Origin of the sequence: Burkholderia sp. CpTa8-5, from assembly GCF_017815045.1 — a bacterium.
Taxonomy (GTDB): domain Bacteria; phylum Pseudomonadota; class Gammaproteobacteria; order Burkholderiales; family Burkholderiaceae; genus Burkholderia; species Burkholderia sola.
Map to the genome: position 1 here is coordinate 57,672 of NZ_JAGIQD010000014.1, position 55,169 is coordinate 112,840.

Here is a 55,169-nt window from a genome sequence, read left to right on the forward strand (position 1 = left end):
CAGCTTCAGCGTGCGCGAGCCCGCCGGCGCGTTCAGCACGAGCTTGCCGCCCGCTGCCGGCGCGATGCTGCCGCCGTCGCGCAGCGTGATGCGCAGCGCATAGCCGGGCGCGCCGTCGAGCCGGTCGCGTTGCCATTGCGCGGTACCGCCCTGGACCGTCGGCGCGGTGAGGATCTGCTGCGGAATCGTCGCGCCGCCGTTGAAGTCGCGCAGGAAGCGCACGTTGCTGAGCACGCCCTGGCGGATCGTCAGCGTAGCGGTGTCGACCGACACGTCGGCGCCGATGCCGTACAGCGGGCGGCCGTGTGCGTCCGGGGCCGACAGCGCGGACGGCGGCGTGTCGAGGCTCCAGTTCACCGGCTGCGCGGTGTCGTCGAACCACAGCCCGGTGCCGCTGTTGCCGGCGGGGAAGACCACGAGCAGGCGCGGCTTCGTCGACGAGCGTACCAGCAGGTGCGCGGCGACCTTGTCCTGCCGGTAGAACGCGTTGATCTGGCCGCCGGTATCCATGCGGAACGACAACGCGGCGGTGTTCGACGGCGGGGTGGTCGACTGGACGTCGTCGTCATTGCAGGCCGACAGCAGGCCGGCGCAGACGAGCCCGAGACACAGCGACTTCGCAAGGCGATGCATGTTGATGTCCCTCCTGATGACTGGCGATTTTTTATCTGGATATCTAATTGGCGGATCTTGGGTCCGTTTGGTGCTGCCTTGCATTCATTCTTGGCGAATGACCGGAATGAATGGAGGTATTGCGTTTCTTCGAAAGGAAAATGGGTTGAAAAACAACCGGGTGGTCGATAAATGCCGACAGCTGAAAACGACAGGGGCGCACGTCGATGCCCGGCGGGAAGGCCGATGCGAAGGGCCTTCGCGCAGGTGAGTGGCGAATCCGGAGCGGCGAGGAAAACGATACGTAGGCCGTCGTAGGCGATTCTAAATTTGCGGGAAAGTCGAAGTCAATAATGTTTTTGTTTTCCAATATTGAATTGAAAACCGGTCGCAATTATTACCCGTCGCGCCGGTAAAATGTGCGATTCAACGGGATCGGATTAATGCATTCCGGATATCGGTTGAAAACCGGTCGGCAATACGCTGTCGCGCCGGCGATTGATGCCGGACAGGAAACGAATCGCCGGATTGTGTCGGTCGGTGTCGTGACAGGCCGACGTGCGCGGCAAACGCGCGCGAAGGCCGCCTGGCAATCCGCGTTCCTGCGTATGCCCGCACGACGACGCGACGTCGCCATCGGCGCTTCGCCGGCTGAAGCAGTTCGACGAAGACGGCGCGAAGCTCGAGCGGCTCGTTCGCGGCCGATGACGCGCGCCGAACGTGTATATCGGAGGCAGAAGCCCGCTACGAGCGGGCAATTTTTCGCGCTGGATATTTATAATCGCCCGCGGCTGAGCCTTTCCGTTCGCGCCGGGCGCGAATATCGGCCCAACTGATTTAGTATGAGCAATCTGCGCTCGACGCGAGGGGCGCGCATTCGCGGTGAGGAGACCCATGCATCCCCGTAAGACTGCCCCTTACATCATCGTGGCGATTGCTTCCGTGATCGCATGCGCGCTCGTGGCGCTATGCGTGCTGCAACTCTTGCAGAGTCGTGACGATGCGATGGAGCGGGCAAGGGAAACGTCCCGCAACCTTGGACTGATCGCCGAACGCGACATCGAACGCAATATCGAGTTGTACGACCTGTCTTTGCAGGCGGTCATCCATGGGTTGCAGCGCCGCGATGTGATGGATGCTTCGCCGGGCCTGCGCCGGTCGGTGCTGTTCGATCACGCGATGACCGCGGAATTTCTCGGTTCGATGCTCGTGATGGATGCAGGCGGCAATATCGTTCTGGATTCGGGCTATGACGAGCCGCGCAAGGGTAATTTCTCCGATCGCCGATACTTCACGGTCCACCGCGACAATCCGAACGTCGGACTCTATATCAGTGACCCGTTCGTCTCCCGTTTGCGTGGGGGAAAGCTCAGTATCGCGCTCACGCGGCGGATTTCGAACCCCGATGGATCGTTTGGCGGCATCGTCGTTATCGCGGTCAATCTCGATTATTTCCATCAGCTCTTCGCCGGGCTTTCGCTTGGCAAGCATGGCTCGATTTCGCTCATCGGCGAAGACGGCAAGATGGTGATGCGTCAGCCGTACGATGTGCATACCATCGGCCGCGACATCAGCAAAGCCGCGACGTTCCGGCGGTTTCAGACCGCGCGAGAGGGCGCCTTCTCCGAAACGTCATCGATCGACGGCGTGCGCCGCCTGTACTACTTCAAGCATTTGCCGAAACTGCCGCTGATCATCATGGTGGCAGAGGCCGAGCAGGACATTTACGCCGCATGGCGGCAACGTGCGATCAAGATCGGCGGATTGGTCGCGACGTTCGGGGCGGCGTTTATCGCGCTGTCCTTTCTGCTCGGTTCGCAGCTACGGCGCCGTATGCGGGCGGAATCGGAACTCGTGCTGCTCGCCCGGACGGACGGTCTCACCGGCCTGAGCAATCGCCGCAGCTTTGGCGAGGTGCTGGACCAGGAGTGGCGTCGCGCGCGACGTGCGCATTCCGTTTTCTCGCTGCTGTTCGTGGATGTGGATCGGTTCAAGGCTTACAACGACACGTACGGTCATCAGGCCGGGGACGATGCGTTGGCGGCGGTCGCGCGGTGCATCGGCGAGAATATTCGCCGGCCGGCCGATACGGCGGCGCGTTATGGCGGAGAGGAGTTCGTCGTGCTGCTCCCTGACACGCCACAGACCGGAGCGGCGCAGATTGCCGAGCGGATCCGCGCGGCAATCGATGCGTTGGCCCTCGAGCACGCCGGCAGCGAATACGGGCGTGTGACGGCGAGCATCGGCCTGGCGTGCTGGATGCCGGATCAGCAAGGGCAGCCGGATGCCGTGATCAAGGCGGCGGATGAGGCACTGTATTACGCGAAGGCGACCGGGCGGAACAAGGTTGCCGCGCTGCAGCCGGCGGAGTGATGGAGATGGTTGCATTGCGCGGCTCTCGCTGGATTTGCGCCAGTCCCACCCCGGAATCCCGCTTCGCTTGAACGACGGCGACGAAGCCTTGGGCCTCTCTATCGCGACGCCGGTTCAGAGGATCGACCGATAGGTGCCGCCCTCGACGCGCACCGCCGCGCCATTGGATGCCGCGCCCAAAGGGCTGGCAAGCAACGCCACCATCGCGGCAATCTCGTCGGCCTCGATCATGCGGGCAATCAGCGAGCTCGGACGGTACGTGTCGAAGAAGTGCGCTTCGATTTCCGCATCGGTCATATCGGGTCGGGGCGCGGTCTGCCGAAGATAGGCGACGATGCCTTCGGAGCGCGTGGCCGATGGCAGTACGCTGTTGACGGTCACGCCCGTCCCCTTCGTCAGTTCGGCCATTCCGCGCGAGACCGCGAGTTGAGCCGATTTGCTGACGCCGTAGTGCACCATGTCCGGCGGCGTGAATGCGCCGACTTCGCTGGACATGAAGATCACACGCCCCCAGTTCTTTGCAAGCATGCGAGGAAAGTAATGACGTGACAGTCTTACGCCCGACATCACGTTGACGTCGATCATGCGCAGCCAGTCGTCATCGGTGATTTCCGCGAACGGCTTCGCTTCGTAGTAGCCGAGATTGTTCACGAGAATATCCGTGTCGGGCTGCGCATCGATCAGTTCCGTGACGCCCCGATCGCCGCTCACGTCGGCGACGATTCCGCGGACGCTGCCGCGCGGCGCGGCAGCGGAAAGCTCGGCGACGGCTGCGTCGAGCTTGTCGCGTTGCCGTCCGGTGATCGTCACCGCCACGCCTTCGGCCGCCAACGTTCGTGCGATCGCCATGCCGATGCCGGCAGTGGCGCCGGTGACGATTGCAGTTTTCCCTTCAAGTTGCAGATCCATGGTTTGCTTCTCCTTTACTCATCGAGGAACCGGCGCTGCCGGTCTACTGCACGGCATTACTTGAGCCGCTTCAGCATTTCGCCGGCGACGTCGATAGCCGACGCCGGATTCTGTCCGGTGATCAATTCACGGTCGGTCACCATATGTGCGGTAAACGGCACCTTGTTACTGCTATAAATCGCACCCGCGCGTTGCAATGCGGTCTGCGGATAGAACTTCATCGCGCCGCCGCCGAGCAGTCCTTTGGCTTGCTCTTCTTCCGCGTTGCCGATCACCGTCATCCGGTAACCGGCGTAGATCCATTTCATGTCGCCGTCGCTCGCGTTCCCGGTAGCGAGCTTTCGTGCAAAGCCCGGGGCGTCGGGCAGAGTGGACAGCAGTGCAATCGGGCCGTGGCAAACGAGCGCCGTGGTTTTGCCGCGCGCGTGAAAGTCGGCCAGCAATCTGCCCACGGCGGCACTGGTCGACAGGTCCTGCATCGGCGCATGGCCGCCCGGAACATAGACGGCGTCGAAGTGCGCGTAACCGATTTGCTCGACCCGCGACAGGCTGATCACCGGGGAATGCGCGCGCGACGCGATTTGCAGCCGGTCGAGCAAGGCCCGGTAGTCGCGCATCGCGTTGTCGTCGCCGTTGAAGTACATCTTGTCGGCCGACGTGACGTCGAGCGTCGGCGCCTTGCCTTCCGGCGTGGCGAAGGTCACCTGATGGCCAGCATCGAGCAGCGCCTTCACGGGCTGCATCAGCTCGTTCAGGTAGAAGCCCGTTTCGAAGACCTTGTCATCCTTCAGGTCGAGGTGATCGGAATCCGACAACACCACGAGCACGTTGGCAGCGTGAGCGCCGGACGCGGCAATGCCGAGCATTGCGGCAACGGCGAGCTTGCGCATGGAATACATGACTTTCTCCATCGGGAAATTTCACGCTTGTCGTGAACGGGTGAGCAACAGATGGCGCATCGCGGCGCCCACGCCGGAAGCCGACTGCGGGTTCTGGCCAGTCACGAGCCGTCCGTCGACGACGACCTTCGCGGTCCAGTTCGGCGCGGGATGGTGAAGTGCGCCGCGTTGCTTCAAGGTGGTCGCAAGCAGGATGGGGACGACGCGATCGAGTTGGACCGCCCGTTCTTCTTCGTCCGTGAATGCGCTCAGATTCTTGCCAGCGACGAGATAGGTACCGTCGTCAAGCTTCACGTCGACCAGGGCGGCCGGACCGTGACAGACGGCCCCGACCACGCCACCCGCTTCATGGACCGTGCGCGTCACCTTTTCCACGTCGGCATTGCCGGGAAAATCCCACATCGCGCCATGTCCGCCGGCAAAGAAGACCGCCGCATATTTCGACGCATCGACATCGCCCAGCCGCTGCGTATGACGCAGTGCGTCGCGGAAAGCGGTATCGCTCCAATAGCGCGCATTGATTTCATCGTCGAGATCGAGTCCGTCGACTGGCGGTTCACCGCCCTGAATCGATGCAAATTCGACCGGAATGCCCGCCGCGTCGAGTTCGGCGAGCGGATGCGTCACTTCGCCGAGATAGAAACCGGTCGGCTCGCCGGTCGAGCCTTTCTCCCCGTGGCTCGTGAGTACGAATAGAACCGACAGATCCTGCCGGTCACGATGTTCGCCATTCATGCTGTGCTCCTGGATTTCGGTGGGTGATTCGACTCTGCAGTCGCGACGCACGCACTTTATTTGGCTCGTTAGCGGAGATAAACTGACGCGAAAGTAAATCTTTTGTTCTTTGGAGGACAAGATGGCGCGAAAATTCGACCACCTCGGTGACGTGGAAGCATTCGTGACGGTGGTCGAACGAGGCTCGATGACTGCCGGCGCGGTCGCATTGGGCAGCACGCCTTCCGTGTTGAGCCGAGCCATCACGCGTCTGGAGGCCCGGCTGGGCACGCAGTTGCTGCGTCGTTCCACGCGGCGGTTGAGCCTGACGGAGCACGGCCGGCTCTATCTCGAGCAATCGCGCGCGGCATTCCTGCTGATCGACGACGCCGAGCGGGCCATTCAAGGGCACGGCGGTGCCTTGACCGGCCATGTCCGGCTGAGCGTACCCACGACGTACGGGCACTATCGTCTGCCGCCGCTGCTTCGGCGGTTCACGCGGGAACATCCTCAAGTTCGCGTGGAGTTGAACATTGCGAACCGGAATGTGGATCTCGTGGCCGAGGGCTTCGACCTGGCGATCCGTCTGGGCGAATTGCCGGACAGCGGTCTGGTCGCGCGCAAGCTCGAGGATGCGGCGCTGTGCCTGGTCGCGTCGCCCGAGTACGTCGCGCATGCCGGTATGCCCGGAAACGTGGCCGACCTGACACACCATCTTTGTTTGCCGTTCATGCTGCCCAGCAGCGGCCGTATCGCGCCATGGGTGTTTCGTGACGGCGACCAGGACATCGATTGGCTGCCGGCTTCGAACGTCGCGGTGTCCGACGACGTGCTCGGGGTCGTTTCGATGGCGCAGAGTGGTGCCGGTATCTGCCAGACTTATGACTTCATCGTTCAGGATCGGATCCGGGCCGGGAATCTCGTCGAAGTCCTGCCCCATCTGCGGGGGCGTACACGGCCGTTTTCGATCATCTATGCGCCGCATCGCCGCCTGTCGGCCGCGTCCCGCAACTTGATCGACATGCTGGTGACGTCGGCATCGGAGGCTTGAAACGGTTGCGACATGGGTCGCCGAACGGAAGTTGTCGCTTCATCGGCGCGAAGTGCCGCTCGGTCCGCCGGCGATTCTGTAGTTGTAACGCCAGAGCCAGGGGCCGGACGGCTTCACCGACAGATACAGTCCATTGCCGTCGGTAAGTTTGATAGGCTTGTCGCCTGCCTTCGCTTGTCGGAGCTTGACGTCGGTGAGTGATACGGTGAGAAAGCAGGTATCTTCCGTGAAGATTTCAAATGATGCCCGCTTCATTACCCGCTATTTTCGACCGGACGAGATCTCGAGCGAACGACAGCGAGCGGCTGACGGGCGTAATGTGCCCGACTGCCAGGGGTTCCCGGCCAATCGCCGAACCAACACGAACAGGAGCAACCGAAGTGATCAGACATATCGTCATGTGGAAGTTGAAAGAATCTGCGGAAGGCGCCACGCGCGCACAGAACGCGCTGAAGCTGAAGGAAAAACTCGAAGGCTGCCGCGACCTCGTGCCCGGCACCCTCCAGATCGACGTCGGCCTCGCGACGCCCGGCCTCGACGCGACCGCCGACATCGTGCTCGTCTCCGATTTCACCGACAAGGCGGCGCTCGACGCGTACCAGGTGCATCCGGTTCACCAGGAAGTGAAGAAATTCGTCGTCGCGGTGGCCGAATCGCGCGAGTGCGTCGACTACATCGTCGACGTCGCACGATGAGCGACGCGGCAACCCCGACGGAAGGCCCGTCGATCGAAAGCCCGTTCGTCGATCTGCTCGGCGTGCAGCTCGTGTCCGCGAAGGACGGTGCGAGCGAGATCGTGCTGCCGCTCGAAGAGCGCCACATGAACACGTGGAGCATCGCGCACGGCGGCGTGACGATGACGCTCGCCGATATCGCGCTCGCGATGGCGGCGCGCAGCCTGACCGACGATGGCATCGGCGTCGTCACGGTCGAGATGAAGGTGAACTTCATGCAGCCGGGCCGCGGCGAGCTGCGCGCTTACGGGCGCGTGATGCACCGCTCGACGACGATGGCCTACTGCGAAGGCGAAGTGCGCGACAGCGACGGCAATTTCGTCGCGAAGGCGCTCGGTACGTTCAAGTACATGCGGCGGCTCGCGGTCGGCCGCGACATCAAGCGGCAACGCTCGCGCACCGCGCCGGACGCCCATCCCGGCCCGAGCGACGCGTAAGCATCCGCCACGCGCGGCCCTGTCTCTTCGATGCGGCAGGGCCGTTTCGTCTGGCAGCATGGAATGCCGGCACACGGCGCGGCTCGCCGCGCCCGTCCAGCCTCCGCGTGGCATCATGTCACGCTTGTCCGTTCACGGCGCCACGCCGCGCCGTCCACTCCGATGCCGCTGAATCCGAAGATCGCCCAGGTGCTCGACATGATCGAGCGCGCGAAACGTCCGTCGTATCACCATCAGACGCCGCAGCAGGCGCGCGCCGCGTACGAGAAGAGCGCGCCGATCCTCGACGTCGCGCCGGCGCCGATGCATTCGGTGGAGGAATGCGTGGTGCCGACGCGCGACGGCCGCACGATCGGTGCGCGGCTGTATCTGCCGGTCGCGCCGAGCTTGGCGGAGCCGCTGCCCGCGCTCGTGTACTACCACGGCGGCGGCTTCACGGTCGGTAGCGTCGACACGCACGATGCGCTGTGCCGGATGTTCGCGCACGATGCGCAATGCGCGGTGCTGTCGGTCGGCTACCGGCTCGCGCCCGAACACAAATTTCCGACCGCGGTGAACGACGCGGACGACGCGCTGCAATGGCTGCATCGCGAGGCCGCCGCGTTCGGCGTCGACGCCGCGCGGCTGGCGGTCGGCGGCGACAGCGCGGGCGGGACGCTCGCGACGGTCTGCGCGGTGCTCGCGCGCGACGCGGGCATTCGTCTTGCGCTGCAGCTGCTGATCTATCCGGGTGTGACGCGTGACCAGGACACCGAATCGCACGCGCGGCTCGCCAGCGGCCACCTGCTGACGCAGGACACGATCCAGTGGTTCTTCACGCAATACGTGCGCGATCGGGCGGATCGCGACGACTGGCGTTTCGCGCCGCTCGACGGCACGCGCGATGCGCCGTCGTTCGCGGGCGTCGCGCCGGCGTGGATCGCGACGGCCGAATACGATCCGCTGAGCGACGAGGGCGCCGCGTACGCGGACAAGTTGCGCGCGGCCGGCAACGCGGTCACGCTGGTCTGCTATCCGGGGATGATCCACGAATTCTTCAAGATGGGCGGCTACGTGCCGGAGGTGCGGGCCGCGCATGCCGATGCGGTCGCGGCGCTGAAGGCGGCATTCGACGAGGTTTGACGGCGAGCGCGGAAGGCGCGCGCGCCGCGGGAGGATGGCGATGACGAACGGCGTGGGCGGGGTGGAAACGGGCGACTGGACGGTGCTGGGCGGCGACGCCGCGCGGATCCGCGACGCGGTGTTCGTGCGCGAGCAGCAGATTCCGCCGGAATGGGAACTCGACGACGACGATCCGCTGTCGCTGCATGCGGTCGCGTACCGGACCGACGCGGCGACCGGGCTGCGCCGTGCGGTCGCGACGGGGCGGCTGCTGCCGTCCGGCACGATCGGCCGTGTCGCGGTACTGGCCGACATGCGCGGGCAGGGTGTCGGGTCGGCCGTCCTGAATGCGCTGCTGGACGCCGCGCGCCGCCGCGGCGAAGCCGTCGTGCGGCTGTACGCGCAGGATTCGGCGGTGTCGTTCTATCTGCGGCACGGCTTCGCGGCGGTCGGCGAGCCGTTCGTCGAAGCCGGCGTGCCGCACGTCGAGATGGCGCGCGCGCCGTAGCGCGCCACGTGTGCGCTCAGCGCGGCCGCGCCGCGTCGATATCGAACGTAACCGCGCGTTCGAACGCGCCGGGGCGGACGGTGCGGTGCGAGCCGTCGTCGTCGCTGCGTTCCTTGACCTCGACCGTCAGCCGTACGCCTTCCTTCATCGTGACGCGCAGCGCGGTCGTGCCGCGCGTGCCGTATTCGGGCGTCTCGATGAACGCGGCCGACAGCGCGCGCTCGCGCTCGATCGGAATGCCGGTGTGCGGCAGCGCGTCGTCGTCCGCGACGTGCGGGTCGCGCATCAGCGCGATCAGTTCGTCGAGCGACGGCGTCGGGTTGTCGGTGAGCAGCGTGCCGAGCTCCGCGCGCTTGCGCACCACTTTCGGCCAGGGCGTATCGAGCCGCGCATTCGACAGCGCATGCACGCCCGGCGCGATCGCGACGGGCGCGGCGACACGGCTTTCGCCTTCGGGCGCGCGGTTGCAGAACCACGCGAGCTCGCGTCGGCGCCAGTCGCCGACGAGCAGGTTGAAGCCGTTGTACACGGCCGCATGCTCGGCAAGCTGCGCGAGATAGTCGAGCGGCGCGACGGACGCGCTGCCGAGAAAGTCGGAGACCAGCTTGCCGCGGGTCGGCGCGCCCGCGCGGATGTCGAACGGCGCGCGGTAGTTGGTCAGCGCGGCGAAGCGGCCGTCGCGCGAGACGCCGAGCCACGTGCCGCCCGCTTCGAGATCGCGGCCGGCCAGCACGCCCGGCACGTCCTCCCACCACGAGAGCGGCGCGCTGGTCCGGCGAAAGAACTCGTCGCGATTGGCGACGAGGGTAAAGACGGGACCGGCGGCGGCATCGGGCTGCCAGTCGAAGGCAATCAGACACATCGGGCGAATCTCTCGCAGGAAACGTCGCGCGCCGGCTGCGACTCGCGAGCCGGCGCGCGAACGGGTTGTCAGTGCATCACGCTTCGGTCGGCCACGCGTACGGCAGCGCGTCGAACGCGAGCGCCGGGCCGTCGGCCGAACCGAGGTGCACCGTGCCGCTGTCGAGCGCGGCGAGCTTGATCTCGACGAGCGCGTCGACGCCGCCCGCCGGTGCGGCCGCCGCGTTGACGATCATCCCGCACGGCTGGCCCGGGTCGTCGCTGTGGAACAGCTCGACGCCGGCATGCACGGTATCGGTCTCGCCGGCGACGTGCGCGAGCGCGGTGCGGCGCTTGATCGTGCCGCGGTACTGGCTGCGCGCCACCACTTCCTGGCCCGGGTAGCACCCTTTCCTGAAGTTAACGGCACCGATCACGTCGAAGTTGACCATTTGCGGCACGAACTGTTCGACGGCCGGCTGCGTGATGCGCGGCTCGCCCGCGCGAACGTCGAGCCAGTCCCACACGGCGGGCGACACGACGGGCAGCGTGCCGGCGAGCGCCGCGAGGCGCGCGTCGACCTCGGCGCGCGGGCCGATCCACAGATAGCGCTTGCGGCCGGCCGCATCGGGCACGCGGATCAGCGCGCCGGCCGGGCCGTCGACCTTCACGTGCACGCCGTCGGGCAGCGCATCGAAGATGCCCGACAGCGCGTCGCGCACGTCGCCCGCGAAGCCGGCCACCGCGAGCGTGTCGCTCGCGTCGGTCAGCTTCGCCTTCGCGCGCAGCACGAACATCGACAGCCGTTTCTGCACGGCCGGCTGCACGTCCTTCGACACGAGCAGGCGCACGTCCTTCGACACGAGCAGGCGCACGTCGTGGCCGGCGCGCCACGTGAGGAACGACGCGAGCAGGCGGCCCTTCGGCGAGCAGTACCCGGACAGCCGCGCGCTGCCGGCATCGAGATGCTCGATGTCGTTGGTGAGCTGGCTGTGCAGGAACGTCGCGGCGTCGTCGCCGGCCACGTCGATCACGCCGAACTGCGGCAGCGGCATGCAGGCGCCCGGCGCATCGAAATCGGCGGCAGGCGGGCGGGGGAAAACGGGGAGCGAGGCAGATGCGGCCTGGGCAGCCGGTGAAGCGAACGGTGTGCTCATGGAATGAGGGAACAGTCAACCCTGACTTTGACGGAGGCGAGCAAGTATTATATGGGTCTTACCTGAGTCACGTTTCCATGTCCCTACTGAAGAAATGCGCCGCGACGATCGTGGCGCTGGCCGTCGTTGTGGCCGCTGCCGGCGCGGGCGGCGGGTATTACTGGGCGACCCGGCCGCTGTTGCTGGGCTCGGCATCGCTCGACGTCACGATCAAGCCGCGCAGCAGCGTGAAGAGCGTCGCGCTACAGCTCAAGCACGGCGGCGTGCCGGTCGAGCCGTTCGCGTTCGTCGCGATGACGCGCGTGCTCGGGCTGTCGAGCAGGCTCAAATCGGGCAACTACGAATTCAAGACCGGCATCACGCCTTACGACGTGCTGCAGAAGATCGCGCGCGGCGACGTGAACGAGTACGTCGCGACGGTCATCGAGGGCTGGACCTTCAAGCGGATGCGCGCGGAGCTCGACGCGAACCCGGATCTGTCGCACGCGACGGCCGGCATGAGCGACGCCGAGTTGCTGCGCGCGATCGGCGCATCGGACGGCGCGGTGCAGCGCGGCAGCGGCGAGGGGCTGTTCTTCCCCGATACCTACCTGTTCGACAAGGGCACGAGCGACCTGAACATCTACCGGCGCGCGTACCACCTGATGCAGACGCGCATCGACGAGGCCTGGGCCGCGCGCACGCCGGGGCTGCCGTACAAGACGCCTTACGAAATGCTGACGATCGCGTCGATCGTCGAGAAGGAGACCGGCCACGCGGCCGATCGCGCGTTCGTCGCGGCCGTGTTCGCGAACCGGCTGCGCATCGGCATGCCGCTGCAGACCGATCCGTCGGTGATCTACGGGCTCGGCGACGCGTACGACGGCCGTCTGCGCAAGCGCGACCTGCAGGCCGACACTCCCTACAATACCTACACCCGACGCGGGCTGCCGCCCACGCCGATCGCGTTGCCGGGTGTCGCCGCGCTGCAGGCGGCGATCAATCCGGCGCCGACGAGCGCGCTCTATTTCGTCGCGAAGGGCGACGGCACGAGCGTGTTCTCGGACACGCTCGGCGACCACAACAAGGCCGTGGATAAATACATACGAGGTCAATAATGGCGAGCGGTAAATTCATCACGTTCGAAGGCATCGACGGCGCGGGGAAGACCACCCACCTGCAATGGTTCTGCGAACGCCTCCAGGGCCGGCTGGCCGCGGCCGGCCGGCAGGTCGTCGTGACCCGCGAGCCGGGCGGCACGCAGCTCGGCGAGAAACTGCGCGAGATCCTGCTGAACCAGCCGATGGATCTCGAGACGGAAGCGCTGCTGATGTTCGCCGCGCGTCGCGAGCACCTCGCGCTCGTGATCGAGCCGGCGCTCGCGCGCGGCGACTGGGTCGTGTCGGATCGCTTCACCGACGCGACGTTCGCGTACCAAGGCGGCGGCCGCGGGCTGCCGCGCGACAAGCTCGAGACGCTCGAGCGCTGGGTGCAGGGCGGCTTCCAGCCCGACCTCACGGTGCTGTTCGACGTCGCGCCGCAGGTCGCGAGCGAGCGTCGCGGCGCCGCGCGCATGCCCGACAAGTTCGAAAGCGAGTCCGACGCGTTCTTTGCCCGCACGCGCGCCGAATACCTGCGGCGCGCGGAAGAGGCGCCGCACCGCTTCGCGATCGTCGACGCGACGCGATCGATTCCCGAGATTCGCCAGCAGCTCGAACGCGTGCTCGCCGCGCTGTAACCCGCAAGGAACGCACCCATGATCTATCCGTGGCAAACCGACGACTGGGACCGCCTGCAGCAACTGCGCGCGCAATGGCCGCATGCGCTGCTGCTGCACGGTCAGGCCGGGATCGGCAAGCTGCAGTTCGCGCAGCATCTCGCGCAGGGCTTCCTGTGCGAATCGCCGCAGCCGAACGGCGAGCCGTGCGGCGCCTGCGCGGCCTGCAACTGGTTCTCGCAGGGCAACCATCCGGACTACCGGATCGTGCTGCCCGAGGCGCTGGCGGGCGAGGCGCCGGGCGCGGCCGACGACGCGAAGCCGGCCGACGCGGACGAAGGCGGCAAGAAGACCCGGGCGCCGAGCAAGGAAATCAAGATCGAGCAGGTGCGCGCGCTGCTCGACTTCTGCGGGGTCGGTTCGCACCGCGGCGGCGCGCGTGTCGTCGTGCTGTATCCGGCCGAGGCGCTCAATGTCGCCGCGTCGAACGCGCTGCTGAAAACGCTGGAGGAGCCGCCGCCGGGCGTCGTGTTCCTGCTCGTGTCGGCGCGCATCGACCGCCTGCTGCCGACCATCATCAGCCGCTGCCGGCAGTGGCCGATGACCGTGCCGGCGCCGGAGGCCGCCGCCGCGTGGCTCGCGGCGCAGGGCGTCGACCACGCCAGCGCGCTGCTCGCCGAGGCCGGCGGCGCGCCGCTCGCCGCGCTGGCGCTCGCGAGCGACGAGAATCGCCCGCTGCGCGATTACACGCTTGGGCAATTGGCCGCCGGTGCGGGCTGCGATCCGTTCGCGTGCGGCGAGGCGCTGCAGAAGCTGCCGGTGCCGCTGGTGCTCGGCTGGCTGCAGCGCTGGCTGTACGATCTGCTCGCGCAGCGGATGGCCGGCGCGCCGCGCTACTTCCCGACGCACGCGGCCGCCCTGGCGCGCTGCGCGGAAGCGGTCGATGCGAACGCATTCGCGCGCTTCATGAAGGCCGTGACGCGGCAGCGCACGGCCGAGAACCATCCGCTCAACGCGCGGCTCGTATTCGAGGAATTGTTTCTCGGATATCGGGAAATGTTTGGTTGATCCGGCATTGTTTCCGATGCGTTGCGAAACGATGAACGGATCACGCGGCGGCGCGACCGTGGTCGGCCGGCCCGCCTACGTCGCCCGGTGCCGCATGCCGGCGGGCGCATGAGCGCCTGTCTCACGTATTCAGGAAACACGATGTTCGTCGACTCTCACTGCCACATCAATTTCAAGGGCCTGGCCGACCGCCTGCCGGCCGTTCTCGAGAACATGCGCGAGCACGACGTCACGCACGCGCTGTGCGTGTCGGTCGATCTCGAGACGCTGCCCGACGTGCTCGCGATCGCCGAAGCGCACGACAACGTGTACGCGTCGGTCGGCGTGCATCCCGATCACGAGGACATGCGCGAGCCGACGCTCGCGGAGCTCATCGAGCTGGCCGCGCATCCGAAGGTCGTCGCGATCGGCGAAACCGGCCTCGACTACTATCGTCTCGAAGGCCGCTCGATCGCCGACATGGAATGGCAGCGCGAGCGCTTCCGCACGCACATCCGCGCGGCGACCGCGACGATGAAGCCGCTGATCATCCACACGCGTTCGTCGTCGGAAGACACGCTGCGGATCATGGCCGAGGAGCGCGCGGACGTGCCGGGCGGCGTGATGCACTGCTTCACCGAGCCGTGGCCGGTCGCCGAGCAGGCGCTCGCGCAGAACTTCCACATCTCGCTGTCGGGCATCGTCACATTCAAGAACGCGACCGACGTGCAGGACGTCGCGCGGCGCGTGCCGCTCGACCGGCTGCTGATCGAGACCGACTCGCCGTACCTCGCGCCGGTGCCGTATCGCGGCAAGCCGAATGAACCTGCGTACGTCAGCCATGTCGGACGCTTTATCGCATCCGAGCGCGGGATCGCCGTCGAGGCGCTCGCCGATGCGACGACGCAGAACTTTTTCCGGCTGTTCAAGATCGCCCGCTAACGACGGGCGCGCAGCCGACAACCCAGGGAAGGAGCCCACAACAATGACGAAGCCGACCAACCATCTGCCCAAACGCGCACTCGTTGCCGCCGCATTCGTCGCGAGCGGCCTGTTCGCCGCCGCCGGCGCGCATGCCGAGTCGCTCGACGCGATCGTCAAGGCAGTCAAGTTCGACGACATCGCCGATATCGGCAAGCAGCTCAAGAGCGGCAAGCTCGACCCGAACACGGTCGCGCCGAACGGCGACCCGCTCCTCGTGATCGCCGCACGCGAGAAGTCCGACAAGGTCGCGGCGGCGATCGCCACGACGCCGAACGTCGATCTCGAGAAGGAAGACAAGGCCGGCGAAAACGCGCTGATGCTCGCGTCGCTGAACGGCGACCTCAACCTCGTCAAGCTGCTGATCGACAAGGGCGCGGAAGTGAGCAAGAAGGGCTGGGCGCCGCTGCACTACGCGGCGACCAACGGCCAGGATGCGGTCGTCAAGGTGCTGCTCGACCACGACGCGTACATCGACACCGCATCGCCGAACGGCACGACGCCGCTGATGATGGCCGCGCGCGGCAACCATGCGTCGACGGTCACGCTGCTGCTCGACCAGGGCGCCGATCCGCAGGTGAAGAACCAGCTCGGCATCACCGCGCTCGAGTTCGCGAAGCACTACAACGCGCCGGACGCGATCGAGATCCTGAGCAAGCGAACGACGCGTATCGGTGCGGCGACGCCGGCAGATGCTCAAAAGAGTGCAAAATAACGGTTTTTGGTGCGGCGGCGCGTGTCCGCCCGGCCGGCTTTCCGGCCGGAGCAGGGCGTCCGGCGCCGCACCGGCCAAGGCAGCAGGCGGTCTCCGGCCGCATTGACATAAGAAGGAACACCATGTTGCGCGCAATGTTTTGTGCCGCGGCGTTTGCCGTGCCGTTGTCGGCGGCGGCTTTCACGGGCGCGGATCTCGACCGGCTGTGCGCGAAGACGGACGTCAAGTCGCGGGCGTCGTGCGCGGCCTATATCGAAGGCGCCGCCGACGGCGTCTACAACACGATCGATGCGATCGGCGGCACCACGGGGCCGCGCGTCGGCCAGTACTTCTGCCTGCCGCCCGACATCCGGGCGCAACAGATGACGGACGCGGTACGCAAGTACATCGCGGAAAATCCGAAGCTGGCCGACTACAACGCGAGCACCGCGGTGTCGCTCGGTCTCGGCAAGGCGTTTCCCTGCAGGAGCGGCAACTGATCTGACGCCGTGTCCGGGCGCGTGCGTGGCCCGGACGTCGCCGACGCATCCAGGACGAAGCCTGTGCGCTTCATCACTCGAGGGCGCCGATGATTTCAATCGATGAACTGCAGCGCATCGCCGATGCGCCGTTGCATTCGTGGCTCGGCACGTTGTTCGTGTCGGTCATCGTCATACTGGTCGTCACGGTCGTGCACCGCCTCGGCGCACGCATCGTCAAGCGCATCGCGCAGCCGTATCCGCTGATGAGCGCGATCCTGCGCTACATCGACAAGCCGTCGCTCGTCGTGCTGGCGCTGCTGGCGCTCGAATTCCTGTGGGTCCAGGCCGACGACGGCATATCGTTCGTGCGCGGCATGCGCGCCGCGGCCGCGGTCGGCTCGATCGTATCGCTCACCTGGCTGCTCGTGCGGCTCGCGGCCGGCGTCGGCGACGCGATCATCCAGGCCCATCCGATCGACACGGCCGACAACCTCCAGGCGCGGCGCGTCCATACGCAGGCCAAGGTGCTCGTGCGGACCGTGATGGTGCTGATCGTGATCATCGGCACCGGCGCCGCGCTGATGACGTTCCCGAACGTACGGCAGGTCGGCGCGAGCCTGCTGGCATCGGCCGGCGTGGCCGGGCTGGTCGCCGGTATCGCCGCGCGGCCGGTGCTCGGCAACCTGATCGCCGGGTTGCAGATCGCGCTTACGCAGCCGATCCGGCTCGACGACGTGGTCGTGATCCAGGGCGAGTGGGGGCGCATCGAGGAAATCACCGGCTCGTTCGTGTCGGTGCGGCTGTGGGACCAGCGGCGCCTCGTCGTGCCGCTGCAGTGGATCATCGAGAACCCGTTCACGAACTGGACGCGCAGCAGCGCGGAAATCATCGGCACGGTGTATCTGTCGGTCGACTACCGCACGCCGCTCGCGCCGCTGCGCGAGGAACTCGCGCGGCTCGTCCATGCCGCGCCCGAGTGGGACGGCCGCGTGCAGGTGCTGCAGGTGACCGACGCGACGGAGCGCACGATGCAGTTGCGCGCGCTCGTCAGCGCGGCCGATTCGTCGTCGTGCTGGGATCTGCGCTGCCGCGTGCGCGAAGGGCTGATCGCCTATCTGCAGAACCGCTATCCGCAATGCCTGCCGCGCAGCCGGATGGAGCTGTATCCGCACGAATCCGCGCCGGCCGCGCCGAATCCCGAACGGCCGCATGCGCGCTCGCCTGCCGCCAGTACCGCGGCCAACACCGCGGCCGATCCGCAGGCCGTCGACGGTCGCTGAACCTGAACCGCGCGCCTGCTCGCCATTCCCCATTCCCATGACCGCGCTGAAGACGCTCGCCATCGCCAATTACCGCTCGCTGCGCGAGCTGATCGTGCCGCTCGCGGCGCTCAACGTCGTCACGGGGCCGAACGGCAGCGGCAAGTCGAGCGTGTACCGCGCGCTGCGGCTGCTCGCCGATACCGCACAGGGCCGCGTGATCCCGTCGCTCGCGCGCGAAGGCGGCTTGCCGTCGACGCTGTGGGCCGGCCCCGAGCGCTTTTCGCGCGCGATGCTGGCGGGCGACGTGCCGGTGACGGGCACCGTGCGCAATGGCCCGGTGAGCCTGAAGCTCGGCTTCGCGTGCGACGATTTCGGCTATTCGATCGATCTCGGCCTGCCGCTGCCGAGCCGCTCGCAGTTCGCGCTCGATCCGGTGGTCAAGCGCGAATGCATCTGGGGCGGCGCGGTGCCGCGCCCGTCCACGCTGCTGGTCGACCGGCAGGGCGCGCAGATCCGTGCGCGCACCGCATCGGGCGACTGGCGGACGATTCCGCAGCCGGTCGCGAGCTTCGACAGCATGATGACCGAGTTCGCCGATCCGACCGGCGCGCCCGAGATGATCGCGATGCGCGAACGGATCCGCTCGTGGCGCTTCTACGACCATTTCCGGACCGATGCGCAGGCGCCGGCGCGCCAGTCGCACATCGGCACCCATACGCCGGTGCTCGCGGACGACGGGGCCGACCTGGCCGCCGCGCTGCAGACGATTCGCGAAATCGGCGACGCGGCGGCGCTCGACGCGGCGATCGACGACGCGTTTCCCGGCGCGTCGGTCGAGATCGACAATCCGGGCGGCCGCGGCCGCTTCGACGTGCTGATGCGCCAGCCGGGGCTGCTGCGGCCGCTGGCGGCGGCCGAGCTGTCCGACGGCACGCTGCGCTACCTGCTGCTCGCGGCCGCGCTGCTGACGCCGCGGCCGCCTGCGTTGATGGTGCTGAACGAGCCGGAGACGAGCCTGCATCCCGATCTGCTGCCCGCGCTCGGCCGCCTGATCGCGCAGGCGGCCCGGCACTCGCAGGTGCTGGTCGTGTCGCACGCGGCGCGGCTCATCGCGACACTCGAGCGCGAGGCCGGCTGCGAATCGCTGGTGCTCGACAAGCAGCTCGGCGCGACCGCGCTCGTCGATGCCGATTCGCGCGACCTGCCGGCGTGGAAGTGGCCGTCGCGTTGACAGCCCGATCGCGTGCTCGGGGTGGCGATCGGCGCCCGGTGGCGCGGGATCGGCCCGACCCGGGGCCCGACGCGGGGCGGCCGGGCCCGCTCGGTCGAATGTATCCGGTCTGTAACAACCCCCAAAAAATGCAAGACCTGCGGTTCCGCTCGCCGGGATCGCGAATAATAATGAGATATCCGGCTGGCCCCACGCCGGCCGGCGCGGCAGGGACAGGGACGGCGCGCGCGGGCGCGGCCCGGCCGGCCGTGCCGCAACGGACACGACACAGGAGACGTGGACCATGAGAATTGCCCAGATCGCCCCGCTGACCGAATCCGTGCCGCCGAAGCTGTACGGCGGCACGGAGCGCGTCGTGTCCTACATCACCGAGGCGCTGGTCGACCTCGGCCACGACGTGACGCTGTTCGCGAGCGGCGATTCGACGACGCGGGCGAAACTCGAGCCCGTGTGGCCGCGCGCGCTGCGGCTCGATTCATCGATCCGCGACCGGGTCGCGCCGCACATGCTGCTGATGGAGACGGTCGCGCGCCGCGCGAAGGATTTCGACGTGCTCCATTTCCACATGGACTACTACTCGTTCTCGGTCTTCAACCGGCAGGAAACGCCTTACGTGACGACGCTGCACGGCCGGCTCGACCTGCCCGAGCAGCAACCGGTGTTCGACACGTTCAACACGGCGCCGGTGATCTCGATTTCCAATTCGCAGCGCCAGCCGTTGCCGCAGGCGAAATGGCTGACGACCGTCTATCACGGGCTGCCCGATACGCTGTACATGCCGCAGCCGGTCGAGCCGCGCTATCTCGCGTTCCTCGGCCGCATCTCGCCGGAAAAACGCGTCGACACCGCGATCCGCATTGCCCGCCAGTGCGGGCTGCCGATCCGGATCGCCGCGAAGATCGACACGGCCGATCAGGAATACTTCGACCGCGAGATCAAGCCGCTCTTCGCGTTGCCGCACGTCGAATACATCGGCGAGATCGCCGATCACGAGAAGGCCGAATTCCTGTCGGGCGCGCATGCGCTGCTGTTTCCGATCGACTGGCCTGAGCCGTTCGGCCTGGTGATGATCGAGGCGATGTCGTGCGGCACGCCGGTGATCGCGTTCAACCGCGGCGCGGTGCCCGAAGTGGTGGACGAGGGCGTATCGGGTTTCATCGTCGAGGACGAAATCAGCGCGGTGGCCGCCGTGAACCGGCTGCATCTGCTGCCGCGTGCGCGCGTGCGGCAGCGCTTCGAGGAGCGCTTCACGTCGCGCCGGATGGCGCAGCAGTACGTCGACGTGTACCAGTCGGTGATCCGCGCGCAGAAGCGCTCGCGCTTCAAGGTGATCGATTCGACGACCTGATCGGCCTGAGCAACCTGTCCGACTTGGCGCGCGTCGCGGGCGGATAAAAAAACGGCGATGCCCGCAAGGACATCGCCGTTTGCGCATGTCCCGCGCGCCATGCGCGCGGGCAGTGCGTCGACGTCAGATCTTGAGCTTCGTGACCTTCGTGCCGTTGATCGACACGTCGCCCATCAGGCCCGCGTTGGTCAGCACGACGACCTGGATCGGCGCCGTGGCCGTGTTGGAGTCGACCGCACCGTTCGCGCCCATCTTCACGAGTGCGACCGATGCGCCGGCGCCGGCTGCCCAGCCGTCCGAGTTGCGGAATTCGTCGAGCGCCTGCTGCGTCATGAACAGGAACACGACCGCCTTCGACTGCGCGCCCGCCTGCAGGCCGACCGACAGCGACGACGTGTTGTAGTAGCCGACGGTGCTGCCGCCCACGCGCAGCGCGCCGTTGCCGGACTGGGCGCCGACGATGAAGCCGGCCTGGAGCACTTCGGGGAAGACCAGCACGCCGCGCGATTTCGCGACGAGCTCGCGCGAACCCTTGACGGTGGAGTACATGCGCGACAGCGTGGCGTCGACGCTCGCGTCGATCGACTGACGCTTCGACGCGTTGGTCGCGGCGTTGTCCGGCTTGTCCGGGGTGGTGGTGCAACCGGTGAGCGCGAGGCTACCGACGATGAGCGCGGCGGCGGCTTTGAGCACAAGAGTCCGTTTTTGCATCGTTGTTCTCCATCGGATGACGTTCGGAGTGAGTCTCGCTCAAGGAGCGGATCACGTCGGCAGTTATATCACAGCGGATTACGGCCTCTTTTCGTTGCCGTGTGAAAAAGCGTCAAATCGCGCGGAGATGTCGCGGCGCGCCAACGGACGAAACGACGCCGACGCGCGACGCGTGGCCCGCGCGTGGCCGGCGTGCGGCGAACGCGAGGGGCGAGCGGAGAGCGGCGGCGCTTGCGGTGTGCGTCGATGTGCGTCGGTGTCAGTGCGTGACGGGCGGAACGGGCGGAACGGGCGGCTTGATCGGCGGGCGGCGCAGCGCGCGGCGGATCAGCGCGATCACGACGCCGCATGCGAACAGGAACGCGGCCGGGACGACCCAGTAGCCGACGAACGCATGCCACAGATAGCCGGCGAGCGTATTGCGGCGCACCACGTATTCGTCGCGGGCCGCCTGCTGGCGCGGCGCGTTGGCGGCGAGCACGTCGGCCGGGCAGCCGGCCGCGCGCGCCTCGTCAGGATCCCCGTGGCACTTCGCGGCGGCGCCGGCGGCTTGTTGCGCGTCGGTGAGCTGCCAGGTGGTCAGCGCGAGCTGCAGGTCCGCCTTGTTGTACGCCATTTCCTCGCGGATCTCGCGCACGGCGATGATCGCGACGGGCACCGCCCAGAACACGATCACGATCAGCCAGCGGCGGAACCAGCGGTGTTGTCTCCATGCCATCCAAGCCTCCGTTTGACGCGCGTGCGCGTCCGTCTCGAGGGCGGCCCGATGGCGCTTCTTGGTCTTGGGTGGGCCGCGTTGCAGCCATCATAGAAGAAAACGCGGCGAATTGCCGCACCATGTGGCGGCGCCGGTGCGGCGGGCCGGAAAAACGGGGCGGGAAACGCTGGAATGCGTGCGTCGATGCGCGTGCAACGAAAACAAAAATGCCGCGCCCGCCGAAGCGGGGCGCGGCATTCGAGACGGGAGCGCCGGAACTCAGGCGGCCGGCTGGTTGCTCAGGCAACTCTTCATGAACGCCTTGCGATCGTCGCCCTTCTTGCCGGTGGCCTGCGTGTTGCACGCCTTCATCTTTTCCTGCTGCGTCATCGCCTTCGCGGGCTTCGCCGACAGGCAGTCCTTCATGAACGCCTTGCGTTCATCGCCCGTCTTGCCGGCTGCCTGCGTGTTACAGGCCTTCATCTTGTCCTGCTGGCTGTTCGCCGCGAATGCGGGGGAAGCCAGCATGCCGCCGAGAAGCACTGCGGCTACGAGCGATTGGATTTTCATTTCGACACTCCCATGGGGTGAATTGCGTTTTATATCGACGCCGTCACGAAGCCCGGCGCGACGTGAACAGGGTCGCATCGCGCCGCGCGCTCCGATTATGGCAAATCAATGTGAAAACACCAAAACGGCCTTTCTATAACGCGGTGGGCGGCATGGCCGTTGACGGCGCGCACGCGCCGGCGATCGGGACAAACCATGGCACGGGGCGCGCGCAGCGCGCGTTCGCGCCGGACCTACCGGATGCCGGGCGCGAGCCATTACAATCGCGGCCATGAATACACCGAACACCGCATCCCCTTCGTCCGCGGCGGCGCTGCCGCGCATCGCCGTACTCGCCACCGGCGGCACCATCGCCGGCGCCGCGCCCGACGCGGCCAGCACGGCCGGCTATCAGGCCGGCGCGCTCGGCGTCAATTTTCTGGTCGACGCCGTGCCGGCGCTCGCGTCGGTCGCACGCATCGACGCGGAGCAGGTCGCCAGCATCGACAGCAAGGATCTCGCGCTGCCGCTATGGAATACGCTCGCCGCGCGGATCGACGCGCTGATGGCCGATCCGGCCATCGACGGCATCGTGATCACCCACGGCACCGATACGCTCGAGGAAACCGCGTACGGGCTGCATCTGGTCGTCCGGGGCGACAAGCCGGTCGTGCTGACGGCCGCGATGCGGCCGGCCACCGCGCTGTCGTCCGACGGCCCGCTGAACCTGTTGAACGCGGTGACCGTGGCCGCCCATCCGGCCGCGCGCGGGCAGGGCGTGCTGGTCGCGTTCAACAACCGGATCCATGGCGCGCGCGACGTCGTGAAGACGAGCACGTACGCGGTCGACGCGTTCCAGTCACCGGAGCTCGGTGCGCTCGGCTGGGTGCAGGACGGCCGCGTCGAATTCGCCCGCCGGGTCACGCGCACGCGCGACGCGCAACTGGCGATCGCCGCGACCTGGCCGCCGGTCGAAGTCGTCGCGAGCTATGCGGGCGTGACGCGCACGGCCGTCGACGCGCTCGTCGCGGCCGGCGTGCGCGGCCTCGTCGTCGCGGGCACCGGCAACGGGTCGATCCATGCGACGCTGCAGACGGCGCTCGCCGATGCGGTGAACGCGGGCGTGGCCGTGGTCCGTGCGTCGCGCGTCGGTTCGGGGCACGTGATGCGCAACGGCGCCGCGAGCGACGATGCGCTCGGTTTCGTGAGCGCGGGCTCGCTGCACCCGTTCAAGGCGCGTGTGCTGCTGATGCTCGCACTCGCGAACGGCATTCGCGATCGCGACGCATTGCAACGCGTATTCGACACGCTGTGACCGATGGCCGCCGCTCGGGCGGCGCGTAGAAAGCATAAAAAAATGGCAGGCCAATGAATAGCCTGCCATTTTTACGTCAGTGCTGCGCGAATGCTCAGGACTGCGGCGGAATCACGAGCTTCTGGCCCGGGTAGATCCGGTCCGGGCTTGACAGCATCGGCTTGTTCGCCTCGAAGATCGCCGGATATTTGTTCGCGTCGCCGTACACTTCCTTGGCGATCGCCGACAGCGTGTCGCCCGGCTTCACGTCGTGGTACCGCACTTCCGGATCGTCCGGCTGCAGATCGTCGTCGTTGACGCCCGCGACACCCTGCACGTTGCCGGCCGCGACCTTGACCTTCGCCTTCGTGTCGAGATCGGCGACGCTGCCCGACAGCGTGACGGTGCGCGAGGCGCCGTCGAACGCGACGGTCAGGTTCGACGTGTCGAGACCTTGCGAGTTGATGTAATTCTTGATCGCATCGGCCGCGGTCTGGTTCGCGGCATTCGGATCTTCCGCTGCCTGTGCATCGGCGTGACCCAGCAGTTTTTCGCCCGCCTCCTTGATAAACGAAAGAAGACCCATCGTTGCACTCCTTAGGTGGTTGAAAAGAAAACGCGCCGTGAAGTGGCGAAAAAAACACCGCGCTGGGTGCGGGCCCGGAAGGGGCGCGCAGGCGCGGCGGTTTTCTCGAAAGGCGTGGCGAAAGTGTAGGCGTTCATCGCGACGAATGCATGAAAAATCGCACGCTCGAACGTAAAGAAATGTAATACGCGAAATCCGACAGGCGGACACCCGACGACGACGTCTGACCGACCAAGGCTTCCCCGGCGCCGCCGGGTGCCGCTGCGGACCCCACCACGCCGCTCTCAGCCCAGAGCGGCGTTTTTCGCCCCGTCCCGCATGCCGTTGGCGATGCAGGGCGGGGCGCCCCACCGTGATGCGCGCGTGCGTCGCGCATCGATGCGACCGGCCGTAACCGGATCGCGTCTGTTCGTGACACGCGTTTCACCATTGCAGCGAAACGCGCGTTGCTGCATCCGCGTTACGCGGCCGGCGTCTGGCCGATCTCGAAGTTCGACATGATCTCCAGCGCGCGCACGAGCGCCGAGTGATCCCACGCCTTGCCGCCGTGCGACGCGCATACGCTGAACAGCTGCTGCGCGCTCGCGGTGTGCGGCAGCGCGAGGCCGAGCTTGCGTGCGCCGTCGAGCGCGAGGTTCAGGTCCTTCTGGTGCAGCTCGATGCGGAAGCCCGGATCGAACGTGCGCTTGGTCATCCGCGCGCCGTGCACTTCGAGGATGCGCGACGCGGCGAAGCCGCCCATCAACGCCTGGCGCACGCGCTCCGGATCGGCGCCCGAGCGGGCGGCGAACAGCAGCGCTTCGCCGACCGCTTCGATGTTCAGCGCGACGATGATCTGGTTCGCGACCTTGCAGGTCTGACCCGCGCCGTTGTCGCCGACGAGCGTGATGTTCTTGCCCATCTTCTCGAACAGCGGCTTCGCGCGCTCGAACGCCTTTTCCGGCCCGCCGACCATGATCGTCAGCGTCGCTTCGCGTGCGCCGACTTCGCCGCCGGACACCGGCGCGTCGAGGTAGTCGCAGCCGAGCGCATTGATCTGCTTCGCGAATGCCTGCGTGTCGAGCGGCGAGATCGAGCTCATGTCGATCACGAGCTTGCCGGCCGTCAGGCCCTTCGCGACGCCGTCGTCGGCGAACAGCACGTTACGCACGTCGGGCGTGTCCGGCACCATCGCGATGATGATGTCCGCGTGCTGCGCGACTTCGGTCGAGTTCGCGACGACCTTCGCGCTGCCGCGCAGATCGTCCGGAATCGGGAACGCGCCGTTCACGACGAGCTGGTGATCGCCCTTGAGCAGGTTGCGCGCCATGTGCGCGCCCATGATGCCGAGGCCGATGAAACCGATGATTGCCATGTGAAAGTCTCCTCTGGGGCTGAAAACGGGAAGGGGGCGACTCAGGCGGCGCGACGCGCCGAGGCCGGTGCGCAGCCGGCCACGCTTTGCAGCCAGCCGAGGCCTTCCGTCGTGGTGGTGCGGGGCTTGTATTCGCAGCCGACGTAGCCGGCATAGCCGAGCCGGTCGAGCAGCGCGAACAGGAACGCATAGTTGATCTCGCCGGTGCCCGGCTCGTTGCGGCCCGGGTTGTCCGCGAGCTGGACGTGGCCGATCGATGCGAGGTTGCGTTCGATCGTCGCGGCCAGTTCGCCTTCCATGCGTTGCATGTGATAGATGTCGTACTGCAGGAACAGGTTGTCCGAGCCGACCGCGCGGATCACGTCGAGCCCTTCCGACGAGCAGTTCAGCGCGAAGCCCGGGATGTCGAAGCGGTTGCACGGCTCGACGAGCAGGCGGATGCCTTCGCGCTTGAGCGCATCGGCCGCGAAGCGCAGGTTGTCGACGATCGTCACGAAAGTCTTGTCGCGCGCGGTGCTCGCCGACGGAATGCCGACCAGGCAGTTCAGCTGCGGCACCTTCAGCGCCTTCGCGTAGCCGATCGCACGGCCGACCCCTTCCTGGAACTCGCCGACGCGATCGGGCAGGCACGCGATGCCGCGCTCGCCCTGATCCCAGTTGCCGGCGGGCAGGTTGTGCAGCACGAGGCGCAGGCGGTGCGACTCGAGCTGCTCGGCGAGTTCTTCTTTCGCGTACGGGTACGGGAACAGGAACTCGACGGCGTCGAAACCCGCGTCCGCGGCCGCCTTGAAACGGTCGAGGAACGGCACTTCGTTGAACAGCATGGTCAGGTTTGCAGCAAACTTCGGCATGAGCTAAGCCTCTTCGGTCGGTCAAAAATGTCGTGCGGTTCAGTCGAGCATCGAGATCGCGGTCGGCGCGTGCTCGGCCTTATCGGCGAGGTCCTCGAATTCGTTGATCGCGTCGATTTCGGTGCCCATCGAGATGTTCGTCACGCGTTCGAGGATCACCTCGACGACCACCGGCACGCTGAACTCTTCCGCGAGCGTTTGCGCCTGGCGCAGCGCCGGCTCGATCTCTTCCGGCTTGAACACGCGCAGCGCCTTGCAGCCGAGGCCTTCCGCGACGGCCACGTGGTCGACGCCATACCCGTTCAGTTCCGGCGCGTTCACGTTGTCGAACGCGAGCTGCACGCAGTAGTCCATGTCGAACGCGCGCTGCGCCTGGCGGATCAGCCCGAGGTACGAGTTGTTCACGACGACGTGCACGTACGGCAGCTTGAATTGCGCACCGGCGGCGAGCTCCTCGATCATGAACTGGAAGTCGTAGTCGCCGGAGAGCGCGACGATCGGGCGGCTCGGGTCGGCCGCACGCACGCCGAGCGCGGCGGGGATCGTCCAGCCGAGCGGGCCGGCCTGGCCGCAGTTGATCCAGTTGCGCGCCTTGAACACGTGCAGGAACTGCGCGGCGGCGATCTGCGACAGGCCGATCGTGCTGACGTAGCAGGTATCGCGACCGAACACCTTGTTCATCTCTTCGTACACGCGCTGCGGCTTGACCGGCACGTTGTCGAAGTGCGTCTTGCGCTGCAGCGTGCGCTTGCGTGCCTGGCAGTCGGCGACCCACGCGCTGCGATCCTTCAGCTTGCCGGCGGCCTTCCATTCCTGCGCGACCGCGACGAACAGCTCGAGGGCGGCCTTCGCGTCGGACACGATGCCGAGATCCGGGCCGAACACGCGGCCGATCTGCGTCGGCTCGATGTCGACGTGCACGAACTTGCGGCCCTTCGTGTAGACCTCGACGCTGCCCGTGTGGCGGTTCGCCCAGCGGTTGCCGATGCCGAGCACGAAGTCGGACGCGAGCAGCGTCGCGTTGCCGTAGCGGTGCGACGTCTGCAGGCCGACCATGCCGGCCATCAGCGGGTGGTCGTCGGCAATCGCGCCCCACGACATCAGCGTCGGGATCACCGGCACGCCGATTGTTTCCGCGAACTGCACGAGCAGGTCTTCGGCCGCCGCGTTCAGCACGCCGCCACCCGACACGATCAGCGGCTTGTCCGCGTCGTTGAGCATCGCGAGCGCCTTCTCGATCTGCGCGCGGGTGGCCGCGGGCTTGTAGACCGGCAGCGGTTCGTACGTGTCGATGTCGAATTCGATTTCGGCGAGCTGCACGTCGATCGGCAGGTCGACCAGCACCGGGCCCGGACGGCCCGAGCGCATCAGGTGGAATGCCTGCTGGAACACGCGCGGCACGAGCGCCGGTTCGCGCACGGTGACCGCCCACTTCGTGACCGGCTTCGCGATCGATTCGATGTCAACGGCCTGGAAATCTTCCTTGTAGAGACGCGCGCGCGGCGCCTGGCCGGTGATCGCGAGGATCGGAATCGAGTCGGCCGATGCGGAGTAGAGGCCGGTGATCATGTCGGTGCCGGCGGGGCCCGACGTGCCGATGCACACGCCGATGTTGCCCGGCGCCGCCCGCGTGAAGCCTTCGGCCATGTGCGATGCGCCTTCGACGTGGCGCGCCAGCACGTGGCTGATGCCGCCCGACTTGCGCATGGCCGAGTAGAACGGGTTGATCGCGGCGCCCGGCACGCCGAACGCGGTCTGGATGCCTTCCTTCTCGAGCACGAGTACGGCTGCGTCGACGGCTCTCATCTTGGCCATGAATGTCTCCTTGGATAGTGGGATCTTGCGAATCGGTCTGTTGAGGACACTTTAGGGATGCACGAAAGGTTTGATAAGATCAGCCGAAGTCGCTTATTTCGAAACTAAAAGTATGGAATGACGGCCGGACGGGGCTTCCCGCCGGTGTCGGAGCCGGGACGGAGACAGCAGATGGATCGTTTCAAGCAGATCGAGACGTTCGTGCGGGTCGCGGACGCCGGCAGCCTCGCGGCGGCCGCGCTCGAGGAGGGCGTGTCGCCGGTGGTGCTCGGGCGGCGGATCGACGCGCTGGAGAAGCGCCTCGGCGTGAAGCTGATGTACCGCTCGACGCGGCGGCTGGTGGTCAGCGAGGAGGGCGCCGCGTTCCTCGAGCGCTGCCGTGGGCTGCTGTCCGAATGGGATCAGGCCGAGAACGAGCTGGCCGCCGGGCGGCGCGCGGTCAGCGGACACCTGATCGTGTCGGCGCCGGCCGCGTTCGGCCGCAAGCACGTCGCGCCGCACGCGCCGGGTTTTCTCGCCGACAAGCCGGAAATGCAGCTGTCGTTCAACCTGACCGACCGCGTCGTCGATCTCGTGCGCGAGGGCTATGACCTGTCGATCCGGATCGGCGGCGCGGTCGATCCGAACTTCGTCGCGGTGAAGCTCGCGTCGAACCGGCGCGTGGTGTGCGGCACGCCCGGGTATTTCCGCCAGCACGGCCGGCCGAAATCGCTCGATGACCTGCTGAAGCACAACTGCCTGGCCTTCAACCTGCAGGGCGGGCAGAACCGCGGCTGGTATTTCCAGCGCCACGGCAAGATCGCGACGATGCGCGTGACCGGCAATCTCGACTGCAACGACGGCGAGCTGCTGCATCGCTGGGTGGCCGAAGGGCTCGGGCTCGGCTGGCGCTCGACGTGGGAAATCGCCGCGCAGCTCGAAACGGGCGAACTCGAGACCGTGCTCGACGAGTACGCGCTGCCCGACTACGACATCCTCGCGGTCTACCCGCAGCAGCGCTACGTGCCGGCGCGCGTGCGCTATTTCATCGACTACCTGCGCGAAGCGTATGCGCGCCCCGGTTACTGGAGCACCACGCCGTAACGGGGCGGGCTGCCCGGCCGTCCGGCGATTTTTTACGCTTCATGCGCGCGGCGCGGGAATAAACTCGACGCAGCAGCGGTAAGGTCATCGAGCGCGCACGTTGCCGGTCTGTCCGGGCGCCGTGCGCGGAACGGGCGCGGCGTCGGCCGCCGGGACCAGGGAGGCCATGTGGGGCAAGCCGGACAGGCGGTCGATGAGCGGGCGGTGGACGATGCGCTCGCGCGCGGCGAGCGGTTTCGCGCGCTCGTGCTGCCGCATCTCGACGCCGCGTACAACCTCGCGCGCTGGCTGAGCGGCAGCGCCGGCGACGCGGACGACGTCGTGCAGGACGCGTGCATGCGCGCGCTGCGCTTCGTCGACTCGTGTCGCGGCGACAACGCGCGGCCGTGGCTGCTGACGATCGTGCGCCACACCTGGTACACCGAGTGGCGGCGGCGCACGCAGGCGCACGAGGTCGCGCTGCCCGACACGCTGGACGATGCCGACGTGCCAGACGACTGGCAGCCGGCGACGGAGGACCCGCTCGCGCAGTTGCTGCGCGGCGAGAACGTGCGGCTCGTGAACGCGGCGCTCGCGAAGCTGCCGCCGGAATACCGCGAGGTGCTCGTGCTGCGCGAGATGGAGGACCTGAGCTATCGCGAAATCGCGGCGATCGCGGACGTGCCGGTCGGCACGGTGATGTCGCGGCTCGCGCGCGGCCGGCGCAAGCTTGCCGCGCTGCTGGGCGAGGCACAGGCGCCGGCGACCGAAGGCCGGCCGGGCCGTGCGCCGGCTGGCGGAACCGCATCGGAGGCGATCGATGGACTGTAACGAAGCGCGAGCGTTGCTGGACGCGGACGTCGACCGCGAGCTGTCGGCGCCCGATGCGTTGCGGGTCCAGCAGCATGTCGAAGGGTGCGACGCATGCCGCCGCGAACGCGCACGGATCGTCACGCTGGTGCAGGCGGTGCGGCAGGCCGATTATCACCGTGCGCCGGACGCGCTGCGGGCGAGTATCCTCGCGAGCCTGCCGGCCGCGGCCGACGCGCCGGCCCATGAGCCGTCGCGGGCCGCGCCCCGGCCTGAACGGCAGTCAGCGCCGCCCCGGCGGCCGCGCGGACGCGACTGGTTCGCCTGGCTGACCGGGCGGGCCGGGTCGGCCGGCACAGGCGCCGGGTCGCGCGTGGCCGCGTGGCCGGGCCTCGGCTGGGGCGTCGCGCTGCTGATGGCGGTCGCGGCGGCGGGCGGCGTGGCGTGGTCCGCCCGCCACGCGGACACCGACCGCACGGTCGACGAACTGGTCGCGAGCCACGTGCGGGCCGACCTGTCGGCGCGCGACATCGACGTGATCTCGACCGACCAGCACACGGTCAAGCCGTGGTTCAACGGCCGGCTCGACTATGCGCCGCCGGTCGAGAATCTCGCCACGGACGGTTTCGCGCTGGTCGGCGGCCGGCTCGACTACGTCGGGCGGCGTCGCGTCGCAGTGCTCGTCTACCGCCACCGGCAGCACGTGGTCGACGTCTACGTGCAGCCGGCCGGCGAACGGCCGGCGGCCCCGTACGCGACCGTGTCGCAGGGCTATGCGCTGGACCGCTGGAACGCGGCCGGCATGACGTGGTGGGCGGTGACCGACGCCGAGCCGTCGGCGCTCGCGGCGTTCCGAACGGCGCTCGACGCGCGGCTGGCCGGCGCGCACGGCGAATGACCATGCCGTTATGGGGGGCGCACTCTTGTTCCGACCCCGGCCGCGAAAGGGCGAAGGGCGCTCGCGGGCCCGCATACCCGTTCAAGTCTTTGAAAACACGGCCGAATCAGTCGGCGAATCGTCGATTGGCCTTGCATGCGCCCCGTAACCGGGTTAGAATCTTCGGCTTCTCACTTGCCACACCGGTTCAGACGCCCGGGTGGCTTTAATCCACAAGGAGTGTGTATGCGTCATTACGAAATCGTATTCATCGTGCACCCGGATCAAAGCGAGCAAGTGCCCGCGATGATCGAGCGCTACAAGTCCACGATCACGTCGCACGGCGGCCAGATCCACCGTGTCGAAGACTGGGGCCGTCGCCAGCTGGCCTACATGATCGAGAAACTCGCGAAGGCTCACTACGTCTGCATGAACATCGAGTGCGACCAGACGACGCTCGACGAACTCGAACACGCGTTCAAGTTCAACGACGCCGTGCTGCGTCACCTCATCGTCAAGATGAAGAAGGCCGAAACCGGCCCGTCGCCGATGATGAAGGAAGTTCAGCGCGAAGAAGCCAAGAAGGCGGCTGCCGCTCAGCCGGCCGAAGCGCAGGCTTAAGTTCGTCACTTATTAAGCCATCAAGGAGCGTGCCACTCACGTGAACAGGTTGCAATTGACGGCGAGCGTCGTCGAACGCGCACCGGTGCGATATACGCCGGCCGGTGTTCCGATCGCAAGCGCCACGTTGCATCACCGCACGGAAGTCGTCGAAGCAGGCATTCCCCGTCAGGTCGAAATGACGATCGAGGCGGTGGCGGCCGGTGAGGCGAGCGGCAAGCTGGAAAGTCGTGAAATGGGCGTCGAAACGCTGTTCACGGGCTTCCTGGCCAAGAAAAGCCGCAACGCGAGAACCTTGGTGTTTCACATCACTGCATTGCAGGACACAGGAAAGGACTGAAATCATGGCCCGCCCGACTGGTAAGAAATTCGACAAGCGTCGTCAGCAACAAAACCCGCTCTTCAAGCGCAAGAAGTTCTGCCGTTTCACGGCTGCCGGCGTCGAGCAGATCGACTACAAGGACACGGAAACGCTGAAGGACTTCATCGGCGAAAACGGCAAGATCACGCCGGCTCGCCTGACGGGTACGAAGGCCCACTATCAGCGTCAGCTGGATACGGCAATCAAGCGTGCGCGTTTCCTCGCGCTGCTGCCGTACACCGATCAGCACAAGGCGTAATCAGGCGACGCAATAAGGAGAATTCGAATGCAAATCATTCTGTTGGAAAAAGTCGCCAATCTGGGCAACCTCGGCGACATCGTCAAGGTCAAGGACGGTTACGCTCGCAACTTCCTGATCCCGAACCGCAAGGCTCGCCGTGCAACGAAGGAAGCGATCGCCGAATTCGAAGTGCGCCGCGCTGAACTCGAAAAGATCGCCGCTGAAAAGCTGGCGGCATCGCAGGCAGTCGGCGAGAAGCTGAACGGCCAATCGTTCGAAATCACGCAGAAGTCGGGCGTCGACGGCCGTCTGTTCGGCTCGGTCACGAACGGCGACGTCGCGGAACTGCTGAAGAAGGCCGGCTACGAAGTCGAGAAGCTGCAAGTTCGCATGCCGGAAGGCCCGCTGAAGATGATCGGCGAGCACAACGTGCAAGTCGCGCTGCATACGGACGTCGTCGTCGACGTCACGATCAACGTGATCGGCGACCACGCGTAAGCGTAGACGCAAGCTTGCCGGGCGGCTTCCGCCGTCCGGACAAGGGCAGGCGCCCGGGTAACCGGGGCCTGCCTTTTTTATTGCCTGCTCGCCGGCAAGCGGTGGTAGCGCTGCCGCCATCTATTCGCGATAATCCCAATCCATGAACGCGCCGCAAGATCCCCAAATCGAATCGCTGAAAGTCCCGCCGCATTCGGTGGAAGCCGAGCAGTCGGTGCTCGGCGGCCTGTTGCTCGACAACGCGGCATGGGACCGGATTGCCGACTTCCTGTCGCAGGGCGACTTCTACCGCTACGACCACCGGATCATCTACGAGCACATCGGCCGCCTGATCGCGTCGACGCGCCCGGCCGACGTCGTGACCGTGTACGAAGCGCTGACCACGTCCGGCAAGGCCGACGACGTCGGCGGGCTCGCGTACCTGAACGCCCTCGCGCAGAACACGCCGAGCGCGGCGAACATCCGCCGCTATGCGGAAATCGTGCGCGACCGCGCGGTGCTGCGCCGGCTCGTGTCGGTCGCCGACGAGATCTCGGCCGACGCATTCAATCCGCAGGGCAAGGAAGTCCGCCAGCTGCTCGACGAGGCCGAATCGAAGGTGTTCTCGATCGCCGAAGAGGGCGCGCGCGGCAACCAGGGCTTCCTCGAGATCGGCCCGCTGCTCACGCAGGTGGTCGAGCGCATCGACACGCTGTACCACACCGCGAACCCGAGCGACGTCACCGGCACGCCGACCGGCTTCGTCGACCTCGACCGGATGACGTCGGGGATGCATGGCGGCGAGCTGATCATCGTGGCGGGGCGCCCGTCGATGGGTAAGGCGCAGCCGCTCGATGCGCGCGTCAGGACGTTGACGGGCTGGAAGCCGATGGGCGAGCTGGCGGTCGGTGATGCACTTGCTTCGGTCGACGGGGCTCCATCGATCGTGACCGGCATCTACCCGCAGGGCGAACGCCAGGTGTATCGGGTCCGCTTTTCGGATGGGCGTTCGGCCGAATGCTGCGACGAGCACCTGTGGTGCGTCCATTTCCGCGAGTGGGAAAAGCCCCGTGTGCTGTCGACCGCGGAGATTCGCACGTTGCTGACGCGCGAACGCTACCGGAACCGGTTGTGGATCGACATGCCGAGCGGCGAGTTTGGTCATCGCGAGGCGCTGCCGGTTGACCCATGGGTACTCGGCGCGCTGCTGGGCGACGGTGCGCTCGGCGGGACCGCCGTGCGTTTCAGCGTGAAGGCCGAGGAGACGTTGAACCGGATGCGCGAGCGTGTCGACGCGTCGCTCGAACTTGAATACGCGGGCCAGTACGACTGGCGCATCAAGCGCCGGCCGTCGACGGCCACCGTGGCCCGGCCGTCCGCCAACCCGCTCAAGGCTGCGCTCGAGCAACTCGGTGTGTGGGGGAGGACGAGTTACGACAAGTTCATCCCGCGTCTCTACCTCGATGCGGACAAGGACGCGCGGCTGGATGTGTTGCGCGGGTTGCTCGACACGGACGGCTGGGTCGAATCGTGCGGTACGGTGCGCTATTCGACCGCCAGTGCGCAGTTGGCGAGCGACGTGCGCGAACTGGCGCGTTCGCTCGGCGCGTGGTGCCAGGTTGCCGAAAAGGCGACGAGCTTCACGGTCGACGGCGAACGCAAGGCCGGTGCGACGGCTTATATTTGCACGATCAGTCACCCGGATCCGCAAAGCCTGTTCCTGTTCGAGGGCAAGCGCGAGCGGCTAATGGCCGGGCGGACGCGCCGCAAGCTGCCGGTAATTATGGGTATCGAGCCGTCGCGCCGGACCGCCACGCAGTGCATCTCGATTTCGCATCCGTCTCGGCTGTACGTGACCGACGATTATGTTGTCACGCACAACACGGCCTTCTCGATGAACATCGGCGAATACGTCGCGGTCGAGTACGGGTTGCCGGTCGCGGTGTTCTCGATGGAAATGCCGGGGACCCAGCTCGTGATGCGTATGCTCGGCTCGATCGGCCGGCTCGACCAGCACCGGATGCGTACCGGCCGCCTGACGGACGAGGACTGGCCGAAGCTGACGCACGCGGTGCAGAAGATGAGCGAGGCGCAGCTCTTCATCGACGAGACGGGCGGCTTGAACCCGATGGAGCTGCGCTCGCGCGCGCGGCGCCTCGCACGTCAGTGCGGCAAGCTCGGCCTGATTATCGTCGACTACCTGCAGCTGATGTCGGGTTCGTCGCAGGGCGAGAACCGCGCGACCGAAATTTCGGAAATCTCGCGTTCGCTGAAGAGTCTCGCGAAGGAGCTCGACGTGCCGGTGATCGCGCTGTCGCAGCTGAACCGCGGCCTCGAACAGCGCCCGAACAAGCGTCCGGTGATGTCGGATTTGCGCGAATCGGGCGCAATCGAACAGGACGCGGACGTGATCCTGTTCATTTATCGCGATGAGGTCTACAATCCGGACAGCCCCGACAAGGGGACGGCCGAAATCATCATCGGCAAGCAGCGTAACGGCCCGATCGGCCCTGTTCGGCTCACGTTCCTGGGGCAATACACGAAGTTCGACAATTTTGCCGGGGCGCAGACCTTCTACGGCGAGTAAAGCCGGTTGTAAACACCTATTTCGCCAATTGTTGTATCCAATCCCGGCGTGCGCATATGCGCACGTCGCGTCGGGACCGAAACCGGTACAATGTCGCCCGTTTTCGTGACAGTAGTTTGACAATCTCTCAGGAATCCCATGTTCGGTCGATTCATGCCCACCGAGGGCAAGTTCTTTGAACTCTTCAACGCGCACGCGAAGCACATCGTTTCCGGTGGCCGCGAACTCGAACTGCTGATCGACAATCTCGCCGACGCCGAGATTCACAAGCAAAACGTGCAAATCGCCGAGAAGGCCGCCGACAAGCTCACGCACGAGGCGATCGATCTGCTGCACAAGACCTTCATCACGCCGCTCGATCGCGACGAGATCCACAAGCTGATCACGACGATGGACGACATCCTCGACCTGATGGAGGACGTCGCGACGGCCGTGTCGCTGTACGACGTGCAGTCCGTCACGTCCGAGGCGAGCCAGCTCGCGCACATCGTCACGCAGTCGGCGCAACACGTGCAGCAGGCCGTCGGCTTGCTGTCCGACATGAAGCAGTCGGCACAGATCCTCAAGCAATGCGAGGAAATCGACCGCTGGGAGTCGGAGGCCGACCGCGTGCTGCGCGCGGCGATGTCGAAGCTGTTCCGCGAGGAAGACGACGTGAAGACGCTCATCAAGCTGAAGGCGATCTACGAGCTGCTCGAAGAGATCACCGACAAGTGCGAGGACGTCGCGAACATCATCGAAGGCATCGTGCTGGAAAACGCCTGAGCGGACCACGATGCATTCGATACAACTCGCCCTATGGATGGTCGCGACGCTGGTGCTCGTCGCGCTCGTATTCGACTTCATGAACGGCTTTCACGACGCGGCGAACTCGATCGCCACCGTCGTGTCGACCGGCGTGCTGAAGCCCCAGCAGGCCGTGGTGTTCGCGGCCGCGTTCAACGTGATCGCGTATTTCATCTTCCACCTGAAAGTCGCGCAGACCGTCGGTAAAGGCACGATCGATCCCGAGATCGTCGACCATTACGTCGTGTTCGGCGCGCTGGTCGGTGCGATCGGCTGGAACGTGATTACCTGGTATTACGGGATTCCGTCGAGTTCGTCGCACGCGCTGATCGGCGGCCTCGTCGGCGCGGCGCTCGCGAAGTCCGGCTGGGGTGCGCTGAACGTCGACGGTCTGCTGAAGACGATCGCGTTCATCTTCATTTCGCCGCTGCTCGGGTTCATCCTCGGTTCGCTGTTCATGCTCGGCGTGTCGTGGCTGTATTTCCGTACCGCGCCCAGCAAGGTCGACCGGCGCTTCCGCCGGCTGCAGCTGCTGTCGGCCGGCCTGTACAGCCTGGGCCACGGCGGTAACGACGCGCAGAAGACGATCGGTATCATCTGGATGCTGCTGATCGCGAGCGGCTACGCGTCGGCGACCGCCGATGCGCCGCCGGCGTGGGTGATCGGCGCGTGCTACCTGTCGATGGGCCTCGGCACGCTGTTCGGCGGCTGGCGCATCGTGCGCACGATGGGCCAGAAGATCACGAAGCTCAAGCCGGTCGGCGGCTTCTGCGCGGAAAGCGGTGGCGCGATCACGCTGTTCGTCGCGTCGTTCCTCGGCATTCCGGTGTCGACCACGCACACGATTACCGGCGCGATCGTCGGTGTCGGCGCCACGCAGAAGTTGTCGGCCGTGCGCTGGGGCGTCGCCGGCAACATCGTGTGGGCGTGGGTGCTGACGCTGCCGGCAGCCGCGCTGTTTGCGGCCGGCGGGTGGTGGCTCGGGCATCAGATCTTCTGATCGCCGACACGCCCGGATCGACATGAAAAATGCGCCGCAAGCCGAAAGGCTGCGGCGCATTTCTTTTGGGGTGGCCAAAGCGTGCTGCGGCGCGGGTGGGGCGGCCGACAATACCTTCGACGTCACCGCCGATCGGCAAGAACGAGCGGTCAGTAACTGCCGTTCGCGAATCGCGCGATCGGATCGTCAGCCGTACTCGTGCGCGGACTGACGGGCGCGGATTGCGTCGACGCACGCCATACCTGCACGGGCGCGGGCTCGATATTGCGTGGGGGCGCCGACGCGGCGGCGGGCGGCGGTTCGGCATCGAACGCGGCGGCCTGGGCGGCCGTCAGCGCGGTCGTCGGAATCTGCGTGCCGACTTCCGCCGGCGCGGCCGGTGCGGCGTTGGCCGTCGTCGCGGCCGCATCGTCATTTACCGACGTGGCCTGCTGCCGGGCCACCTGCATCCGCGGTGGCGGCGGCTCGTACGGGTCGGCGGCCTGGGCTGCCGGTGCAACTGCGGCAGCCGTCACGACCGGCGTGCTCGGAACGGTCGGAGCGGGAGCCGGCACCTGCGCCGCTCTCGCTTGCGACGACGCAGTCGCGGGCTGCCGCGACGCGGCGGCAGCCGTCACGACCACCGGCGCGACCGCGACAGCCGGCGGATTGCGCGGCTCGTCGCGCTTGGCCTCGTAGGTCGGCGCATCGAACGGCGTCGGGGCCGAGCGCGGCGGCGCGACGCGGCGAATGCCGTCGAATCGCTTGGCCCAGTACGGGTTCGTCAGATAGTCGAGCCGCACGGTGCCGCCCGTCGACGGCGCATTGACGAAGCGCAGCTTGCCGACATAGATGCCGACGTGCGAATGCGGCCGTCCGGTCGTGTTGAAGAAAATCAGGTCGCCCGGCGCGATCTCGTCGGGCTCGATCGACACGCCGCGACCGCTCATGTCGGCGGTCGTGCGCGGCAGGTTCACGTCGGCCGCGCGGCCGATCACGTAGCGCACGAGCCCGCTGCAGTCGAAGCCGCTCGTCGGCGTGTTGCCGCCCCAGCGATACGGGACGCCGACGAGGCTCATCGCCTGGATCGAGATTTCTTCCTGACCGACGCTGTGGTCGACGAATTTCGGGAAATTGGCGGGCGCCGGGAACGCACGCGGCGTCGCGATCTTCATGCCCGACGCGGAACGCGATGCCGACTGCGGCGGCACGCTGGAGCAGGCCGCAAGCAGGGAGACGACGGCGACGGGAACCCAGATTCGAAGCATGGCAAGGCGGGCGAGCGCGACGCGCTCGCGAATCGTATGACAACAGACAGACCCGATGGTAGACGCTCCGACGGGGCTTAAGCAACCATTCTTGAGAATTTACTTGAAGTTTCGCGCGTAAACTGCATTGTTGCGTGACAAAGCGTTACTTTTCTCTTCGACCCCAAATAAAAACGGCGCCCCAAAAAACGGAGCGCCGCGTGGGCGTCGAAAGCCCGGCCGAGAGGCCGGCCTGCGCGTTACAAAATGTCCGACGCGTAGTCGGCGAGCCGCGAGCGTTCGCCGCGCGCGAGGGTCACGTGGCCGCTGTGGCCCCAGCCCTTGAAGCGGTCGACGACGTAGGTCAGGCCCGAGCTGCCTTCGGTCAGGTAGGGCGTGTCGATCTGCGCGATGTTGCCGAGGCACACGATCTTCGTGCCGGGGCCCGCGCGCGTGACGAGCGTCTTCATCTGCTTCGGCGTCAGGTTCTGCGCCTCGTCGATGATCAGGTACTTGTCGACGAACGTGCGGCCGCGCATGAAGTTCATGCTCTTCACCTTCAGGCGCGAGCGGATCAGCTCCTGCGTCGCCGCACGGCCCCATTCGCCGGCCGCGTCGTCGGTCTTCTGCAGCACCTCGAGGTTGTCGTCGAATGCGCCCATCCACGGCTGCATCTTCTCTTCCTCGGTGCCGGGCAGGAAACCGATGTCCTCGCCGACGGGCACGGTCGCGCGCGTCACGATGATTTCGTTGTAGCGCTTGTCGTCGAGCACCTGCGCGAGGCCGGCCGCGAGCGCGACGAGCGTCTTGCCGGTGCCGGCCTGGCCGAGCAGCGTGACGAAATCGATCTCGGGGTTCATCAGCAGGTTCAGCGCGAAATTCTGCTCGCGATTGCGCGCGGTGATGCCCCACACGTTGTTCTTGTGGTGGCTGTAGTCGCGCAGCGTCTGCAGCAGCGCCGTCTTGCCGTTCAGCTCGCGGACGATCGCATGAAACGTCGGCTCGCCGTTCTGCGGCTCGAGATAGACGAACTCGTTGACGAGCATCGACGCGACGAGCGGGCCCGTCACGCGGTAGTACGTGGTGCCCGTCTTCGTGTCCTGCCAGCTCTCCATGCCTTTCGCATGCTTGGTCCAGAAGTCCTGCGGCAGCTCGCGCACGCCGTTGTACAGGAGATCCGAATCCTCGAGCACCTGGTCGTTGAAGTAGTCTTCCGCGGGCAGGCCGAGTGCGTGCGCCTTGATCCGCATGTTGATGTCTTTCGACACCAGCACGACCTGGCGATCGGGCCGGTCGCGCTGCAGCGCGCGCACGACGCCGAGGATCTGGTTGTCGGCCTTGCCTTCGGGCAGGCCTTCGATGGGCGCGATGTCGGCGAGCTTCGTCTGGAAGTACAGGCGGCCGAGCGCGTCGCGGCTGCCGAGGCGCGACAGCGGAATGCCGGCCGAGATCGGGCCGCCGTCGGCGACGAGCGCGTCGAGCGTACGGCTGACCTGGCGGGCGTTACGCGCGACTTCGGACATCCCCTTCTTGTGGTTGTCGAGTTCCTCGAGCGTCATCATCGGCAGATAGACGTCGTGTTCCTCGAAGCGGAAGAGGCTGCTCGGGTCGTGCATCAGCACGTTGGTGTCGAGCACGAACAGCTTCTGCAGTTCGGCTTCGGCGGGCTTGCGGCTGCGCGACTTCGTCGCGGCGCCGGCATCGCGCGCGGGCGCGGCGGCCGGTTTGTCGGCGGCCGGCTTGTCGTTGCGTGCGACGACCGGTGCCGCCGGTTCGGCGGGCGTCTGCAGCGGCTGCAGCAGCGCGGCCGTCTGCCTCGTCTTGCGGCCGCGCGCGGGGGCGCTTGCGGCCTCGGGCGCCGAAGACGCGACGGCGCGCAGCGGCGCGGCCGTGTTCGCGGCTTCGATCATCGGTTGGGCCACGCTGGCCGGACCATAGTCACCGGCTGTGGATGCGTCCCCTTCGGCGGATTTCTTCGCGGCTTTCGCGGGCCGCGCTTTCGCCTTGTATTCGTCGGGCGGCAGCAGGCTGCCGAGCTTGCTGGGGGGAGTAGGCAAAGGCATGGTGTCCCTCGGGAGGAATCGTGTCGCATGGCGTGCGCCGCTGATCGCATCCTGCGTGACGTAGACGCATGCAGTTTGCGCGCGGTGGCGCACAGGAATTTCGTCTAGCCGGTTCGCCTAAGTGTCGATCAGCTCCTCGATGCGGTAAAGGCCGGACCGGGGCGGGCCGGCGCGCGTTCCATAAAAAAAGCCGCTGCCCCGTCGACAGGGACATGCGGCTCGGCTGATGCCGTCGTGATGCGCGTCAGGTGCCGTGAAGCATTGCAACAGGCACCGGCGCAGCTACGAGAAATATGGGGCGAACTGGCATTCATTGCGGCCCAATATAACGCGCCTCAAAGCGCTTGTACAGCCTTTAGCACGTCGTCCACGTGACCCGGTACCTTGATGCCGCGCCATGCCTGTCGGAGCACGCCGTCGGCGTCGATCAGGAACGTCGAGCGCTCGATTCCGCGCACTTCCTTGCCATACATTTTCTTCATCTTGATGACATCGAACAACGCGCACAGCGCTTCGTCGGCATCGGAGATCAGCGGGAACGGCAGTTCGAGCTTGGCCTTGAAATTGTCGTGCGAGCGGAGACTGTCGCGCGACACGCCGATGACTTCCGCACCGGCTTTCTTGAACTTCGGATAGAGATCGCGGAACTGCAGCCCTTCGGTCGTGCAGCCCGGCGTGTTGTCCTTCGGATAGAAGTACAGCACGAGCTTCTTGCCCTTCAGGCCGGACAGCGAAATGTCGCCGCCCGTGGCCGGTGCGGTGAAATCGGGAACTTGACGGTCAACTTCGACGGACACGTGCTTCTCCTGTTGTTATGGAATGGCGCCGCTGCGGCGGCGCGGTTCGGCGGGGCGTCGCGGCAGCGCGCCGCAAGGGCGGGGCGGCGACGCCGGCTCGCGCGAATTCAGTCGGGCTGGACGACCAGTTCGCCGGAGCGGCCGGGGATTTCGCCCCACGCGACAGGGTACGATGGCAGCGAGTCGCGGTCCAGCGTCGCGTGGTAGTCGCCCATCGTCGCGAACGTATGGCCTTGCGCGCGCCAGCCGGCGAGCAGTTGCTCGAACACCGGCGCGAGCTTCTGGCCTTCCAACTCCGCATGCAGCGTGAATACCTGGTCGTGCGGATTGGTTTCGGTGAACTTGAGGATGTGCGCGGCGACGTTGTGCGTGTCGATGCCGTCGACGCCGAGCACTTCGTCGAGCGTCGGCAGCGTGGTCGGCATCTGCACGTGCGACAGCGTGCGGCCGCCGACGACGGGCAGGTACGGCGAATGGCCGCGACCGTCGGATGCGTAGCGCATTCCCCATGCGTCGATCTGCTCGAACGCGGCGTCGTTCATCTGCCAGCCGGCCGCGCCGTGCGTGACGGGCGGTGCGCCGAAGATCTCGACGAAGCGCGCGTGACTCTTCTGCATTTCACGGGCGGTCCAGTCGCGATCGCGTGCACGCACGTTGTCCTGCCAGACCACGTGATCCCACGTGTGGATCCCGCATTCGAAGCCGGCCTCGTGAATCGCGCGCATGTCGGCGATCGCGCGACGGCCGATGTCGGGGCCGGGCAGCAGCACGCCGTACATCAGCTGCTTCACGCCGTAGTGTTCGACCACCGACGTGCGCGACACCTTCTTCAGGAAGCCCGGGCGAAACACGCGCCGCAGCGCCCAGCCGGTGTGATCCGGCCCGAGGCTGAAGAGGAAGGTCGCGCGCGCGTTGAAGCGGTCGAAGATGCGCGCAAGGTTCGGCACGCCTTCGCGCGTGCCGCGCAGCGTGTCGACGTCGATCTTGAGGACAATGCGAGCCAAGCGAACGTCCCGGTCAGCCTTGCTGTTCGACGAGCGCGCGCGCGTCGGCGACGTGGCCGCGATACGCTTCGAAGATGTTGCGCAGCGCGTCGTCGAACGTCGCCTGCGGCGCCCAGCCGAGTTCCTGCATCGTATTGTCGATCTTCGGCACGCGGTTCTGTACGTCCTGGTAGCCGTTGCCGTAGTAGGCGCCGGACGTCGTTTCGACGAGCTTCACCTGCTTGGCCGAATCCGCGTACTCGGGGAATTCCGCGGCCAGTTCGAGCATCTTGTGCGCGAGCTCGCGAACCGAGAAGTTGTTCTTCGGATTCCCGATGTTGTAGATCTTGCCCGACGCGACGCCGCCCTGGTTGTCGATGATCTTCATCAGCGCGCTGATGCCGTCGCCGATATCGGTGAACGCGCGCTTCTGCGAGCCGCCGTCGACGAGGCTGATGTTCTCGCCGCGCACGATGTGGCCGAGGAACTGCGTGACCACGCGCGAGCTGCCTTCCTTCGGCGTGTAGATCGAGTCGAGGCCCGGGCCGATCCAGTTGAACGGACGGAACAGCGTGAAGTTCAGGCCTTCCATCCCGTAGCCCCAGATCACGCGGTCCATCAGCTGCTTCGAGCACGCGTAGATCCAGCGCGGCTTGTTGATCGGGCCGTAGGTGAGCGCCGACGCGTCCGGGTCGAACTGCTCGTCCGAGCACATGCCGTAGACCTCGGAGGTCGACGGGAACACGAGGTGCTTGCCGTACTTGACGGCCGAGCGCACGATCGGCAGGTTCGCCTCGAAGTCGAGCTCGAACACGCGCAGCGGCTGCTGGACGTAGGTCGCCGGCGTCGCGATCGCGACGAGCGGCAGGATCACGTCGCACTTCTTCACGTGATACTCGACCCACTCCTTGTTGATTGTGATGTCGCCTTCGAAGAAATGCATCCGCTCGTGGTTGACGAGGTCGCCCAGCCGGTCGGTCTGCATGTCCATGCCGAACACTTCCCAATCGGTGGTTTCAAGAATGCGCTTCGACAGGTGATGGCCGATGAAGCCGTTCACACCCAGGATCAGGACTTTTTTTGCTTTCATGAATGACGGGAAGAATGAATGAACTGCGCGAATTCCGCGGGCGTCACGACGGTTTCGCTGCCGTCGCGCTGCTGCCAGAGCTCGAGAATGGATAGGGCGCGGCTGTCGCCGCAGACGCCGAATAGCGCATTATCGCTTACGTGCAGGCCGGGCGGCAAATCCGCCGCGGCGGCCGCTGCCGCGCTGCCGGGCGCTGCAAGGCGCGCACGCGCGATCACGAAGCGCGCGCCGTCGACGTCCGTGAACGCGCCCGGATACGGGGGCGCGACCGCGCGCACCAGGTTGTAGACCTGCGCGGCCGGCTTCGACCAGTCGACGCGGCCGTCCTCGGGCTTGCGCCCGCCGTAGTAGCTGCCGGTCGCGAGATCGTTCGGCAGGTGCGGCGCCTCGCCCGCGAGCAGCGCGGGCAGCACGCGCCACAGCGTCTGCTCGGCGGCCACCGTGACCTTGTCGAACACCTGCGCGGCCGTGTCGTCCGGCAGGATCGGCACCGCCGTCTGGCCGATGATCGCGCCCGCGTCGGGCTTCGCGGCCATCTCGTGCAGCGTCGCGCCGGTCTCGGTCTCGCCGTTCAGCACGGCCCAGTTGGTCGGTACCCGACCCCGGTATTTCGGCAGCAGCGAACCATGCATGTTGTACGCGCCGCGCGGCGCGATCGCGAGCAGGTCCACCGGCAGCATGTGCCGGTAGTAGAACGAGAAGATGAAATCGGGCCGCGCGTCGGACACCGCGCGGCGCAGCGCCGGATCGGCGGGGTCGGCCGGCGTGAGCACCGGAATGCCGTGCTCGGCCGCGACGGACGCGACGCTGCCGAACCAGATGTTCTCGTTCGGATTGTCCTCGTGCGTGACGACCAGCGCGACGTCGACGCCGCGCGCGAGCAGCACCTGCAGGCACCGCACGCCGACGTTGTGATACGCGAAGACGACCGCGCGCGGCTTCATTGCGCGGCTCCCGGGCGGTTCGCGGCGGCCGGCACCGGCGGCATGCCGTCGTGCTGCTCGAGCACGGCCTGGATCAGGTAGCGGGGACGCGCGCGCACCTGCTGGTAGATGCGGCCGACGTATTCGCCGAGCAGGCCGAGCGCGAAGATGATCACGCCGAGCAGGAAGAACGTGATCGCGAACAGCGTGAACACGCCTTGCACTTCCGCGCCGACGATGAAGCGGCGCACGAGCAGCAGCACGAACAGCGCGGCGGAGCCGAGCGACAGGATCACGCCGATGAACGACAGCCACTGCAGCGGCACGACCGAGAAGCCCGTCACGAGGTCGAAGTTCAGCCGGATCAGGCTGTACAGCGAATACTTCGATTCGCCCGCGAAGCGTTCCTCGTGCGCGACTTCGATCTCGGTCGGGTTCTGCGCGAACGTGTACGCGAGCGCGGGGATGAACGTGTTGACTTCGCCGCACACGTTGATCGTGTCGATGATGCGGCGGCTGTACGCGCGCAGCATGCAGCCCTGGTCGGTCATCTTGATGCGCGTGATGCGCTCGCGCAGCCGGTTCATCATCTGCGACGCCTTGCGCCGCCACAGGCTGTCCTGGCGCTGCTTGCGGATCGAGCCGACGTAGTCGTAGCCCTCGCGCATCTTCGCGATCAGCTTGCCGATTTCCTCGGGCGGGTTCTGCAGGTCGGCGTCGAGCGTGATGACGATCTCGCCGCGCGACTGCGCGAAGCCCGCGAGGATCGCCATGTGCTGGCCGTAGTTGCCGTTGAGCAGCACGACGCGCGTCGTGTCGGGCCGGACGTGGAACTGATCGGCGAGCATCGCGGCCGAGCGGTCGCGGCTGCCGTCGTTGATCAGGATCACTTCGTACGACGCGTCGAGTGCGTCGAGCGCCGGATACAGGCGCGCGAACAGCGCGGCGAGGCCGTCTTCCTCGTTGTATACGGGGATGATGACCGATACTTCGGGCCGGTCGGTGTCCAGATGCGCGGCGCCCGAATGCCCGGCGCGTGCTTCAAGGTGACTCATGTACGCTTATTTTCCGTATTGTTCGCAAATCTGATTGACGGCGTCGGCCACGCGACGCACGTCGCCTTCCGTCATCTGCGTAAACAGCGGCAGCGTGACGGTCGACGCGCCGTACCGTTCGGCGTGGGGGAACATGCCCTCCTTGAAACCGCGCGCACGGTACAGCGTGAAAAGATGGATCGCCGGGTAGTGGATGCCGGTGCCGATCCCGCGTTCCTTCATCTGCGCCATGAATTCGGCGCGCGTGATCGTCAGCCGCTCGAGCGGCAGCGTGACCAGGAACATGTGCCAGTTGCCGTTCTCGAATTCGGCGACCGGCAGGCCGAGGCCCAGCTTCACGGCCGCGCCGCCGTCGAACGCGGCGAAATACGCGCGGGCGAGCGCGCGGCGCTGCGCGGTGAAGCGCTCGATGTGCGGCAGCTGGCCGAGGCCGACGCGCGCGGCGACGTCGGTCAGGTTGTACTTGCCGCCGAGCACGTCGCAGTCCATCCCGTCGAAGCCGGTGCGCGTGATGCCCTGCAGCCGGTACTTCTGCGCGAGCACGGCTTCGTCCTGGTTGTTCAGCACGAGCGCGCCGCCTTCGATCGTCGTCAGGTTCTTGTTCGCGTGGAAGCTGAACGACACGATGTCGCCGATCGCGCCGATGCGCTTGCCGTGCCACGTCGAGCCGAACGCCTGCGCGGCATCCTCGATCACGCGCAGTTTGTGCGCGCGGGCGATCGCGTACAGGCGGTCCAGGTCGACCGGCAGGCCGGACAGGAACACGGGGATGATCGCCTTCGTGCGCGGCGTGATCGCCTGCTCGAGCTTGTCGAGGTCGATGTTGCGCGTGACGGGATCGATGTCCGCGAACACGGGCGTCGCGCCGGTCTCGATGATCACGTTGCTGGTCGAGACCCACGACGCCGGCGTCGTGATCACCTCGTCACCGGGGCCGACGCCCGCGATGCGCAGGCCGATCTCGAGCGTGCAGGTGCCCGAATTGAATGCGCGGACCGGACGGCCGCCGCAGTACTCGGACAGCGCGGCTTCGAATTTCTGGCACTGCGGGCCGGTCGTGATCCAGCCCGAGCGGAGCACGTCGACGACGCCCTGGATGGTTTCCTCATCGATCTCGGGGCGGGTGAACGGCAGAAACGGAGCGGTAGTCTGGCTCATGAACGCGTTGGGCCTGTAATGGCGTGTAATAAAAGGGTCGGGCGATCCGTCCGAAACCGGCATTAAACACCGGTTGGCCGATTCGCACCGTGATTTTTTGTAGGCGGACGCTTAACGAACGCCGGGGCCGCGGGCTGCGCTCAACTGCGCGCGAGCACGAGCACGCCGATCAGGATGATGCCGATGCCGACGAACTTCTGGATCGACAGCACCTCGCCGAACAGGTACCACGCCGCGAACGCGTTGACGACGTAGCCGAGCGACAGCATCGGGTACGCGATCGACACGTCGACCCGCGACAGCCCGACGATCCACACGACGACGCTCAGCACGTAGCAGCCGAGCCCGCCGATGATCGGCAACTGGGTCGCGATCTTGAACCCGACCGGGATGATGTTCGCACGGCTGAATTCGAAGTGTCCAACGGCGTTGACGCCGGCTTTCAGCAGAAGTTGCGCACAGGCGTTGAGCATCACGCCGGTGATGATGCAGACGAACGAAACGGGATTCATGCGAAGGACGTCCTTACGATTGCGGTTTCTCGACGATCACGCGGCGGTTGTCGCGCGCGACCACGCGCATCGGCACGCCTTCCTTGGCGAGCGCGTCGTACTGGCCGGGCGGCATGATCGCGAGCGCATGGGTGTCCTGCTTCCAGCGCGTGACCCATTCGCCGACGGTCGGGATCCACTTGTTCGGCTCGACCGAGATCCCGAACGCGAGCTCGTCCTGGCGCTGGACCATGATCGTCGTGTGGCCCATGTAGAACGGGAACGTGTGATCGAGCATTTCGATCGAGTAGAACGGCGTGTCGGGCGGCAGCTTCGCCAGTTCGGCGCGCACGGCCGGTGCGAGCAGCGCGCCCGAGCTGTAGCGGCCGAACTCGTCGTGCCCGGTGCCGCCGATCGTGCCGAACGCGAGCCATGCGGCGCCGAACGCGGCGAGCGCGGCGGCCACGCCCGCGCGGCGGTTCAGCCACGCGGCCGCGAGCGTCAGCGCGGCCGAGACCGCGAGACCGGCGTACAGCCACATCTGGAACGCGCGGTACAGCGCGTTCGGCGTGCGGGCGTCGCCCTGGTACGCGAGGAAGATGATCCCGAACGCCGCGGCGACGAAGAACACGAGATAGCCGAGCAGGTGGCGGCGGAAGCGCTCGGCCGTCATTAGCGGCAGGTACGCGCCGATGATCAGCGCGAGCGCCGGCGCGACCGGCAGCACGTACGAGATCAGCTTCGAATGCGACGCGCTGAAGAACAGGAAGATGAACGCGCTCCAGATCAGCAGCACGAGCATCGGCGAGAAGCCGTTCGGCTGGCGCGGCATGCGCAACGCATGGCGGATGCTCTGCCACGCGACCGACAGCCACGGCAGGAAGCCGACCAGCAGCACCGGCACGAAGTAGTACAGCGGGCCCGGGCGGTTCTGTTCCGGGGTCAGGTACCGGCGGAACTGCTGGACGACGAAGAAGAAGTTGAAGAATTCGGGGTTGCGCTGCTGGACGAGCACGAACCACGGCGTGACGATCGCGAAGAAGATCACGAGGCCGCTGACCAGATACAGGCGCTTCCACAGCGCCCAGTCGCGCGCGATCACCGTATACAGCACGAGCACGGCGCCCGGCAGGATCAGCCCGACGAGGCCCTTGGACAGTACCGCGAACGCCATCGCGGCCCAGCACGCCCACATCCAGCCGCGCACCGCGGCCGGGCGCAGCCCGGGCCGCTGCGCGAGCAGCAGCGAGCACAGCGACAGCGCCATCCAGAACGCGAGCCCCATGTCGAGCGCGTTGAAGTGACCCATCAGGTTCCAGTAAGGCGCGCTGGCCAGCACGACGGCCGCGAGCAAGCCCGACAGCGGGTTGAACAGGCGCGCGCCGGTGTAGCCGACGAGCAGTACGCCGGCGAAGCTCGCGACGGCGGTATACAGGCGCGCCTGCCATTCGCCGATGCCGAACCATGCGAACGTCAGCGCGTTCAGCCAGGTTTGCAGCGGCGGCTTCTCGAAGTACTTGTAGCCGTTGTAGCGCGGCGTGATCCAGTCGCCGGTGACGAACATCTCGCGCGCCATTTCCGCATAGCGGCCTTCGTCGCTCGGGATCAGGTGGCGCAGCCCGAGCGGCGCGAACCAGACGATCGCGAACGCGACGAGCAGGAGGACGAGCGTGATGCGATTGAGCGGTAGCCTCGACGGCGTATCGTTCATGGGTTTTCAGCCTGTTGGTTATTGTGACGGGCCGCCGGCGGGTTGCGCCGGGGGCGGGCGGCCTGGCCGGGCCGATCCGGGGGATCGACCCGCTGCGCCGGCCCGAGTTTTACCGCAACCGGGATTAACGTTCAATTAAGAGCGCGGCGGCGACTTTGCGGCCTTCGGCCATCAGGATGTTGTAGGTGCGGCAGGCGGCCTGGAAATCCATCGTCTCGACGCCGATCCGCTTCGCGGTGAGCGCCGCGACGAGCCGCGGGTGCGGGAAGCGCAGCCGCGCGCCGCTGCCGAAGATCACGAGTTCGGGCGTCGGATCGAGCAGCATCGCGAAATGCTCGGGCGCGAGCGCGTCGAACGACGACACGGGCCAGGCCTGGACCGGCGCGCCGGGCAGCACGATGACGCTCGTTTCATGGCGTTCGAGATTGACGTCGACATAATCGGGGCCGTAGCCGGTGACGGTGTTGAGCGCGCCGCTCGTGTCCTGGTGCAGTTTCAAATCGGTATTCCGCGGTTCCGTAGGGGAATGGGTTGGCCGGGCCGCAAGGGCCCGGCAGGCCGGTTTCGCGCGCCCGGCCACGCGCGGACGCCCGACGGCGCGGGCCCGGCGCGGCTATGGTGCATTGCGAAAGTCGGCCAAAATCCGCTAAATTATAACTTTTTGGTCGCCTGCGGGCGCCACTTGCGTCGTGCGTCGCCACAAGCCGCGTCCGGCCGCCGCTTTTTCCCAGTCTAGACAGCGCGCACAGACCGGCCGCTTTCCAGTTTTGATCCCGTCCCCCGGCCGCAAGGCCAACCCAGGAACCGTGTCGTCGTGAAACCGATTCAGAAGTCGAACAAGCTGCTCAACGTCTGCTACGACATCCGTGGCCCGGTGCTCGAGCACGCGAAGCGCCTCGAGGAAGAAGGCCACCGTATCATCAAGCTGAACATCGGCAACCTCGCGCCGTTCGGTTTCGACGCGCCGGACGAAATCATCCAGGACATGATCCGCAACCTGCCGGCGTCGTCCGGCTATTCGGATTCGAAGGGCGTGTTCTCGGCGCGCAAGGCCGTGATGCACTACACGCAGGAAAAGGGCGTCGTCGGCGTCGGTCTCGACGACATCTACATCGGCAACGGCGCGTCCGAGCTGATCGTGATGGCGACCCAGGCGCTCCTGAACGACGGCGACGAAGTGCTGCTGCCCGCGCCCGACTACCCGCTGTGGACGGCGGCCGTGAGCCTGTCGGGCGGCACGCCCGTGCACTACGTGTGCGACGAGCAGAACGCGTGGATGCCCGATCTCGACGACATCCGCAGCAAGATCACGCCGAACACGAAGGCGATCGTCGTGATCAACCCGAACAACCCGACCGGCGCGCTTTATTCCGACGAATTGCTGCTCGAGCTGCTCGCGATCGCGCGCCAGCACGGGCTGATCGTGTTCGCGGACGAGGTCTACGACAAGATCGTCTACGACGGCCTCGAGCACACGGCGCTCGGCGCGCTGTCGGAGGACGTGATCACCGTCACGTTCAACAGTTTGTCGAAGAGCTATCGGTCGTGCGGCTATCGCGCGGGCTGGATGGCCGTGTCGGGCCTCGGCGGCGACAACCGCCGGCGCGCGAAGGATTACCTCGAAGGGCTCGGCATCCTGTCGTCGATGCGCCTGTGCGCGAACGTGCCCGGCCAGTTCGCGATCCAGACGGCGCTCGGCGGCTACCAGAGCATCAACGAGCTGATCGTGCCGAGCGGGCGCCTGTACAAGCAGCGCGAACTCGCGTATGACATGCTGACGTCGATCCCGGGCGTGACCTGCGTGAAGCCGCAGGCCGCGCTGTACATGTTTCCGCGCCTCGACCCGAAGCTCTACCCGATCCAGAACGACCAGCAGTTCATCCTCGACCTGTTGCTCGAGGAGCGCGTGCTGCTGGTGCAGGGCACGGGTTTCAACTGGGCGACGCCGGACCATTTCCGCGTGGTCTTCCTGCCGAACCTCGACGACCTGACCGATTCGATCAACCGGATCGCACGCTTCCTCGACGGCTACCGCAAGCGCCATTCGGTCTGAGCGGGCAGCGTCTCACGGAACTCACTACTTCTTACTCATCGATCACACGCAGCATGGAACCGATCAAAGTTGGCCTGTTGGGCTTCGGCACCGTCGGCAGCGGCACCTTCACGGTGTTGCACCGCAACCAGGAAGAAATCAAACGACGCGCGGGGCGCGGCATCGAGGTCGCGCGCATTGCCGTGCGCAACCCGGCCAAGGCGCAGGCGGCGCTCGGCGCCCACGCCGGCACCGCGCAGATCACCGACGACTTCAACGCGGTCGTCGACGATCCGTCGATCGCGATCATCGCCGAGATGATCGGCGGCACGGGCATCGCGCGCGAGCTCGTGCTGCGCGCGATCGCGAACGGCAAGCACGTCGTGACGGCAAACAAGGCGCTGCTCGCGGTGCACGGCACCGAGATCTTCGAAGCCGCGCGCGAGAAGGGCGTGATGGTCGCGTTCGAGGCGGCCGTCGCCGGCGGCATCCCGATCATCAAGGCGCTGCGCGAAGGCCTGACCGCGAACCGCATCCAGTACATCGCCGGCATCATCAACGGCACGACGAACTACATCCTGTCCGAAATGCGCGACCGCGGGCTCGACTTCGCGACCGCGCTGAAGGCCGCGCAGGCGCTCGGCTACGCGGAAGCCGATCCGACCTTCGACATCGAGGGCGTCGACGCCGCGCACAAGGCGACGATCATGAGCGCGATCGCGTTCGGCGTGCCGGTGCAGTTCGACCGCGCGTATGTCGAAGGCATCAGCAAGCTCGACGCGACCGACATCCGCTACGCGGAAGAGCTCGGTTACCGGATCAAGCTGCTCGGCATCGCGCGCCGCGCCGCAAACGGCATCGAGCTGCGTGTGCACCCGACGCTGATCCCGGAAAAGCGCTTGCTCGCGAACGTCGAGGGTGCGATGAACGCGGTCGTCGTGCACGGCGACGCAGTCGGCACGACGCTGTACTACGGCAAGGGCGCGGGCGCGGAGCCGACCGCTTCGGCCGTCGTCGCGGATCTCGTCGACGTCACGCGCCTGCATACGGCCGATCCCGAGCATCGCGTGCCGCACCTCGCGTTCCAGCCGGACAGCCTGTCGAACACGCCGATTCTGCCGATCGAGGAAGTGACGAGCGGCTACTACCTGCGCCTGCGCGTCGCCGACCAGACCGGCGTGCTCGCCGCGATCACGCGCATCCTCGCCGAATCGGGCATCTCGATCGACGCGCTGCTGCAGAAGGAATCGGAGCAGATCGACGGCGCGAACGGCGAAACCGACATCATCCTGATCACGCACGAGACGGTCGAGAAGAACGTCAACGCGGCGATCGCGCAAATCGAGAGCCTCGCGACCGTCGTGTCGAAGGTGACGAAGCTGCGCATGGAAGCGCTGAACTGAGGCTGACGACATGAACTACATCTCCACGCGCGGCGCCGGCATCGGCGAGCGCCATACGTTCTCCGACATCCTGCTCGGCGGTCTCGCGAAGGACGGCGGGCTCTACCTGCCGGCCGAGTATCCGAAGGTGTCCGCCGACGAGCTCGCGCGCTGGCGCACGCTGCCGTACGCGGATCTCGCGTTCGAGATCCTGTCGAAGTTCTGCGACGACGTGCCGGCCGACGACCTGCGCGCGATCACGCGCCGCACGTACACGGCTGCCGTGTACAGCAACACGCGCCACGGCGAGAACGCATCCGACATCACGCCGCTGAAGACGCTCGGCACCGAGCACGGCACGGCGCTGTCGCTGCTCGAACTGTCGAACGGCCCGACGCTCGCGTTCAAGGACATGGCGATGCAGCTGCTCGGCAACCTGTTCGAGTACACGCTCGCGAAGCACGGCGAAGCGCTGAACATCCTCGGCGCGACGTCGGGCGATACCGGCAGCGCGGCCGAATACGCGATGCGCGGCAAGGCCGGCGTGCGCGTGTTCATGCTGTCGCCGCACAAGAAGATGAGCGCGTTCCAGACCGCGCAGATGTTCAGCCTGCAGGATCCGAACATCTTCAACCTCGCGGTCGAAGGCGTGTTCGACGACTGCCAGGACATCGTGAAGGCCGTATCGAACGATCACGCATTCAAGGCGCAGCAGAAGATCGGCACCGTCAACTCGATCAACTGGGCGCGCGTCGTCGCGCAGGTCGTGTACTACTTCAAGGGCTATTTCGCGGCGACGCAGTCGAACGACGAGCGCGTGTCGTTCACGGTGCCGTCGGGCAACTTCGGCAACGTCTGCGCGGGCCACATCGCGCGGATGATGGGGCTGCCGATCGCGAAGCTGGTGGTCGCGACCAACGAGAACGACGTGCTCGACGAGTTCTTCCGCACCGGCGCATACCGCGTGCGCAGCGCCGAGCACACCTATCACACGAGCAGCCCGAGCATGGACATCTCGAAGGCCTCGAACTTCGAGCGCTTCGTGTTCGACCTGCTCGGCCGCGATCCGGCCCGCGTGATGCAACTGTTCCGCGACGTCGAGGAGAAGGGCGGCTTCGATCTCGCGGCCAGCGGCGATTTCGCGCGCGTCGCCGAATTCGGTTTCGTGTCGGGCCGCAGCAGCCACGCCGACCGCATCGCGACGATCCGCGACGTGTTCTCGCGCTACGACACGATGATCGATACGCATACGGCCGACGGCGTGAAGGTCGCGCGCGAGCATCTGGAGGCCGGCGTGCCGATGGTCGTGCTCGAGACGGCGCAGCCGATCAAGTTCGGCGAGACGATCCGCGAAGCGCTCGATCGCGAAGCCGAGCGGCCGGCCGCATTCGATGGGCTCGAGGCGCTGCCGCAGCGCTTCGAGGTCGTGAAGGCCGACGCGCAGCAGGTGAAGGACTTCATCGCCGCCCATACGGGCGCATGATGTGCCGCCGGGCGCGAGCCCGGCGTGCAGGCAGGCCGGCCGGAATGCCGATTCGTCGAATGGATCGGGGTTCCGGCCGTTTCGTTTGGCCCGCGGGTTGGGTACGCGGACATCGCATGTGGCGCGAAATGCGCGAAACAAGTGTCAGACCTGCGGGTTCGCGCCGATCACAATCTTCGCATGTTCGCCATATCGCGCGTGCGTACGGCGGCGTCGCTACAATGACGTATTGATTCCAACGATCCCCGATTCCATCGATGTCGAACCCGAATCCCGCGGCGCCGCGCGCGCCGATGCTGTCGACCGCCGAGGCGCTCGCCGCGCTGCTCGATGCCGCGAAGCCGCTGCCCGGGGCCGAAACCGTCGCCACGCTCGACGCGCTCGGCCGCGTGCTGGCGGCCGACGTCAGCTCGCCGCTCGACGTGCCGCCGATGCATACGAGCGCGATGGACGGCTATGCGGTGCGCGTCGCCGACCTGCTGCACGGCGAGCGGCGCCTACCGGTGTCGCAGCGGATTCCGGCCGGCCACCCGGCCGCGCCGCTCGCGGCGGGCACGGCAGCGCGGATCTTCACCGGTGCGACGGTGCCGCCCGGCGCCGACGCCGTCGTGATGCAGGAGCAGACGTCGGCCGACGGCGACGCGGTCGAGATCCTGCACACGCCGAAGGCCGGCGAATGGATCACCGCGCAGGGCGCGGACATTCGTCAGGGTTCGGTGATCCTGTCGGCCGGCACGCGGCTCACGCCGCAGGCGCTCGGCCTCGCCGCATCGGTCGGCTGCGCGCAACTGTCGGTCGCGCGGCGGATTCGCGTGGCGGTGTTCTTCACCGGCGACGAACTGACGATGCCCGGCGAGCCGCTGAAGCCCGGCGCGATCTACAACTCGAATCGCTTCACGCTGCGCGGGCTGCTCGAGCGGCTCGGCTGCCACGTGACCGACTACGGAATCGTGCCCGACTCGCTGGCCGCGACGCGCGACACGCTGCGCGAGGCCGCCCGCGATCACGACGTGATCCTGACGAGCGGCGGCGTGTCGGTCGGCGACGAGGACCACGTGAAGCCGGCCGTCGAGGCCGAAGGGCGGCTCGCGCTGTGGCAGATCGCGATGAAGCCCGGCAAGCCGCTCGCGTACGGCGCGGTGCGCCGTGGCGACGCGCGCGCCGACGCGCACTTCATCGGGCTGCCCGGCAACCCCGTCTCGAGCTTCGTCACGTTCCTGCTGTTCGTGCGGCCGTTCCTGCTGCGCCTGTCCGGCGTGCGCGACGTCGCGCCGCGCGCGTTGTCGCTGCGTGCCGATTTTTCGCAGAGCAAGGGCGACCGGCGCAACGAATTCCTGCGTGCGCGCGTCAATGCGGCCGGCGGCCTCGACCTGTTCCCGAACCAGAGTTCGGCCGTGCTCACGTCGACGGTCTGGGGCGACGGCCTGATCGATAATCCGCCGCAGCACGCGATCAGCGCGGGCGAGACCGTGCGTTTCATTCCGTTTTCCGAATTGCTGTCGTAACGCGGCGGCTTCCGAACCATGAAGATTCAGCTTAAATTTTTTGCAAGCGTGCGTGAAGCATTGGGCGTGGCCGACGAAGAAGCCGACGTGCCGGACAGCGTGACGACCGTCGGCGACGTGCGTGCGTGGCTGCGCGTGCGCGGTGGCGCGTGGGCCGACACGCTCGCCGAAGGGCGCGCGTTGCGCATGGCCTGCAACCACGAGATGACCGATCCCGACACGCGGCTCACCGAAGGCTGCGAGGTCGCGTTCTTCCCGCCGGTGACGGGCGGCTGAGCTTTGCATGGGACCGGTGATGGCAACGATACGAATCCAGACCGACGATTTCGACCTGAACGCCGAAGTGGCGGCATTGCGCGCGCGCAACCCGAAGATCGGCGCGCTCGCGTGCTTCGTCGGCACGGTGCGCGACCTGAACGAAGGCGATGCGGTCGCCGCGCTGGAGCTCGAGCACTATCCGGGCATGACCGAGAAGGCGCTCGAGAAGATCGCGGCGGAGGCCGGCCGGCGCTGGC

General features: G+C 66.7%; 57 protein-coding genes and 1 pseudogene (2 of these 58 cut by a window edge). 33 read left to right on the forward strand and 25 right to left on the reverse strand.

Annotated features, from left to right (window positions below; genetic code table 11):
* Nucleotides 1-633, reverse strand: the beginning of a protein-coding gene (locus J8I35_RS21390) for a hypothetical protein (RefSeq protein ID WP_209926840.1). 1,509 nt of this gene lie to the left of the window's left edge; 633 of the gene's 2,142 nt are visible here — the first part of the coding sequence; the start codon lies at nucleotides 631-633; the stop codon falls past the left edge of the window.
* Between the two features lie 873 nt (nucleotides 634-1,506).
* Here J8I35_RS21390 and J8I35_RS21395 point away from each other — a divergent pair.
* On the forward strand, nucleotides 1,507-2,985 hold the full coding sequence (locus J8I35_RS21395; RefSeq protein ID WP_209926843.1) for a sensor domain-containing diguanylate cyclase: 1,479 nt from the start codon (nucleotides 1,507-1,509) through the stop codon (nucleotides 2,983-2,985).
* A gap of 114 nt (nucleotides 2,986-3,099) precedes the next feature.
* On the opposite strand, the gene J8I35_RS21400 is transcribed toward J8I35_RS21395, so the two are convergent.
* The 3 genes from J8I35_RS21400 to J8I35_RS21410 are packed head-to-tail and all read right to left on the reverse strand — an operon-like array spanning nucleotide 3,100 to nucleotide 5,528.
* The gene (locus J8I35_RS21400; protein WP_209926844.1) at nucleotides 3,100-3,894 is read right to left on the reverse strand and encodes an SDR family oxidoreductase; all 795 of its coding nucleotides are present in this window, start codon (nucleotides 3,892-3,894) and stop codon (nucleotides 3,100-3,102) included.
* Between the two features lie 56 nt (nucleotides 3,895-3,950).
* Entirely contained in the window at nucleotides 3,951-4,793 is an 843-nt protein-coding gene (locus J8I35_RS21405) for a type 1 glutamine amidotransferase domain-containing protein (RefSeq protein ID WP_209926846.1), read from the reverse strand.
* A 21-nt stretch (nucleotides 4,794-4,814) separates the two neighbouring features.
* Nucleotides 4,815-5,528: a type 1 glutamine amidotransferase domain-containing protein gene (locus J8I35_RS21410; protein ID WP_209926848.1), complete on the reverse strand. Its 714-nt coding sequence runs from the start codon at nucleotides 5,526-5,528 to the stop codon at nucleotides 4,815-4,817.
* Between the two features lie 121 nt (nucleotides 5,529-5,649).
* Between J8I35_RS21410 and J8I35_RS21415 the strand changes: the two genes are divergently transcribed.
* Nucleotides 5,650-6,558, forward strand: coding sequence for a LysR family transcriptional regulator (locus J8I35_RS21415; RefSeq protein ID WP_209926849.1), 909 nt, complete (start codon nucleotides 5,650-5,652; stop codon nucleotides 6,556-6,558).
* Nucleotides 6,559-6,597: 39 nt separating this feature from the next.
* On the opposite strand, the gene J8I35_RS34985 is transcribed toward J8I35_RS21415, so the two are convergent.
* The gene (locus tag J8I35_RS34985; protein ID WP_348522276.1) at nucleotides 6,598-6,813 is read right to left on the reverse strand and encodes an Arm DNA-binding domain-containing protein; all 216 of its coding nucleotides are present in this window, start codon (nucleotides 6,811-6,813) and stop codon (nucleotides 6,598-6,600) included.
* Nucleotides 6,814-6,938: 125 nt separating this feature from the next.
* Between J8I35_RS34985 and J8I35_RS21420 the strand changes: the two genes are divergently transcribed.
* From J8I35_RS21420 to J8I35_RS21435, 4 genes are all read left to right on the forward strand, one after another.
* Entirely contained in the window at nucleotides 6,939-7,253 is a 315-nt protein-coding gene (locus tag J8I35_RS21420) for a Dabb family protein (protein ID WP_012328683.1), read from the forward strand.
* Nucleotides 7,250-7,729 carry a PaaI family thioesterase gene (locus J8I35_RS21425; RefSeq protein ID WP_126361949.1) on the forward strand — a complete coding sequence of 160 codons (480 nt, stop codon included), beginning with the start codon at nucleotides 7,250-7,252 and terminating at the stop codon, nucleotides 7,727-7,729. The genes J8I35_RS21420 and J8I35_RS21425 overlap by 4 nt, the downstream gene beginning before the upstream one ends.
* 162 nt (nucleotides 7,730-7,891) lie before the next feature.
* Nucleotides 7,892-8,851, forward strand: a complete 960-nt coding sequence (locus tag J8I35_RS21430; RefSeq protein WP_209926850.1) for an alpha/beta hydrolase — start codon at nucleotides 7,892-7,894, stop codon at nucleotides 8,849-8,851.
* 40 nt (nucleotides 8,852-8,891) lie between these two features.
* On the forward strand, nucleotides 8,892-9,338 hold the full coding sequence (locus tag J8I35_RS21435; protein WP_124554591.1) for a GNAT family N-acetyltransferase: 447 nt from the start codon (nucleotides 8,892-8,894) through the stop codon (nucleotides 9,336-9,338).
* A gap of 16 nt (nucleotides 9,339-9,354) precedes the next feature.
* On the opposite strand, the gene J8I35_RS21440 is transcribed toward J8I35_RS21435, so the two are convergent.
* The gene (locus J8I35_RS21440; protein WP_209926851.1) at nucleotides 9,355-10,200 is read right to left on the reverse strand and encodes an NRDE family protein; all 846 of its coding nucleotides are present in this window, start codon (nucleotides 10,198-10,200) and stop codon (nucleotides 9,355-9,357) included.
* Between the two features lie 76 nt (nucleotides 10,201-10,276).
* A complete protein-coding gene (locus J8I35_RS21445; RefSeq protein ID WP_209926852.1) occupies nucleotides 10,277-11,335 on the reverse strand; it encodes a folate-binding protein YgfZ in 1,059 nt (352 codons plus the stop codon).
* A 77-nt stretch (nucleotides 11,336-11,412) separates the two neighbouring features.
* On the opposite strand from J8I35_RS21445, the gene mltG reads away from it, so the two are divergent.
* From mltG to J8I35_RS21490, 9 genes are all read left to right on the forward strand, one after another.
* The gene (gene mltG / locus J8I35_RS21450; RefSeq protein ID WP_050013258.1) at nucleotides 11,413-12,432 is read left to right on the forward strand and encodes an endolytic transglycosylase MltG; all 1,020 of its coding nucleotides are present in this window, start codon (nucleotides 11,413-11,415) and stop codon (nucleotides 12,430-12,432) included.
* Nucleotides 12,432-13,052 (forward strand): dTMP kinase, encoded by a 621-nt coding sequence (gene tmk / locus J8I35_RS21455; protein ID WP_050013257.1) that lies wholly within the window; start codon nucleotides 12,432-12,434, stop codon nucleotides 13,050-13,052. The genes mltG and tmk overlap by 1 nt, the downstream gene beginning before the upstream one ends.
* An 18-nt stretch (nucleotides 13,053-13,070) precedes the next feature.
* A complete protein-coding gene (locus J8I35_RS21460) occupies nucleotides 13,071-14,099 on the forward strand; it encodes a DNA polymerase III subunit delta' (RefSeq protein WP_050013256.1) in 1,029 nt (342 codons plus the stop codon).
* Nucleotides 14,100-14,240: 141 nt separating this feature from the next.
* Nucleotides 14,241-15,020 (forward strand): TatD family hydrolase, encoded by a 780-nt coding sequence (locus J8I35_RS21465; RefSeq protein WP_050013255.1) that lies wholly within the window; start codon nucleotides 14,241-14,243, stop codon nucleotides 15,018-15,020.
* 43 nt (nucleotides 15,021-15,063) lie between these two features.
* On the forward strand, nucleotides 15,064-15,774 hold the full coding sequence (locus J8I35_RS21470) for an ankyrin repeat domain-containing protein (protein ID WP_050013254.1): 711 nt from the start codon (nucleotides 15,064-15,066) through the stop codon (nucleotides 15,772-15,774).
* Nucleotides 15,775-15,896: 122 nt separating this feature from the next.
* Nucleotides 15,897-16,253: a Rap1a/Tai family immunity protein gene (locus J8I35_RS21475; protein WP_006485939.1), complete on the forward strand. Its 357-nt coding sequence runs from the start codon at nucleotides 15,897-15,899 to the stop codon at nucleotides 16,251-16,253.
* Nucleotides 16,254-16,342: 89 nt separating this feature from the next.
* Nucleotides 16,343-17,515, forward strand: a complete 1,173-nt coding sequence (locus J8I35_RS21480) for a mechanosensitive ion channel domain-containing protein (RefSeq protein WP_209926853.1) — start codon at nucleotides 16,343-16,345, stop codon at nucleotides 17,513-17,515.
* A gap of 37 nt (nucleotides 17,516-17,552) precedes the next feature.
* A complete protein-coding gene (locus tag J8I35_RS21485; RefSeq protein ID WP_175975462.1) occupies nucleotides 17,553-18,728 on the forward strand; it encodes an AAA family ATPase in 1,176 nt (391 codons plus the stop codon).
* 283 nt (nucleotides 18,729-19,011) lie between these two features.
* Nucleotides 19,012-20,076, forward strand: coding sequence for a glycosyltransferase family 4 protein (locus J8I35_RS21490; RefSeq protein ID WP_209926854.1), 1,065 nt, complete (start codon nucleotides 19,012-19,014; stop codon nucleotides 20,074-20,076).
* Between the two features lie 123 nt (nucleotides 20,077-20,199).
* On the opposite strand, the gene J8I35_RS21495 is transcribed toward J8I35_RS21490, so the two are convergent.
* The 3 genes from J8I35_RS21495 to J8I35_RS21505 all read right to left on the reverse strand — a co-directional run bounded on the left by J8I35_RS21495 (nucleotide 20,200) and on the right by J8I35_RS21505 (nucleotide 22,054).
* On the reverse strand, nucleotides 20,200-20,787 hold the full coding sequence (locus J8I35_RS21495) for a YSC84-related protein (RefSeq protein WP_050013250.1): 588 nt from the start codon (nucleotides 20,785-20,787) through the stop codon (nucleotides 20,200-20,202).
* A 259-nt stretch (nucleotides 20,788-21,046) separates the two neighbouring features.
* Nucleotides 21,047-21,505 (reverse strand): hypothetical protein, encoded by a 459-nt coding sequence (locus J8I35_RS21500; RefSeq protein WP_209926856.1) that lies wholly within the window; start codon nucleotides 21,503-21,505, stop codon nucleotides 21,047-21,049.
* Between the two features lie 258 nt (nucleotides 21,506-21,763).
* Nucleotides 21,764-22,054 carry a PsiF family protein gene (locus J8I35_RS21505; protein WP_011549641.1) on the reverse strand — a complete coding sequence of 97 codons (291 nt, stop codon included), beginning with the start codon at nucleotides 22,052-22,054 and terminating at the stop codon, nucleotides 21,764-21,766.
* Between the two features lie 271 nt (nucleotides 22,055-22,325).
* On the opposite strand from J8I35_RS21505, the gene J8I35_RS21510 reads away from it, so the two are divergent.
* The gene (locus tag J8I35_RS21510; protein ID WP_209926858.1) at nucleotides 22,326-23,348 is read left to right on the forward strand and encodes an asparaginase; all 1,023 of its coding nucleotides are present in this window, start codon (nucleotides 22,326-22,328) and stop codon (nucleotides 23,346-23,348) included.
* 94 nt (nucleotides 23,349-23,442) lie between these two features.
* Here the strand turns inward: J8I35_RS21510 and lysM are convergent, their stop codons facing one another.
* The 4 genes from lysM to gcl all read right to left on the reverse strand — a co-directional run bounded on the left by lysM (nucleotide 23,443) and on the right by gcl (nucleotide 27,933).
* Complete coding sequence (gene lysM / locus J8I35_RS21515) at nucleotides 23,443-23,913, reverse strand: peptidoglycan-binding protein LysM (protein ID WP_050013247.1); 471 nt, start codon at nucleotides 23,911-23,913, stop codon at nucleotides 23,443-23,445.
* Between the two features lie 460 nt (nucleotides 23,914-24,373).
* Complete coding sequence (locus tag J8I35_RS21520; protein WP_050013246.1) at nucleotides 24,374-25,267, reverse strand: 2-hydroxy-3-oxopropionate reductase; 894 nt, start codon at nucleotides 25,265-25,267, stop codon at nucleotides 24,374-24,376.
* Nucleotides 25,268-25,308: 41 nt separating this feature from the next.
* Entirely contained in the window at nucleotides 25,309-26,118 is an 810-nt protein-coding gene (hyi, locus tag J8I35_RS21525; RefSeq protein WP_089488506.1) for a hydroxypyruvate isomerase, read from the reverse strand.
* Nucleotides 26,119-26,157: 39 nt separating this feature from the next.
* Nucleotides 26,158-27,933 (reverse strand): glyoxylate carboligase, encoded by a 1,776-nt coding sequence (gene gcl / locus J8I35_RS21530; RefSeq protein WP_050013244.1) that lies wholly within the window; start codon nucleotides 27,931-27,933, stop codon nucleotides 26,158-26,160.
* 171 nt (nucleotides 27,934-28,104) lie between these two features.
* Between gcl and J8I35_RS21535 the strand changes: the two genes are divergently transcribed.
* From J8I35_RS21535 to J8I35_RS21580, 10 genes are all read left to right on the forward strand, one after another.
* A complete protein-coding gene (locus J8I35_RS21535) occupies nucleotides 28,105-29,016 on the forward strand; it encodes a LysR family transcriptional regulator (RefSeq protein WP_050013243.1) in 912 nt (303 codons plus the stop codon).
* A gap of 168 nt (nucleotides 29,017-29,184) precedes the next feature.
* A complete protein-coding gene (locus J8I35_RS21540; RefSeq protein ID WP_050013242.1) occupies nucleotides 29,185-29,826 on the forward strand; it encodes an RNA polymerase sigma factor in 642 nt (213 codons plus the stop codon).
* Nucleotides 29,816-30,703: a zf-HC2 domain-containing protein gene (locus J8I35_RS21545; protein ID WP_050013241.1), complete on the forward strand. Its 888-nt coding sequence runs from the start codon at nucleotides 29,816-29,818 to the stop codon at nucleotides 30,701-30,703. The genes J8I35_RS21540 and J8I35_RS21545 overlap by 11 nt, the downstream gene beginning before the upstream one ends.
* Before the next feature lie 225 nt (nucleotides 30,704-30,928).
* Entirely contained in the window at nucleotides 30,929-31,303 is a 375-nt protein-coding gene (gene rpsF, locus J8I35_RS21550; RefSeq protein WP_006486255.1) for a 30S ribosomal protein S6, read from the forward strand.
* Between the two features lie 40 nt (nucleotides 31,304-31,343).
* Nucleotides 31,344-31,643 carry a primosomal replication protein N gene (gene priB, locus J8I35_RS21555; RefSeq protein WP_011549649.1) on the forward strand — a complete coding sequence of 100 codons (300 nt, stop codon included), beginning with the start codon at nucleotides 31,344-31,346 and terminating at the stop codon, nucleotides 31,641-31,643.
* A 4-nt stretch (nucleotides 31,644-31,647) separates the two neighbouring features.
* Nucleotides 31,648-31,923, forward strand: a complete 276-nt coding sequence (rpsR, locus tag J8I35_RS21560) for a 30S ribosomal protein S18 (RefSeq protein WP_004193360.1) — start codon at nucleotides 31,648-31,650, stop codon at nucleotides 31,921-31,923.
* A 27-nt stretch (nucleotides 31,924-31,950) separates the two neighbouring features.
* The gene (gene rplI, locus J8I35_RS21565; RefSeq protein ID WP_006486256.1) at nucleotides 31,951-32,403 is read left to right on the forward strand and encodes a 50S ribosomal protein L9; all 453 of its coding nucleotides are present in this window, start codon (nucleotides 31,951-31,953) and stop codon (nucleotides 32,401-32,403) included.
* A gap of 142 nt (nucleotides 32,404-32,545) precedes the next feature.
* On the forward strand, nucleotides 32,546-34,969 hold the full coding sequence (gene dnaB, locus J8I35_RS21570; RefSeq protein WP_209926859.1) for a replicative DNA helicase: 2,424 nt from the start codon (nucleotides 32,546-32,548) through the stop codon (nucleotides 34,967-34,969).
* A 138-nt stretch (nucleotides 34,970-35,107) separates the two neighbouring features.
* Entirely contained in the window at nucleotides 35,108-35,734 is a 627-nt protein-coding gene (locus J8I35_RS21575; RefSeq protein WP_006478627.1) for a DUF47 domain-containing protein, read from the forward strand.
* A gap of 10 nt (nucleotides 35,735-35,744) precedes the next feature.
* On the forward strand, nucleotides 35,745-36,755 hold the full coding sequence (locus J8I35_RS21580) for an inorganic phosphate transporter (RefSeq protein WP_050013240.1): 1,011 nt from the start codon (nucleotides 35,745-35,747) through the stop codon (nucleotides 36,753-36,755).
* A gap of 149 nt (nucleotides 36,756-36,904) precedes the next feature.
* Here the strand turns inward: J8I35_RS21580 and J8I35_RS21585 are convergent, their stop codons facing one another.
* Nucleotides 36,905-38,002 carry a C40 family peptidase gene (locus tag J8I35_RS21585; protein WP_209926860.1) on the reverse strand — a complete coding sequence of 366 codons (1,098 nt, stop codon included), beginning with the start codon at nucleotides 38,000-38,002 and terminating at the stop codon, nucleotides 36,905-36,907.
* Nucleotides 38,003-38,241: 239 nt separating this feature from the next.
* Nucleotides 38,242-40,044 carry a PhoH family protein gene (locus J8I35_RS21590; RefSeq protein ID WP_050013238.1) on the reverse strand — a complete coding sequence of 601 codons (1,803 nt, stop codon included), beginning with the start codon at nucleotides 40,042-40,044 and terminating at the stop codon, nucleotides 38,242-38,244.
* On the opposite strand from J8I35_RS21590, the pseudogene J8I35_RS34640 reads away from it, so the two are divergent.
* Nucleotides 39,940-40,166: pseudogene (locus J8I35_RS34640) on the forward strand (hypothetical protein); the annotation flags it as partial. The gene J8I35_RS21590 and the pseudogene J8I35_RS34640 overlap by 105 nt on opposite strands.
* 213 nt (nucleotides 40,167-40,379) lie before the next feature.
* Here the strand turns inward: J8I35_RS34640 and J8I35_RS21595 are convergent.
* The 9 genes from J8I35_RS21595 to J8I35_RS21635 all read right to left on the reverse strand — a co-directional run bounded on the left by J8I35_RS21595 (nucleotide 40,380) and on the right by J8I35_RS21635 (nucleotide 48,751).
* Nucleotides 40,380-40,841: a peroxiredoxin gene (locus J8I35_RS21595; protein ID WP_050013237.1), complete on the reverse strand. Its 462-nt coding sequence runs from the start codon at nucleotides 40,839-40,841 to the stop codon at nucleotides 40,380-40,382.
* Nucleotides 40,842-40,948: 107 nt separating this feature from the next.
* Nucleotides 40,949-41,845, reverse strand: coding sequence for a polysaccharide deacetylase family protein (locus tag J8I35_RS21600; protein WP_050013236.1), 897 nt, complete (start codon nucleotides 41,843-41,845; stop codon nucleotides 40,949-40,951).
* Between the two features lie 13 nt (nucleotides 41,846-41,858).
* The gene (locus tag J8I35_RS21605; RefSeq protein ID WP_175975471.1) at nucleotides 41,859-42,914 is read right to left on the reverse strand and encodes a bifunctional UDP-4-keto-pentose/UDP-xylose synthase; all 1,056 of its coding nucleotides are present in this window, start codon (nucleotides 42,912-42,914) and stop codon (nucleotides 41,859-41,861) included.
* Nucleotides 42,911-43,858 (reverse strand): formyltransferase, encoded by a 948-nt coding sequence (locus J8I35_RS21610; RefSeq protein WP_124554579.1) that lies wholly within the window; start codon nucleotides 43,856-43,858, stop codon nucleotides 42,911-42,913. The genes J8I35_RS21605 and J8I35_RS21610 overlap by 4 nt, the downstream gene beginning before the upstream one ends.
* Nucleotides 43,855-44,892: a glycosyltransferase gene (locus J8I35_RS21615; protein WP_209926861.1), complete on the reverse strand. Its 1,038-nt coding sequence runs from the start codon at nucleotides 44,890-44,892 to the stop codon at nucleotides 43,855-43,857. Before J8I35_RS21615 ends, J8I35_RS21610 begins: the two co-directional genes overlap by 4 nt.
* 6 nt (nucleotides 44,893-44,898) lie before the next feature.
* The gene (locus J8I35_RS21620; protein ID WP_124714674.1) at nucleotides 44,899-46,050 is read right to left on the reverse strand and encodes a DegT/DnrJ/EryC1/StrS aminotransferase family protein; all 1,152 of its coding nucleotides are present in this window, start codon (nucleotides 46,048-46,050) and stop codon (nucleotides 44,899-44,901) included.
* Between the two features lie 140 nt (nucleotides 46,051-46,190).
* Entirely contained in the window at nucleotides 46,191-46,562 is a 372-nt protein-coding gene (locus tag J8I35_RS21625) for an EamA family transporter (RefSeq protein WP_050013231.1), read from the reverse strand.
* Between the two features lie 13 nt (nucleotides 46,563-46,575).
* A complete protein-coding gene (locus J8I35_RS21630) occupies nucleotides 46,576-48,252 on the reverse strand; it encodes a glycosyltransferase family 39 protein (RefSeq protein ID WP_209926862.1) in 1,677 nt (558 codons plus the stop codon).
* A gap of 124 nt (nucleotides 48,253-48,376) precedes the next feature.
* The gene (locus J8I35_RS21635) at nucleotides 48,377-48,751 is read right to left on the reverse strand and encodes an Mth938-like domain-containing protein (protein WP_012328660.1); all 375 of its coding nucleotides are present in this window, start codon (nucleotides 48,749-48,751) and stop codon (nucleotides 48,377-48,379) included.
* Nucleotides 48,752-49,066: 315 nt separating this feature from the next.
* Here J8I35_RS21635 and J8I35_RS21640 point away from each other — a divergent pair, with 315 nt between their 5' ends.
* From J8I35_RS21640 to J8I35_RS21665, 6 genes are all read left to right on the forward strand, one after another.
* The gene (locus J8I35_RS21640; protein ID WP_050013229.1) at nucleotides 49,067-50,305 is read left to right on the forward strand and encodes a pyridoxal phosphate-dependent aminotransferase; all 1,239 of its coding nucleotides are present in this window, start codon (nucleotides 49,067-49,069) and stop codon (nucleotides 50,303-50,305) included.
* A 53-nt stretch (nucleotides 50,306-50,358) separates the two neighbouring features.
* Nucleotides 50,359-51,687 (forward strand): homoserine dehydrogenase, encoded by a 1,329-nt coding sequence (locus tag J8I35_RS21645; RefSeq protein WP_124594398.1) that lies wholly within the window; start codon nucleotides 50,359-50,361, stop codon nucleotides 51,685-51,687.
* Between the two features lie 10 nt (nucleotides 51,688-51,697).
* The gene (gene thrC / locus J8I35_RS21650) at nucleotides 51,698-53,149 is read left to right on the forward strand and encodes a threonine synthase (RefSeq protein ID WP_124554576.1); all 1,452 of its coding nucleotides are present in this window, start codon (nucleotides 51,698-51,700) and stop codon (nucleotides 53,147-53,149) included.
* Between the two features lie 257 nt (nucleotides 53,150-53,406).
* Nucleotides 53,407-54,654 (forward strand): gephyrin-like molybdotransferase Glp, encoded by a 1,248-nt coding sequence (gene glp, locus J8I35_RS21655; protein ID WP_209926863.1) that lies wholly within the window; start codon nucleotides 53,407-53,409, stop codon nucleotides 54,652-54,654.
* Nucleotides 54,655-54,672: 18 nt separating this feature from the next.
* Nucleotides 54,673-54,930, forward strand: coding sequence for a molybdopterin converting factor subunit 1 (moaD, locus tag J8I35_RS21660; protein WP_050013225.1), 258 nt, complete (start codon nucleotides 54,673-54,675; stop codon nucleotides 54,928-54,930).
* Nucleotides 54,931-54,949: 19 nt separating this feature from the next.
* A protein-coding gene (locus J8I35_RS21665; RefSeq protein WP_050013333.1) for a molybdenum cofactor biosynthesis protein MoaE crosses the window boundary here: on the forward strand, nucleotides 54,950-55,169 show its beginning. The gene runs 257 nt beyond the window's last position; only the first 220 of its 477 coding nucleotides appear in the window; the start codon lies at nucleotides 54,950-54,952; its stop codon lies beyond the right edge, outside the window.

Excerpts from the sequence above, each read along its gene's own strand:
- J8I35_RS21395 (WP_209926843.1), top strand. The coding sequence starts at position 1,507 with ATGCATCCCCGTAAGACTGCCCCTTACATCATCGTGGCGATTGCTTCC.
- J8I35_RS21400 (WP_209926844.1), bottom strand. The coding sequence starts at position 3,894 with ATGGATCTGCAACTTGAAGGGAAAACTGCAATCGTCACCGGCGCCACT.
- J8I35_RS21405 (WP_209926846.1), bottom strand. The coding sequence starts at position 4,793 with ATGTATTCCATGCGCAAGCTCGCCGTTGCCGCAATGCTCGGCATTGCC.
- J8I35_RS21410 (WP_209926848.1), bottom strand. The coding sequence starts at position 5,528 with ATGAATGGCGAACATCGTGACCGGCAGGATCTGTCGGTTCTATTCGTA.
- J8I35_RS21415 (WP_209926849.1), top strand. The coding sequence starts at position 5,650 with ATGGCGCGAAAATTCGACCACCTCGGTGACGTGGAAGCATTCGTGACG.
- J8I35_RS34985 (WP_348522276.1), bottom strand. The coding sequence starts at position 6,813 with ATGAAGCGGGCATCATTTGAAATCTTCACGGAAGATACCTGCTTTCTC.
- J8I35_RS21425 (WP_126361949.1), top strand. The coding sequence starts at position 7,250 with ATGAGCGACGCGGCAACCCCGACGGAAGGCCCGTCGATCGAAAGCCCG.
- J8I35_RS21430 (WP_209926850.1), top strand. The coding sequence starts at position 7,892 with ATGCCGCTGAATCCGAAGATCGCCCAGGTGCTCGACATGATCGAGCGC.
- J8I35_RS21435 (WP_124554591.1), top strand. The coding sequence starts at position 8,892 with ATGACGAACGGCGTGGGCGGGGTGGAAACGGGCGACTGGACGGTGCTG.
- J8I35_RS21440 (WP_209926851.1), bottom strand. The coding sequence starts at position 10,200 with ATGTGTCTGATTGCCTTCGACTGGCAGCCCGATGCCGCCGCCGGTCCC.
- J8I35_RS21445 (WP_209926852.1), bottom strand. The coding sequence starts at position 11,335 with ATGAGCACACCGTTCGCTTCACCGGCTGCCCAGGCCGCATCTGCCTCG.
- mltG (WP_050013258.1), top strand. The coding sequence starts at position 11,413 with ATGTCCCTACTGAAGAAATGCGCCGCGACGATCGTGGCGCTGGCCGTC.
- tmk (WP_050013257.1), top strand. The coding sequence starts at position 12,432 with ATGGCGAGCGGTAAATTCATCACGTTCGAAGGCATCGACGGCGCGGGG.
- J8I35_RS21460 (WP_050013256.1), top strand. The coding sequence starts at position 13,071 with ATGATCTATCCGTGGCAAACCGACGACTGGGACCGCCTGCAGCAACTG.
- J8I35_RS21465 (WP_050013255.1), top strand. The coding sequence starts at position 14,241 with ATGTTCGTCGACTCTCACTGCCACATCAATTTCAAGGGCCTGGCCGAC.
- J8I35_RS21470 (WP_050013254.1), top strand. The coding sequence starts at position 15,064 with ATGACGAAGCCGACCAACCATCTGCCCAAACGCGCACTCGTTGCCGCC.
- J8I35_RS21475 (WP_006485939.1), top strand. The coding sequence starts at position 15,897 with ATGTTGCGCGCAATGTTTTGTGCCGCGGCGTTTGCCGTGCCGTTGTCG.
- J8I35_RS21480 (WP_209926853.1), top strand. The coding sequence starts at position 16,343 with ATGATTTCAATCGATGAACTGCAGCGCATCGCCGATGCGCCGTTGCAT.
- J8I35_RS21485 (WP_175975462.1), top strand. The coding sequence starts at position 17,553 with ATGACCGCGCTGAAGACGCTCGCCATCGCCAATTACCGCTCGCTGCGC.
- J8I35_RS21490 (WP_209926854.1), top strand. The coding sequence starts at position 19,012 with ATGAGAATTGCCCAGATCGCCCCGCTGACCGAATCCGTGCCGCCGAAG.
- J8I35_RS21495 (WP_050013250.1), bottom strand. The coding sequence starts at position 20,787 with ATGCAAAAACGGACTCTTGTGCTCAAAGCCGCCGCCGCGCTCATCGTC.
- J8I35_RS21500 (WP_209926856.1), bottom strand. The coding sequence starts at position 21,505 with ATGGCATGGAGACAACACCGCTGGTTCCGCCGCTGGCTGATCGTGATC.
- J8I35_RS21505 (WP_011549641.1), bottom strand. The coding sequence starts at position 22,054 with ATGAAAATCCAATCGCTCGTAGCCGCAGTGCTTCTCGGCGGCATGCTG.
- J8I35_RS21510 (WP_209926858.1), top strand. The coding sequence starts at position 22,326 with ATGAATACACCGAACACCGCATCCCCTTCGTCCGCGGCGGCGCTGCCG.
- lysM (WP_050013247.1), bottom strand. The coding sequence starts at position 23,913 with ATGGGTCTTCTTTCGTTTATCAAGGAGGCGGGCGAAAAACTGCTGGGT.
- J8I35_RS21520 (WP_050013246.1), bottom strand. The coding sequence starts at position 25,267 with ATGGCAATCATCGGTTTCATCGGCCTCGGCATCATGGGCGCGCACATG.
- hyi (WP_089488506.1), bottom strand. The coding sequence starts at position 26,118 with ATGCCGAAGTTTGCTGCAAACCTGACCATGCTGTTCAACGAAGTGCCG.
- gcl (WP_050013244.1), bottom strand. The coding sequence starts at position 27,933 with ATGGCCAAGATGAGAGCCGTCGACGCAGCCGTACTCGTGCTCGAGAAG.
- J8I35_RS21535 (WP_050013243.1), top strand. The coding sequence starts at position 28,105 with ATGGATCGTTTCAAGCAGATCGAGACGTTCGTGCGGGTCGCGGACGCC.
- J8I35_RS21545 (WP_050013241.1), top strand. The coding sequence starts at position 29,816 with ATGGACTGTAACGAAGCGCGAGCGTTGCTGGACGCGGACGTCGACCGC.
- rpsF (WP_006486255.1), top strand. The coding sequence starts at position 30,929 with ATGCGTCATTACGAAATCGTATTCATCGTGCACCCGGATCAAAGCGAG.
- rpsR (WP_004193360.1), top strand. The coding sequence starts at position 31,648 with ATGGCCCGCCCGACTGGTAAGAAATTCGACAAGCGTCGTCAGCAACAA.
- rplI (WP_006486256.1), top strand. The coding sequence starts at position 31,951 with ATGCAAATCATTCTGTTGGAAAAAGTCGCCAATCTGGGCAACCTCGGC.
- dnaB (WP_209926859.1), top strand. The coding sequence starts at position 32,546 with ATGAACGCGCCGCAAGATCCCCAAATCGAATCGCTGAAAGTCCCGCCG.
- J8I35_RS21575 (WP_006478627.1), top strand. The coding sequence starts at position 35,108 with ATGTTCGGTCGATTCATGCCCACCGAGGGCAAGTTCTTTGAACTCTTC.
- J8I35_RS21580 (WP_050013240.1), top strand. The coding sequence starts at position 35,745 with ATGCATTCGATACAACTCGCCCTATGGATGGTCGCGACGCTGGTGCTC.
- J8I35_RS21585 (WP_209926860.1), bottom strand. The coding sequence starts at position 38,002 with ATGCTTCGAATCTGGGTTCCCGTCGCCGTCGTCTCCCTGCTTGCGGCC.
- J8I35_RS21590 (WP_050013238.1), bottom strand. The coding sequence starts at position 40,044 with ATGCCTTTGCCTACTCCCCCCAGCAAGCTCGGCAGCCTGCTGCCGCCC.
- J8I35_RS21605 (WP_175975471.1), bottom strand. The coding sequence starts at position 42,914 with ATGAAAGCAAAAAAAGTCCTGATCCTGGGTGTGAACGGCTTCATCGGC.
- J8I35_RS21610 (WP_124554579.1), bottom strand. The coding sequence starts at position 43,858 with ATGAAGCCGCGCGCGGTCGTCTTCGCGTATCACAACGTCGGCGTGCGG.
- J8I35_RS21615 (WP_209926861.1), bottom strand. The coding sequence starts at position 44,892 with ATGAGTCACCTTGAAGCACGCGCCGGGCATTCGGGCGCCGCGCATCTG.
- J8I35_RS21620 (WP_124714674.1), bottom strand. The coding sequence starts at position 46,050 with ATGAGCCAGACTACCGCTCCGTTTCTGCCGTTCACCCGCCCCGAGATC.
- J8I35_RS21625 (WP_050013231.1), bottom strand. The coding sequence starts at position 46,562 with ATGAATCCCGTTTCGTTCGTCTGCATCATCACCGGCGTGATGCTCAAC.
- J8I35_RS21630 (WP_209926862.1), bottom strand. The coding sequence starts at position 48,252 with ATGAACGATACGCCGTCGAGGCTACCGCTCAATCGCATCACGCTCGTC.
- J8I35_RS21645 (WP_124594398.1), top strand. The coding sequence starts at position 50,359 with ATGGAACCGATCAAAGTTGGCCTGTTGGGCTTCGGCACCGTCGGCAGC.
- thrC (WP_124554576.1), top strand. The coding sequence starts at position 51,698 with ATGAACTACATCTCCACGCGCGGCGCCGGCATCGGCGAGCGCCATACG.
- glp (WP_209926863.1), top strand. The coding sequence starts at position 53,407 with ATGTCGAACCCGAATCCCGCGGCGCCGCGCGCGCCGATGCTGTCGACC.
- moaD (WP_050013225.1), top strand. The coding sequence starts at position 54,673 with ATGAAGATTCAGCTTAAATTTTTTGCAAGCGTGCGTGAAGCATTGGGC.